At 71.9% G+C, this 56153-nt stretch carries 50 protein-coding genes, 1 tRNA gene, 1 pseudogene and 1 riboswitch (1 of these 53 running past the window's edge); of the genes and pseudogenes, 27 read left to right on the plus strand and 25 right to left on the minus strand.

Going from position 1 to position 56153, the window contains the following annotated elements:
* Positions 1 to 91 precede the first annotated feature (91 nt).
* Complete coding sequence (locus tag ACFWPS_RS22605) at positions 92 to 634, minus strand: GNAT family N-acetyltransferase (RefSeq protein WP_383707791.1); 543 nt, start codon at positions 632 to 634, stop codon at positions 92 to 94.
* 56 nt (positions 635 to 690) lie between these two features.
* Entirely contained in the window at positions 691 to 1350 is a 660-nt protein-coding gene (locus ACFWPS_RS22610) for an MSMEG_1061 family FMN-dependent PPOX-type flavoprotein (protein ID WP_383707792.1), read from the minus strand.
* A gap of 304 nt (positions 1351 to 1654) precedes the next feature.
* Here ACFWPS_RS22610 and ACFWPS_RS22615 point away from each other — a divergent pair, with 304 nt between their 5' ends.
* The gene (locus ACFWPS_RS22615) at positions 1655 to 2722 is read left to right on the plus strand and encodes an MBL fold metallo-hydrolase (protein WP_383707794.1); all 1068 of its coding nucleotides are present in this window, start codon (positions 1655 to 1657) and stop codon (positions 2720 to 2722) included.
* Positions 2723 to 2763: 41 nt separating this feature from the next.
* Here ACFWPS_RS22615 and ACFWPS_RS22620 read toward each other — a convergent pair whose 3' ends face one another.
* Positions 2764 to 3345 carry an XRE family transcriptional regulator gene (locus tag ACFWPS_RS22620; RefSeq protein ID WP_383707796.1) on the minus strand — a complete coding sequence of 194 codons (582 nt, stop codon included), beginning with the start codon at positions 3343 to 3345 and terminating at the stop codon, positions 2764 to 2766.
* 257 nt (positions 3346 to 3602) lie between these two features.
* On the opposite strand from ACFWPS_RS22620, the gene ACFWPS_RS22625 reads away from it, so the two are divergent.
* Positions 3603 to 4721, plus strand: coding sequence for a hypothetical protein (locus ACFWPS_RS22625; protein ID WP_383707798.1), 1119 nt, complete (start codon positions 3603 to 3605; stop codon positions 4719 to 4721).
* 55 nt (positions 4722 to 4776) lie between these two features.
* Here ACFWPS_RS22625 and ACFWPS_RS22630 read toward each other — a convergent pair.
* A pseudogene (locus ACFWPS_RS22630) lies at positions 4777 to 5455 on the minus strand (phosphotransferase); the annotation flags it as partial.
* Positions 5456 to 5509: 54 nt separating this feature from the next.
* Positions 5510 to 5641, plus strand: a riboswitch (cobalamin riboswitch).
* A 107-nt stretch (positions 5642 to 5748) separates the two neighbouring features.
* On the opposite strand from ACFWPS_RS22630, the gene ACFWPS_RS22635 reads away from it, so the two are divergent.
* From ACFWPS_RS22635 to ACFWPS_RS22665, 7 genes are all read left to right on the plus strand, one after another.
* Entirely contained in the window at positions 5749 to 6960 is a 1212-nt protein-coding gene (locus ACFWPS_RS22635) for a prenyltransferase/squalene oxidase repeat-containing protein (protein ID WP_383707800.1), read from the plus strand.
* Positions 6957 to 7574: an SCO2322 family protein gene (locus tag ACFWPS_RS22640; RefSeq protein ID WP_383707802.1), complete on the plus strand. Its 618-nt coding sequence runs from the start codon at positions 6957 to 6959 to the stop codon at positions 7572 to 7574. Before ACFWPS_RS22635 ends, ACFWPS_RS22640 begins: the two co-directional genes overlap by 4 nt.
* A 340-nt stretch (positions 7575 to 7914) precedes the next feature.
* Positions 7915 to 8991: a CbiQ family ECF transporter T component gene (locus ACFWPS_RS22645; RefSeq protein WP_383707804.1), complete on the plus strand. Its 1077-nt coding sequence runs from the start codon at positions 7915 to 7917 to the stop codon at positions 8989 to 8991.
* On the plus strand, positions 8988 to 10637 hold the full coding sequence (locus ACFWPS_RS22650; protein WP_383707806.1) for an ABC transporter ATP-binding protein: 1650 nt from the start codon (positions 8988 to 8990) through the stop codon (positions 10635 to 10637). Before ACFWPS_RS22645 ends, ACFWPS_RS22650 begins: the two co-directional genes overlap by 4 nt.
* Positions 10638 to 10642: 5 nt before the next feature.
* Positions 10643 to 11497 carry an ECF transporter S component gene (locus ACFWPS_RS22655; protein WP_383707961.1) on the plus strand — a complete coding sequence of 285 codons (855 nt, stop codon included), beginning with the start codon at positions 10643 to 10645 and terminating at the stop codon, positions 11495 to 11497.
* 336 nt (positions 11498 to 11833) lie between these two features.
* Positions 11834 to 12247: a transglycosylase SLT domain-containing protein gene (locus ACFWPS_RS22660; protein ID WP_383707808.1), complete on the plus strand. Its 414-nt coding sequence runs from the start codon at positions 11834 to 11836 to the stop codon at positions 12245 to 12247.
* Positions 12248 to 12477: 230 nt separating this feature from the next.
* Positions 12478 to 13164 carry a YoaK family protein gene (locus tag ACFWPS_RS22665; protein WP_383707810.1) on the plus strand — a complete coding sequence of 229 codons (687 nt, stop codon included), beginning with the start codon at positions 12478 to 12480 and terminating at the stop codon, positions 13162 to 13164.
* Positions 13165 to 13271: 107 nt separating this feature from the next.
* Here ACFWPS_RS22665 and ACFWPS_RS22670 read toward each other — a convergent pair whose 3' ends face one another.
* Positions 13272 to 14507, minus strand: a complete 1236-nt coding sequence (locus ACFWPS_RS22670) for a cytochrome P450 (protein ID WP_383707812.1) — start codon at positions 14505 to 14507, stop codon at positions 13272 to 13274.
* A gap of 281 nt (positions 14508 to 14788) precedes the next feature.
* Between ACFWPS_RS22670 and ACFWPS_RS22675 the strand changes: the two genes are divergently transcribed.
* Positions 14789 to 15958, plus strand: a complete 1170-nt coding sequence (locus tag ACFWPS_RS22675; protein ID WP_383707814.1) for a steroid 3-ketoacyl-CoA thiolase — start codon at positions 14789 to 14791, stop codon at positions 15956 to 15958.
* A 131-nt stretch (positions 15959 to 16089) separates the two neighbouring features.
* Here the strand turns inward: ACFWPS_RS22675 and ACFWPS_RS22680 are convergent, their stop codons facing one another.
* The gene (locus ACFWPS_RS22680) at positions 16090 to 18141 is read right to left on the minus strand and encodes a bifunctional glycosyltransferase 87/phosphatase PAP2 family protein (protein WP_383707816.1); all 2052 of its coding nucleotides are present in this window, start codon (positions 18139 to 18141) and stop codon (positions 16090 to 16092) included.
* A 366-nt stretch (positions 18142 to 18507) separates the two neighbouring features.
* Here ACFWPS_RS22680 and proP point away from each other — a divergent pair, with 366 nt between their 5' ends.
* The 3 genes from proP (at position 18508) to ACFWPS_RS22695 (ending at position 22074) form a co-directional block, all read left to right on the plus strand.
* A complete protein-coding gene (gene proP, locus ACFWPS_RS22685; RefSeq protein WP_383707818.1) occupies positions 18508 to 19881 on the plus strand; it encodes a glycine betaine/L-proline transporter ProP in 1374 nt (457 codons plus the stop codon).
* A 267-nt stretch (positions 19882 to 20148) separates the two neighbouring features.
* On the plus strand, positions 20149 to 21291 hold the full coding sequence (locus ACFWPS_RS22690; RefSeq protein ID WP_383707820.1) for a DUF2330 domain-containing protein: 1143 nt from the start codon (positions 20149 to 20151) through the stop codon (positions 21289 to 21291).
* A gap of 111 nt (positions 21292 to 21402) precedes the next feature.
* Positions 21403 to 22074, plus strand: coding sequence for an O-methyltransferase (locus tag ACFWPS_RS22695; RefSeq protein WP_217551580.1), 672 nt, complete (start codon positions 21403 to 21405; stop codon positions 22072 to 22074).
* A gap of 27 nt (positions 22075 to 22101) precedes the next feature.
* On the opposite strand, the gene ACFWPS_RS22700 is transcribed toward ACFWPS_RS22695, so the two are convergent.
* On the minus strand, positions 22102 to 22491 hold the full coding sequence (locus ACFWPS_RS22700) for a hypothetical protein (protein WP_383707822.1): 390 nt from the start codon (positions 22489 to 22491) through the stop codon (positions 22102 to 22104).
* Between the two features lie 91 nt (positions 22492 to 22582).
* Between ACFWPS_RS22700 and ACFWPS_RS22705 the strand changes: the two genes are divergently transcribed.
* Entirely contained in the window at positions 22583 to 23026 is a 444-nt protein-coding gene (locus ACFWPS_RS22705; RefSeq protein WP_383707824.1) for a DUF1992 domain-containing protein, read from the plus strand.
* A gap of 124 nt (positions 23027 to 23150) precedes the next feature.
* Positions 23151 to 23648, plus strand: coding sequence for a GNAT family N-acetyltransferase (locus tag ACFWPS_RS22710; RefSeq protein WP_383707826.1), 498 nt, complete (start codon positions 23151 to 23153; stop codon positions 23646 to 23648).
* Here ACFWPS_RS22710 and ACFWPS_RS22715 read toward each other — a convergent pair.
* Positions 23641 to 25677 (minus strand): DHA2 family efflux MFS transporter permease subunit, encoded by a 2037-nt coding sequence (locus ACFWPS_RS22715; RefSeq protein WP_383707828.1) that lies wholly within the window; start codon positions 25675 to 25677, stop codon positions 23641 to 23643. The two genes, ACFWPS_RS22710 and ACFWPS_RS22715, sit on opposite strands and share 8 nt — an antisense overlap.
* Before the next feature lie 161 nt (positions 25678 to 25838).
* Here ACFWPS_RS22715 and ACFWPS_RS22720 point away from each other — a divergent pair, with 161 nt between their 5' ends.
* Positions 25839 to 26780: a peptidoglycan-binding protein gene (locus tag ACFWPS_RS22720; RefSeq protein ID WP_383707830.1), complete on the plus strand. Its 942-nt coding sequence runs from the start codon at positions 25839 to 25841 to the stop codon at positions 26778 to 26780.
* A gap of 250 nt (positions 26781 to 27030) precedes the next feature.
* Here the strand turns inward: ACFWPS_RS22720 and ACFWPS_RS22725 are convergent, their stop codons facing one another.
* Together ACFWPS_RS22725 and ACFWPS_RS22730 are read right to left on the minus strand one after the other, a co-directional pair.
* Positions 27031 to 27693: an HAD-IA family hydrolase gene (locus tag ACFWPS_RS22725; RefSeq protein WP_383707832.1), complete on the minus strand. Its 663-nt coding sequence runs from the start codon at positions 27691 to 27693 to the stop codon at positions 27031 to 27033.
* A gap of 253 nt (positions 27694 to 27946) precedes the next feature.
* Complete coding sequence (locus ACFWPS_RS22730) at positions 27947 to 28528, minus strand: TMEM165/GDT1 family protein (protein ID WP_365795710.1); 582 nt, start codon at positions 28526 to 28528, stop codon at positions 27947 to 27949.
* 419 nt (positions 28529 to 28947) lie between these two features.
* Here ACFWPS_RS22730 and ACFWPS_RS22735 point away from each other — a divergent pair, with 419 nt between their 5' ends.
* The 4 genes from ACFWPS_RS22735 to ACFWPS_RS22750 all read left to right on the plus strand — a co-directional run bounded on the left by ACFWPS_RS22735 (position 28948) and on the right by ACFWPS_RS22750 (position 34317).
* Positions 28948 to 29592, plus strand: a complete 645-nt coding sequence (locus ACFWPS_RS22735) for an HNH endonuclease family protein (protein ID WP_383707834.1) — start codon at positions 28948 to 28950, stop codon at positions 29590 to 29592.
* A 174-nt stretch (positions 29593 to 29766) separates the two neighbouring features.
* A complete protein-coding gene (locus tag ACFWPS_RS22740) occupies positions 29767 to 31392 on the plus strand; it encodes an alkaline phosphatase D family protein (protein WP_383707836.1) in 1626 nt (541 codons plus the stop codon).
* Between the two features lie 284 nt (positions 31393 to 31676).
* Positions 31677 to 33560 carry an FAD/NAD(P)-binding protein gene (locus tag ACFWPS_RS22745; RefSeq protein ID WP_383707963.1) on the plus strand — a complete coding sequence of 628 codons (1884 nt, stop codon included), beginning with the start codon at positions 31677 to 31679 and terminating at the stop codon, positions 33558 to 33560.
* Between the two features lie 142 nt (positions 33561 to 33702).
* The gene (locus ACFWPS_RS22750; protein WP_383707837.1) at positions 33703 to 34317 is read left to right on the plus strand and encodes a DedA family protein; all 615 of its coding nucleotides are present in this window, start codon (positions 33703 to 33705) and stop codon (positions 34315 to 34317) included.
* A gap of 63 nt (positions 34318 to 34380) precedes the next feature.
* On the opposite strand, the gene ACFWPS_RS22755 is transcribed toward ACFWPS_RS22750, so the two are convergent.
* A complete protein-coding gene (locus ACFWPS_RS22755) occupies positions 34381 to 34611 on the minus strand; it encodes a DUF2277 domain-containing protein (RefSeq protein WP_383707839.1) in 231 nt (76 codons plus the stop codon).
* Positions 34612 to 34703: 92 nt separating this feature from the next.
* Here ACFWPS_RS22755 and ACFWPS_RS22760 point away from each other — a divergent pair, with 92 nt between their 5' ends.
* Positions 34704 to 35642 carry a ketopantoate reductase family protein gene (locus tag ACFWPS_RS22760; protein ID WP_383707841.1) on the plus strand — a complete coding sequence of 313 codons (939 nt, stop codon included), beginning with the start codon at positions 34704 to 34706 and terminating at the stop codon, positions 35640 to 35642.
* On the opposite strand, the gene ACFWPS_RS22765 is transcribed toward ACFWPS_RS22760, so the two are convergent.
* Together ACFWPS_RS22765 and ACFWPS_RS22770 are read right to left on the minus strand one after the other, a co-directional pair.
* On the minus strand, positions 35639 to 36226 hold the full coding sequence (locus ACFWPS_RS22765) for a hypothetical protein (RefSeq protein WP_383707843.1): 588 nt from the start codon (positions 36224 to 36226) through the stop codon (positions 35639 to 35641). The two genes, ACFWPS_RS22760 and ACFWPS_RS22765, sit on opposite strands and share 4 nt — an antisense overlap.
* A gap of 128 nt (positions 36227 to 36354) precedes the next feature.
* Positions 36355 to 37008: a methyltransferase family protein gene (locus tag ACFWPS_RS22770; RefSeq protein ID WP_383707845.1), complete on the minus strand. Its 654-nt coding sequence runs from the start codon at positions 37006 to 37008 to the stop codon at positions 36355 to 36357.
* Positions 37009 to 37241: 233 nt separating this feature from the next.
* Here ACFWPS_RS22770 and ACFWPS_RS22775 point away from each other — a divergent pair, with 233 nt between their 5' ends.
* Positions 37242 to 37370, plus strand: coding sequence for a hypothetical protein (locus ACFWPS_RS22775; protein ID WP_383707847.1), 129 nt, complete (start codon positions 37242 to 37244; stop codon positions 37368 to 37370).
* Between the two features lie 87 nt (positions 37371 to 37457).
* Positions 37458 to 37787: a hypothetical protein gene (locus ACFWPS_RS22780; protein ID WP_383707849.1), complete on the plus strand. Its 330-nt coding sequence runs from the start codon at positions 37458 to 37460 to the stop codon at positions 37785 to 37787.
* A gap of 47 nt (positions 37788 to 37834) precedes the next feature.
* Here the strand turns inward: ACFWPS_RS22780 and ACFWPS_RS22785 are convergent.
* Together ACFWPS_RS22785 and ACFWPS_RS22790 are read right to left on the minus strand one after the other, a co-directional pair.
* Positions 37835 to 37906, minus strand: a tRNA-Val gene (locus ACFWPS_RS22785).
* Positions 37907 to 38063: 157 nt separating this feature from the next.
* On the minus strand, positions 38064 to 38489 hold the full coding sequence (locus ACFWPS_RS22790; protein WP_383707851.1) for a hypothetical protein: 426 nt from the start codon (positions 38487 to 38489) through the stop codon (positions 38064 to 38066).
* A 907-nt stretch (positions 38490 to 39396) separates the two neighbouring features.
* On the opposite strand from ACFWPS_RS22790, the gene ACFWPS_RS22795 reads away from it, so the two are divergent.
* Both ACFWPS_RS22795 and ACFWPS_RS22800 read left to right on the plus strand, forming a co-directional pair.
* The gene (locus tag ACFWPS_RS22795; protein WP_383707853.1) at positions 39397 to 40788 is read left to right on the plus strand and encodes a hypothetical protein; all 1392 of its coding nucleotides are present in this window, start codon (positions 39397 to 39399) and stop codon (positions 40786 to 40788) included.
* An 82-nt stretch (positions 40789 to 40870) separates the two neighbouring features.
* On the plus strand, positions 40871 to 41419 hold the full coding sequence (locus ACFWPS_RS22800; RefSeq protein ID WP_383707855.1) for a DUF4383 domain-containing protein: 549 nt from the start codon (positions 40871 to 40873) through the stop codon (positions 41417 to 41419).
* Here the strand turns inward: ACFWPS_RS22800 and ACFWPS_RS22805 are convergent.
* The 3 genes from ACFWPS_RS22805 to ACFWPS_RS22815 all read right to left on the minus strand — a co-directional run bounded on the left by ACFWPS_RS22805 (position 41407) and on the right by ACFWPS_RS22815 (position 46583).
* Positions 41407 to 42579, minus strand: coding sequence for an amidase domain-containing protein (locus ACFWPS_RS22805; protein ID WP_383707857.1), 1173 nt, complete (start codon positions 42577 to 42579; stop codon positions 41407 to 41409). The genes ACFWPS_RS22800 and ACFWPS_RS22805 overlap by 13 nt on opposite strands.
* 145 nt (positions 42580 to 42724) lie before the next feature.
* Positions 42725 to 44023 (minus strand): hypothetical protein, encoded by a 1299-nt coding sequence (locus ACFWPS_RS22810; RefSeq protein WP_383707859.1) that lies wholly within the window; start codon positions 44021 to 44023, stop codon positions 42725 to 42727.
* Positions 44024 to 44075: 52 nt separating this feature from the next.
* Positions 44076 to 46583, minus strand: a complete 2508-nt coding sequence (locus tag ACFWPS_RS22815) for a transglycosylase domain-containing protein (protein WP_383707861.1) — start codon at positions 46581 to 46583, stop codon at positions 44076 to 44078.
* A 247-nt stretch (positions 46584 to 46830) separates the two neighbouring features.
* Between ACFWPS_RS22815 and ACFWPS_RS22820 the strand changes: the two genes are divergently transcribed.
* Entirely contained in the window at positions 46831 to 47055 is a 225-nt protein-coding gene (locus ACFWPS_RS22820; protein WP_350782036.1) for a zinc ribbon domain-containing protein, read from the plus strand.
* On the opposite strand, the gene ACFWPS_RS22825 is transcribed toward ACFWPS_RS22820, so the two are convergent.
* Genes ACFWPS_RS22825 through ACFWPS_RS22835 form a run of 3 tightly spaced genes read right to left on the minus strand, consistent with a single transcriptional unit; the run spans position 47052 to position 51678 of the window.
* Positions 47052 to 47864, minus strand: coding sequence for an HAD family hydrolase (locus tag ACFWPS_RS22825; RefSeq protein WP_383707863.1), 813 nt, complete (start codon positions 47862 to 47864; stop codon positions 47052 to 47054). The genes ACFWPS_RS22820 and ACFWPS_RS22825 overlap by 4 nt on opposite strands.
* Positions 47864 to 50476: a phosphoribosyltransferase gene (locus tag ACFWPS_RS22830; RefSeq protein WP_383707865.1), complete on the minus strand. Its 2613-nt coding sequence runs from the start codon at positions 50474 to 50476 to the stop codon at positions 47864 to 47866. Before ACFWPS_RS22830 ends, ACFWPS_RS22825 begins: the two co-directional genes overlap by 1 nt.
* Before the next feature lie 29 nt (positions 50477 to 50505).
* Positions 50506 to 51678, minus strand: a complete 1173-nt coding sequence (locus tag ACFWPS_RS22835) for an HpcH/HpaI aldolase/citrate lyase family protein (RefSeq protein ID WP_383707867.1) — start codon at positions 51676 to 51678, stop codon at positions 50506 to 50508.
* 176 nt (positions 51679 to 51854) lie between these two features.
* Here ACFWPS_RS22835 and ACFWPS_RS22840 point away from each other — a divergent pair, with 176 nt between their 5' ends.
* Positions 51855 to 52658, plus strand: coding sequence for a TerD family protein (locus tag ACFWPS_RS22840; RefSeq protein ID WP_383707869.1), 804 nt, complete (start codon positions 51855 to 51857; stop codon positions 52656 to 52658).
* Between the two features lie 117 nt (positions 52659 to 52775).
* Here ACFWPS_RS22840 and ACFWPS_RS22845 read toward each other — a convergent pair whose 3' ends face one another.
* The 4 genes from ACFWPS_RS22845 to ACFWPS_RS22860 all read right to left on the minus strand — a co-directional run.
* Positions 52776 to 53513 carry a Tellurium resistance gene (locus ACFWPS_RS22845; RefSeq protein WP_383707871.1) on the minus strand — a complete coding sequence of 246 codons (738 nt, stop codon included), beginning with the start codon at positions 53511 to 53513 and terminating at the stop codon, positions 52776 to 52778.
* Between the two features lie 111 nt (positions 53514 to 53624).
* Entirely contained in the window at positions 53625 to 54770 is a 1146-nt protein-coding gene (locus tag ACFWPS_RS22850; RefSeq protein ID WP_383707873.1) for a DUF475 domain-containing protein, read from the minus strand.
* Between the two features lie 129 nt (positions 54771 to 54899).
* Positions 54900 to 55475, minus strand: a complete 576-nt coding sequence (locus ACFWPS_RS22855) for a TerD family protein (protein ID WP_383707875.1) — start codon at positions 55473 to 55475, stop codon at positions 54900 to 54902.
* A 117-nt stretch (positions 55476 to 55592) separates the two neighbouring features.
* Positions 55593 to 56153, minus strand: partial view of a TerD family protein gene (locus ACFWPS_RS22860; protein ID WP_089101652.1) — the 3' portion only. The gene runs 15 nt beyond the window's last position; only the last 561 of its 576 coding nucleotides appear in the window; its start codon lies beyond the right edge, outside the window; it ends in the stop codon at positions 55593 to 55595.

Consider the following 56153-nt stretch of genomic DNA (forward strand, 5'->3'; position numbering starts at 1 on the left):
ACAAACGCGACTACGTCTTCAACGGCACCCTCACCGTCACCGCGATCGTCATCTGGCTCCGCGACATCGTCCAAGAGCCATCAGAAACGGCCTAGGCCTCCGAGTCCGGCCGCCACTCCCGGGCGAGCAGCCCGAGCAGCACCTCGTCCAGGAACTCGCCCATCACCCAGGCCGAGGAGCGCAGCACGCCCTCGCGGACGAAGCCGTTGCGCTCGGCGGCGCCCAGCATCGCGGCGTTGTCCGAGAGCGTCTCGATCTGCAGCCGCTGCAGGCCGCGTACGACGAACCCGTAGTGGCACAGCACCGCGACCACGTCGCTGCCGTAGCCCTTGCCGCGGGAGGCCGGCAGCAGTACCAGCCCGACGTGCGCGCCGCGGTTGTGGGTGTCGATGCCCCACAGCGACGCGGTGCCGACCAGCGTGCCGCCCGCCAGCTCCACCACGGAGAACTTGACGTTCCCCTCGTCCTTGTCGTCCACGGTGAACGGCGCGTCCTTCGAGTCGGACGAAATCGGCCGCCACGGACTGCTGTTGGCCCGCGAGGAGTTGACCACGTCGTCGGAGAGCTGGGCCCGCAGGACCGGGATGTCCTCCTCGTGCCGGGCCCTGAGCCCGACCGTGCTGCCTGTAAGCATGCGAGCTTCCTATCCGGCCGCACCGGCGGGCGGCAAACCAATATGCGGCCGGCCCCTTACTCGTACCGGTACTTCAGCGAATCCGCCTCCGTCTGCTCGATGTCGGCGATCGTCAGCTCCGGCATGCGCAGCTGGGCCAGCGTCACCTCGGCCGAGGTCGGCTGGGCGTCCGCCGGCAGCCACTGCTCCGGCTTCCAGGCCCCGCTGCGCAGGAGCGACTTGGGGCAGTGCGGGTAGACCTCCTCGATCCCCACCACCAGCGCACTGGCCGGCGGCTTGCCCACGGCGGTGAGCTGCGACAGCAGCTCCGGGCGGGTGGAGACGCAGGCCCGGCCGTTCACCCTGAGCGTCGTGGTGCGCCCCGGGATGACGAACAGCAGCCCGGCCCGTCCGGTGGCCACGACGTTCTGCAGGGTGTCCAGCCGCTTGTTGCCGGTCGCGTCCGGTATCGCCACCGTCCGTGCGTCCAGGACGGCGACGAACCCGGCGGGGCCGCCGCGCGGGGAGACGTCGCAGTTGCCCTCGGCGTCCGCGCTGGCGACCAGGACCAGCGACGAGCAGCCGATCAACCGCCGGGTCTGCTCGGTGAGTTCGGTCATCTGCTTGCGCACGGCCGCGGCGCCGGGCAGTTCGTAGGCCCGGCGCAACGCCTCCTGATCGGGCACGGCGTCCAGAGAGAGCGAGTCGAAGGCACTGCCGGCAAGGGATAGCGTCATGCCTCCGACCCTAAGGGGCCGACCTGCGAATGATCCTGGTCGGTGAGTGCGGGACGGCGGAGTCCGCCGGACCGCCCGGGCCGGCCCGCCCGCGCTCGGCGTCCGCCCCGCGGCGCGGCTCCGCGTCGGGCACGTCCTGGACAGGGCACGGGCCGCGCCCTGCATCGGATGACGCCCGGGCGCAGGTCAGGGCGCCGTCAAGAGAACTTGCCCACCGCCTGTCTGACGAGTCATCAGTTCTCGTTATAGTGAGCAATGGCCGTGGGGCCGGCGGGACCGGGCGGGGCGGGGCGGAGGAAGGCTGATGGCGGACGGTCTGGGCGAGTCGGCTGAGGTGCAGCCGGCAGTGGCGGTGCGGGATCTCGGTGGGGGTGTGCGGTCCGTGGCCGTGCCCATTCCGGACAATCCGCTCGGCTACACGCTGGTGTACGTGATGGACACCGACCGCGGGCCGGTGCTGATCGACACCGGGTGGGACGACCCCGGGTCGTGGGACGTGCTGGTGGCGGGGCTGGAGGCGTGCGGTACGGGCGTCGGCGAGGTGCACGGGGTCGTCATCACGCATCACCATCCCGACCATCACGGGCTGTCGGGGCGGGTGCGCGAGGCGTCCGGGGCCTGGATCGCGATGCACCCGGCCGACGCGGCGATCGTGCGGCGGGCCCGGGAGACCCGGCCGGAGCGGTGGTTCACGTACATGGCGGCGAAGCTGACGGCCGCCGGGGCGCCGGACGAGCACGTGACGCCGTTGCGCGGCGGACCCCGCCGCCGCACCCCGCCCGGCCTGGCCCCCGCCCTGCCCGACCGTGAGATCCTCCCCGGCGAACTCCTCGACCTCGCGGGCCGCCGGCTGCGGGCCGTCTGGACGCCGGGGCACACCCCCGGCCATGTCTGCCTGCACCTGGAGGAGGAACACCCCGCCCGGCTCCCGGGCCACGGACGCCTGTTCTCCGGCGACCATCTCCTTCCCGAGATCACCCCGCACATCGGTCTCTACGAGGACCCCGACGACGCGACCGTCACCGACCCCCTCGGCGACTACCTCGACTCCCTGGAACGCGTCGGCCGGCTCGCCCCGGCCGAGGTCCTCCCGGCCCACCAGCACACCTTCACCGACGCACCGGCACGGGTACGCGAACTGCTCACCCACCACGAGGAGCGCCTCTCCGGCCTGCTCACCCTTCTCCAACAGCCGCTCACTGCCTGGCAGTTGGCCGTGCGGATGGAGTGGAACCGGCCCTGGGAGCAGATTCCGTACGGGTCGAGGAACATCGCCGTCTCGGAGGCCGAGGCCCATCTGCGGCGTCTGGTGAAGCTGGGGCGCGCGGAGGCGGTGACGGGGAGCGAGCCGGTCACGTACGTGGCGGTGTAGGCGGTTCGGCGGTCGCCGTCGCAACCCGGGTTGCCCGAGGCTCAGTTGACGGCGCGCTCGGCGGTGATGAGCATCTCCGCCAGGTCGGCGAGGGTGGCCAGCTGGCGGGGGTTCATCTGCGGAGCGCGGGCCGCCAGGCGGACCAGGCCGCTCTCGCGGAGCCGGGAGAGCGGGTCGGCCCGGGCCTCCAGGCCCTGGAGCACCGGCTGGAGCGCCTCGTACAGCGCCTCCGGCTCGTCGGCGGTGAAGAAGCCGGCCGGCAGACCGAAGAACCGCCGCAGCCGGTCGGTGTGTTCGAGGCTCGGCAGCCCGCTCTTGCGCCACTCGCTCAGCCACTGCCTGCTGGTGCCGGCGATCGCCGCGAGCTCGCCCAGCGAGTACCGCTTGCCGTCGGGCCGGCGCCGGTTCTCGCGGATGAAGTCCAGCCGCTGCCGTACCCGTTCGGCGAGCCCCGCCTCGGGCGCGACCCCGCCCGCGAGGAGTTCGGCGACCACCCCGACCGGGATCCCGGTGCGGTACGACAGGCCGGCCACGTCCAGCACCTCGGACAGCCGTCCGGAACGTCCGGTCAGCTCCCCGAGCCGTTCCAGTACGCCGGTCAGCGGGGCATGGGCGTCACTCACCAAGGTCCCCCTGGACACGCGTGGTTGGTCGGTCGGCCGAGCAGACGCGAGGTTATCGAATCACCGGTCCCGGCCACCAGACATGACAAGGACCACTGCGCAAGGGGGCAGCAATCGTTGACATGTGACGGATCGGCAGGAAAGGATCACATCACCAGGCCACGGTCGAACCGACCCGCCCCGGGTGCCGCCTATGGGGGAGCGGCATCCGGGGCGACCAGCCGCCCCGCCTCCTCCCCAGAAGGTGAGGCGAACCGATGCCGCAGCCCGTCCTGCTCCTCGGTGCCGGCCGCCGGCGCGCGTACGACGAGTTCGTGCTCACGCGTGTCGCCGCGGTCCGCCCGGTGCTGCTGGTGGACGCCGCACCGCCGGCCTGGGCACGGCAGTGCCTGGCCGGTCACCTCGCGGCGGACCCCGGCAAGGACGGCGCGACGGCATCGGCGGTGGTGCGGTTCGCGGCCAGGCACCGGGTCCGCGGCGTGCTGACCCACACGGGCGAGTACGCGGTCGCCGCCGCCACGATCGCCGGGCAGTTGGGGCTGCCCGGCCCCTCCCTCGCCACGGCCGCCGCGTGTACCGACCCGCCCGCGCTGCGCGCGCTGCTGGCCGGCCGCGCGGTCCCCGTCGACGTCCCCGGCACGCCCCGTGTCTCGGCCGAGGTGGTCGTCCTCGACGGCGAGATCCGCATCGCCGCCATCACCCGTACGACCCTGGGCCCGGCGCCCGCCCGGCAACCGCTCCGGCACACCGTGCACGCCCACGACGGCCTGCTGCACAACCGTTTCCTGCGGCTGGCCGTCGACCGCACCGTGCACGCCCTCGGCATCGGCCGGGGCGTCCTGCACATCGGCCTCACCCTCACCGACCGCGGCCCCCGGGTCACCGACGTCGCCCCGCACCTCCCGGGCGACCTGATCCCGCTGCTCGTCAAGCGGGCCACCGGCGTCGACCTCGCCCAGGCCGCGGCCGCCCTCGCCGCCGGCGAGGTGCCCGACACGACGCCGACCCGGCAGCGGGCGGCCGCGATCCAGTTCGCCTACCCGGCCGCCACCGGCCGCCTCGACCATCTGGACCTCTCCCCCGACGCCGCCCACGAGCCGGGCGCCGACCGTATGCTCCTCACCCGGCACACCGGCGACCACGTCACCGCCGGGCCGCACGCCACCGCCGCCGACCGGCTGGCCCTGTGGGTGGCGGTCGGCGAGACCCCGGACGACTGCGAGGACGCACTACGCCGGATGGCCCGCCACCTGTCGGCAGGCATCGCCCCGCTCGCGAACGCGGCGCGAGCGCTCCGCTGGAACTGCCGCGACATGCCGTCGGTCGACTGCGGCGCCGTCGTGGCCACTCGCACAGTTCCTCCCCCAGCCCCCTGAAGGGGCGCTGCCGCCAGGACGATCTGGACGAGGCATACGGCCCGCCCCAGGACGCGATCGTCCGTATCAACTCGCCCGCCTCGCCCAGCACTTCGACTTCCTCCCGGCTCATCGTCGGATTGGCCGCCCGCCGCCGCAGCACCTCCGCCAGCCCCTCCTCGGTCAGTTCGGCCGGGTCGCGAGCAGGGCCGCCAGCAGCGTGTGCGCCAACGGGTAAGCACCCAGAGCCACTTGGGCGAGGATCACCGCGGACATACCCCAGTCGAGCCCGGGCGGCCCGTCCTCTGCGTTGGTCCAGTCGATGACCCGAGGGCCGTCGGGGGTCAGCTCCCCCAGCTCTCAACTTCGTTCGAGCCGGGGGGACCCCCATCGTTGTCCGGATGCAGGTCGAGGTGGAGGACCCGGGCACCCGGGTCGGCCGGATCCCGGCCCGGCACGGCGTGCAGTCGCCGCAGCAGCGAGGCGAGCAGCGCCCCGCCCTCCGCCGCGTCCGTCTCCCCCGCCAGCAGCGCCGCCAGCATGGTCGGACCGGACAGGCGCTCCATGACCAATTCGGTACGGGACGCGGACGGCCGTACCCGGGGCGCCGGGTAGCCGTGCTCCCGTACGTACGTCATCACCGCGCCCTCGGCGGCCGCGTCCCCCCAGCCGTCCCGGTCCCGGCGCAGCACCCACGCCTCGTCGATCTCGTACACGTCGGCCGAACGCCCCGAGCCGAGCAGTCTCCCCGTCATGGCATGACCATAACGAAACGGTCCTCGCACAGCCCCCTCTCAGCTTCCCCCGGGCGGCCGGTAAGGTAGCCGGGTCGTCATCACCCGTACGGGGGGAAGCCGGTGCAATTCCGGCGCTGACCCGCAACCGTGAGCCACATCCCGTGTGGCAAGCCGGACCGCCGCGCCCGGGACGTTGAGGGCTCATGTGCGCCGGCGCCCGCCGTCGCACGGCACCGTCGAGGTTTACGGAGCCGAGCCGCCGGGGTGTCCCGTGCTGCCCGGCTCCCCGCAGGGAGAGGCACCCGCCGACCATGACCGTCCTCCGCCGCACCGCCGGGGTGCTGGCCGCCACCGCGGTCATCGGTACCGCCACACCCGTGACGACCGCACTGGCCGCCGGCACCGCGTCCCCGTCGCCGTCCGCGTCGGTGGTCCTCCCGTCGGGGCTGTACGGCGGTTCGGACCCCAGGTTCGACGGTGTCTGGCGTCAGTCCCTCGCCCTGCTGGCCCAGCGCGCGGTGGGGGTCACCCCGGCCGCGAGGGCGGTGGACTGGCTGGCCGGGCAGCAGTGCGCGAACGGCTCGTTCGCCGCGTTCCGCGCCGAGCCGACGGCGGCCTGCGACGCCAAGGTGGCGGTCGACACGAACAGCACGGCCGCCGCCGTACAGGCGCTGAAGGCGGCCGGCGGGCACGACGATGCCGCGGAGAAGGCCGTGACCTGGCTGAAGTCGCAGCAGAACGAGGACGGCGGCTGGGGCTACACCCCGGGCTCGGCCAGCGACACCAACTCCACGGGCGTGGTCGTCGGCGCGCTCGCGGCGGCCGGCGCGAGCGCGGACAGGTCGCCGTACGACCTCCTCGCCAAGTGGTCCGTCCCCTGCGACGAGGACGGTGGCGGCGCGCTCGCCTACCAGCCGGACAAGCAGGGGAAGCTGGCCGCCAACGCGGACGCGACCGCGGCCGGGGTGCTCGGGGCCCTCGGCAAGGGGTTCGTGACGACGGCCGGGAAGGCCCCGGCGCAGGGCTATGTCTGCGCCGACTCCGACAAGGCCCTGACCCGGGAGGAGGTGGCCCGCAACGGCGCCGCGTACCTGGGGGACGCCATGTTCACGACCGGCCACCTCGTCTCGGCGCTGCCCGGTGCCAAGCCCCAGCCGGACTACGGCAACACCGCCGACGCGGTCGTCGCCATGGCCGCGCAGGGCTGGACGAAGCCCGCGAAGAAGCCGTACGCCTGGCTGGAGGCGCACGCTGTGCCGTGGGCGGAGCAGAGCGGGCCCGCGGCCTACGCCGAACTGATCCTCGCCGCGCACGCGATGGGCGCGGACCCGCGCGACTTCGGCGGGACGAACCTGGTGACGGCGCTGAACGCGACGGGCCCGGCCCCGCGGGCGGCCGCCGCGAAGCACACCGGGGAGAAGAAGTCGGGCAGCAGCGTGTGGTGGATCGTCGGCACCGGTCTCGTCGCCGGTATCGGCATCGGCTTCCTGCTCAGCGGCCGCCGGAAGCAGCAGCAGCTGTGAGCGCGGTCCGCCGTGCGGGGCTGCTGCTCCTGGCCGCGCTGACGCTGTGCGCGACGGCCGCCGGGCCGGCGGCGGCCACCGGTTACCGCTACTGGTCCTTCTGGGAGCGGGACGGCGGGCACTGGACGTACGCCACGCAGGGCCCCTCCACCGCGCGGCCCGCCGACGGTTCGGTCGAGGGCTTCCGCTTCGCGGTGAGCGAGGACTCGGCGGACGCGTCGCGACCGCGCGGCACGGCGGACTTCGGGACGATCTGCGCCGGTACGCCCGCTGCCGGGGGCCGGAAGCGGGTGGGGCTGGTCGTCGACTTCGGTACGACGGCGGACGCGCCCTCGGGAGAGCGGCCGCCTGCGCGGCGGACGGCCTGCGCGGTGGTGTCCGAGGACGCGACGACGGCGGAGGCACTGGCGACGGTGGCGAAGCCGCTGCGGTACGACACGAACGCGTTGTTGTGTGCGATCGGGGGGTATCCGGAGCGGGGCTGCGGCGAGAAGGTGGCCGCGGGGGGTACGTCGGACAGCGGGCCGTCGGTGGGGCTGTTGGCGGGTGCGGGAGCCGTCGTGGTCCTGGCCGCGGGGGCTTTCTGGCAGGCGCGGCGGCGCAGGAATGGGTGACCGGGGCAGTCGCTCCACCGCGGGCCGGTGGGGGTTGATCGCGCAGTTCCCCGCGCCCCTGAAGGGGCGCTGCAGTCCCCTACTCAGCCTGCGGGCAATCGTGCCACTGGGGACAGGAACGGATGACACCGCGGGCCGGTGGGGGCTGGCCGCGCAGTTCCCCGCGCCCCTTAAGGGGCGCTGCAGTCCCCTACTCAGCCTGCGGGCAGTCGTGCCGCTGGGGCGATGGGGGTCCCCCCGCTCGAGCGAAGCCGAGAGTGGGGGAGGGTGGGCGCAGGCGGCACCCCGCAAGCGCGGGCGAGCGACCCCACCCCCGCGCCGGCCCCCACGCACCCGCACCTTGCACCCCGGCGCCTGGTGGCTCTGGTCGCTCTGCCTCGGGGTCGCCGCGTCCCGTACCACCAACCCCCTCCTCCTCGCCCTCCTCGTCACGGTCACCGCCTACGTCGTGGCCGTCTGCCGGAGCCGGTCCGCCCCCTGGTCCCGCTCCTACTCCGCCTTCGCCAGGCTCGCCCTCGCCGTTCTCCTCGTCCGCCTCGCCTTCACCGTCGTCCTCGGCTCCCCCGTCCCCGGCGCGCACACCCTCGTCACTCTTCCCGAAGTACCCCTCCCGCACTGGGCCCAGGGCATCCGGCTCGGTGGCAAGGTCACCGCCGAGGCACTCGTCTTCGCCCTGTACGACGGCCTCAGGATCGCCGCCCTCCTCGTCTGCGTCGGCGCCGCGAACGCGCTCGCCGCCCCGGCGCGGCTGCTCAAGTCCCTGCCCGGCGCCCTGTACGAGCTCGGCGTGGCCGCGGTCGTCGCCCTCACCTTCGCGCCGCATCTGGTGGCCGACGTGCAGCGGCTGCGGGCCGCCCGGCGGCTGCGCGGCCGCCCCGACTCCGGCGTCCGCGGCCTGCTCCAGGTCGGACTCCCGGTCCTGGAGAGCGCGTTGGAGCGTTCGGTCGCCCTCGCCGCCGCCATGGACGCGCGCGGGTACGGCCGCAGCGCCGACGTCCCGGACCGGGTCCGCCGTACGACGACCGCGCTCACCCTCGGCGGTCTGCTCGGCGTCTGCGCGGGAACGTACGGGCTGCTCACCGCGGCGGGCGGCGGCTACGGGCTGGTCTTGCTGCCGGCCGGAGTGGTCGCCGCGCTGGCGGGGCTGCGGCTCGGCGGCCGGCGTTCGCCGCGCACCCGGTACCGGCCGGACCCGTGGGACGCGCGGGCCTGGCTGGTGTCCGGGGCGGGCGCCGCCGTCGCCGCCCTGCTCACCCTGGCGTCCGTCCGTGATCCGGACGCCCTGCATCCCGGGGTCGTACCGCTGGTCGCCCCCACGCTTCCGCTGTGGCCCGCGGCCGCCGTGCTGCTCGGCCTGCTGCCCGCCCTGATCGTTCCCGAGGATCCCGAGAAGGATCCCGAGGAGGAGCCGTCGTGATCCGCTTCGAAGACGTCTCCGTCACCTACGACGGCGCGGCCCGGCCCGCCGTCCAGGGTGTCGACTTCGAGGTGCCGGAAGGTGAACTCGTCCTCCTGGCCGGCCCTTCCGGCACCGGCAAGTCGACGGTTCTGAACGCCGTGAGCGGGCTCGTGCCGCACTTCACCGGCGGCACCCTGCGCGGCCGGGTGACGGTCGCCGGCCGGGACACCCGTACCCACCGGCCGCGTGAACTCGCCGACGTCGTCGGCACGGTGGGCCAGGATCCGCTGGCGCACTTCGTGACCGACACGGTGGAGGACGAACTCGCCTACGGGATGGAGTCGTTGGGGATCGCCCCGGCCGTGATGCGGCGCCGGGTGGAGGAGACCCTGGATCTGCTGGGGCTCGCCGAGCTGCGGGACCGGGCGATCGCCACGCTCTCCGGCGGGCAGCGGCAGCGGGTCGCGATCGGGTCGGTGCTCACCCCGCATCCCGCGGTCCTGGTGCTCGACGAGCCGACCTCCGCGCTCGACCCGGCCGCCGCCGAGGAGGTGCTGGCCGTGCTCCAGCGGCTGGTGCACGACCTGGGGACGACGGTGCTGCTGGCCGAGCACCGGCTGGAGCGGGTCGTGCAGTACGCCGACCGGGTGGTGCTGCTCCCGGGGGACGGGGCCGCACCGGTGTGCGGGACTCCCGCCGAGGTGATGGCGGTGTCGCCGGTGTGTCCGCCGGTGGTGGAGCTGGGGCGGCTGGCCGGGTGGTCGCCGCTGCCGATGACCGTCCGGGACGCCCGGCGACGGGCGGCGACGGCGGCCGGGCTGCGGGAGCGCCTCGCCGGGCGGGCCCCGGAGCAACGGCTCGCGCCCGGTCCCACGCCCGGTCCCACGGCGGGTCCCGCGGCCGGTCCCGCGGCCGCCCTCGCCGAGGTCCGCGCCCTCGCCGTCCGCCGGGGCCGGGTCGACGCGCTGTGCGGTGTCGATCTCACCGTCGCCGCCGGGGAGACCGTCGCCCTCATGGGGCGCAACGGTGCCGGGAAGTCCACGCTGCTGGGCGCCCTGGTCGGGCTCGTCGAGCCGGGCTCCGGCGCGGTGCGGGTCGGCGGCGCGGTCCCGCACCGCACGCGCCCGCGCGATCTCGTACGCCTCGTCGGACTGGTCCCGCAGGAACCCCGTGACCTGCTGTACGCCGACACGGTCGGCGCCGAGTGCACGGCCGCCGACCGGGACGCGGGGGCGGCGCCCGGGACCTGCCGCGGGCTCGTGTCCGGTCTGCTTCCCGGGGTCGCGGACGACACGCACCCCCGTGATCTCTCCGAGGGGCAGCGGTTGGCGCTGGCGCTGGCCGTCGTGCTCACCGCCCGGCCGCCGCTGCTCCTGCTCGACGAGCCGACCCGCGGCCTGGACTACGCGGCGAAGGCCCGGCTGGTGGGCGTGTTGCGCGGGCTCGCCGCCGACGGGCACGCGATCGTGCTGGCCACGCACGACGTGGAGCTGGCCGCGGAGCTCGCGCACCGGGTGGTGCTGCTCGCGGAGGGGGAGGTCATCGCGGACGGGCCGACCGACGACATCGTCGTCTCCTCGCCGTCCTTCGCCCCGCAGGTGACGAAGATCCTCGCGCCGCAGCGGTGGCTCACCGTGGCCCAGGTCCGGGAGGCGCTGGCATGACCGGCATGCCCCCTCCCCGGGCCAGGTCCCGTTCCCGAGCGAAGTCCCGAGGGGACAACCCGGTGCGGCTCGGCCCCCGCTCCCTCGCCGCCCTGCTCCTCGTCAGCGCCGTCGGGGTGGTCGCCGTCGGCTGGCCCTTCCTCGCCCCGCCCTCCTCCCGGATCGCCTCGCACGCCCAGGACGCGCCCTGGCTCTTCGCGGGCCTGCTGGTGCTGCTGATCGCCGTGCTGGCGGCGACGATCGCCGAGTCGGGGCTCGGTCCGAAGGCGGTCGCCATGCTGGGCGTGCTGGCCGCGACCGGGGCGGCGCTGCGGCCGGTCGGCGCCGGCACCGCCGGGATCGAGCCGATGTTCTTCCTGATGGTGCTGAGCGGGCGGGTCCTCGGGCCGGGCTTCGGGTTCACCCTGGGCTCGCTCACCATGTTCGCGTCGGCGCTGCTCACCGGCGGGGTGGGGCCGTGGCTGCCGTTCCAGATGCTGGCGATGGGCTGGTTCACGATGGGGGCCGGTCTGCTGCCGGGCGCCGGGCGGCTGCGCGGCCGCGGTGAGCCGGCGCTGCTGGCGGGCTACGGCTTCCTGGCCGCGTTCGGCTACGGCACGGTCGTCGACCTGGCCGGCTGGCCGCTGCTGGCCGGCAACGCCTCGAACCTCGCCTTCGACCCGCACGCCGGGCCCGCCACGAACCTGGCCCGTTTCCTCGCCTACAGCCTGGCCACCGCCATGGGCTGGGACCTGGGGCGGGCGCTGTGCACGGTCGTCCTCACCCTGGTCCTCGGTCCGGCGCTGCTGCGGGCGCTGCGCCGGGCCACCCGGCGGGCCGCCTTCGAGACCGCGGTCACATTCGACGGCCCCGGGGCGTGAGGCGTCGTACGCGTCCGGTGACGGGACCGGTGAAGCACCCCACATGACGCACGTCACCTACGATCCGGAACAGTAGTCAGACTTATCCGTTATGTCCGTTTCGCGACCCCTGCTGACCTGCGGTTTGAGAGCCACGCCACACAACGGACTATCGCCGCCTATGCGACCACCACTAGTAAAAGGGGTGATTGCGGACGGGTTCCCGGCCTGCTTGTCTGGACGACGTCGCCAGGCGCCACGAGCCCACAGCGGGCCGCGGCGCCGACGCATACGGACGGCCCTCACGGGTGGTTCCGGAGCACGGCGACTCCCTGTCCCCGACGAACGAGGTTCTCCGTGTCCGTGTCCTTCATCCGCCGCATCGCTTCCCCGAAGAAGGCCCTCACCACCGCCGCCGTGGCCGCTGCCGCCGCCGGCATGGCCCTGACCGCGGCGCCCGCCCAGGCCGCCACCACGTCGGCCTCCTCCGCCCAGGCGATCGCGCACAAGATGATTCCGGACGCCGCGCAGTTCAACGCGTTCAGCAAGATCGTGTCGCACGAGAGCGGCTGGAACATCTCCGCCACCAACTCCTCCTCCGGCGCCTACGGCCTGGTCCAGGCCCTGCCCGGCTCGAAGATGGCGTCTGCCGGCTCCGACTGGAAGACCAACCCGACCACCCAGATCAAGTGGGGTCTGGACTACATGAACTCCCGCTACGGCAGCCCGACCGCCGCCTGGAGCTTCTGGCAGGCCAACGGCTGGTACTGAGCCGGCCGACCCGCGCGCGCCCGCGGTCGATCGCGGCCGAGCCGCACACCCGCCGCCGATCCCCGGCACCGCGCGCCCCTGAACTCCGGCACCCTCGCCCCTCCCGGGCGAGGGTGCCGACGTATGTCCGGACAGGGTGCCGACGCATGTGTGGCCGTGGTGCCGACGTACGTCCGGCCGTGGTGCACTGGGCCCGGAGCCAGCCCACCCGCCGGACCGCCGGAGGAACGATGACGACGGCCACCCCGCCCCGCGACCCCGAGACCCGCGGTGTGCGGCTGGTGGCCGTGCTGCTGGCGCTGATGCTGGTGAGCGGCCTGATCGACGCCGTCAGCTATCTCGGTCTGGGCCATGTCTTCACCGCCAACATGACCGGCAACGTGGTGATCCTCGGCTTCGCGGCCGCCGGGACGCCCGGCTTCTCCGTCCCCCACTCGGCGACCTCCCTGGCCGCCTTCATGCTGGGCGCGGCGGCGGGCGGCCGGGTCGCGGCCCGGTTCGGCACCGGCTCGCGGCGCCGGTGGATGCGGGTGACGCTGGCCGTGGAGGCGGCCCTGGTGGCCGGGGCGGCCGTGGTGGCCTTCGCCGGCTCCGGCACCCCGGCGACCAGGTACGCCCTGATCGCGCTGACCGCCTTCGCGATGGGGCTGCGCAACGCCAACGTCCGCAAGCTGGGCGTGCCCGACCTCACGGCGACCACGGTCCTCACCACCACCCTGACCGGACTCCTGTCCGAGTCCCGCCTCGGTGACGGCACCAGCCACCGCTCCCCGCGCCGGGCAGCCGCGGTAGTCGCGCTGTTCGCCGGCGCGGTGCTGGGCGCCTGGCTGATCCGCGACCACAGCCCGGGGGTGCCGCTGCTCGTCGCGGCGGCCGTGTCCGGGGTGCTGGCGCTGATCGCGTCGGGCAGGGAGTGACATCGCGTCTCGGGGGAGGCAGGAACGGGGCGTAGGGAGGGGGTGCTCCTGCCTCCCTCGGGACGGGCCGGCGGCACCGGGAGCCGTCGGCCCGCGTCCTGAGGGGTTTACGACGTGGTGACCGGGAGGTGCTTCACGCCGTTGATCCACGCCGAGCGGAGCCGGTCCGGGTCGCCGGTCAGGCGCAGGCCGGGCATCGCGTCGGCGATCGCGTTGAAGATCAGGTCGATCTCGAGGACGGCCAGGGACTTGCCGAGGCAGTAGTGGGGGCCGCCGCCCCCGAAGCCGAGGTGGGGGTTGGGGTCGCGGGTGATGTCGAAGGTGTCGGGGTCGGTGAAGACCTCGGGGTCGTGGTTGGCGGAGGCGTAGAAGACGCCGACCCGGTCGCCCTTGCGGATCAGTTTGCCGCCCAGTTCGGTGTCCTGGGTGGCGGTGCGCTGGAAGGAGTTGACCGGGGTGGCCCAGCGGACGATCTCCTCGGCGGTGGTCGCGGGGCGCTCGCGCTTGTAGAGGTCCCAGGCGTCGGGGTGGGTCAGGAACGCGTGCATGCCGTGGGTGATGGCGTTGCGGGTGGTCTCGTTGCCCGCCACCGCGAGCATCAGCACGAAGAAGCCGAACTCGTCGGAGTTGAGGTTGCCCTCGTCCTCGGCGGCGACCAGGGTGGAGACGATGTCCTTGGCCGGGCACTGCTTGCGGTCGGCCGCCATGTTCATCGCGTAGGCGATCAGCTCGGTGGCGGACTCGGCGCCCACCGCCTCGGTGATCGCGTACTCCGGGTCGTCGTACGAGATCATCTTGTTGGACCAGTCGAAGATCTTGGCCCGGTCGTCCTGCGGGATGCCGATCAGCTCCGCGATCGCCTGGAGGGGGAGCTCGCAGGCGACCTCGGTGACGAAGTCGAAGGGGCCGGAGTGGGCGCGGGCCGCGTCGACGATCGCTCCGGCGCGGGAGCGCAGCCGCTCCTCCAGGGCGCGGATCGAGCGCGGGGTGAAGCCGCGCTGGATGATCTGGCGGACCCGGGTGTGCTCCGGCGGGTCCATGTTCAGCAGGATCAGCCGCTGGGCGTCGATCGCGTCCCGCTGCATGTGCTCGGTGAAGCGGATGATCGCGGTGTTGAGCCAGGACGAGAAGATCTCGGGGTGCGTGGAGACGTACTTGACGTCCGCGTGCCGGGTGACGGCCCAGTAGCCGTCGTCCTGGAAGCCGGCGATGCCGTGCGGCTGTTCGATCCAGCGGACCGGTTCGGCCTGGCGCAGCTGGGCGAACTCCGGGAGCGGCACCCGGTGATGGAGCAGGTCGGGGTCGGTGAGGTCGAACCCGTCGGGCAGCGCGGGACAGGGCATGAGCGACTCACTCCCACCGTGTACGAGCCTGGACATGTGTTCTGACGTGTTCCGACGCATTCTGACGATCCATCAGAAATGGTCGGCTGCCGTGAAGGTAATAACGGGTTCTACAAGTCGCAAGGGGCACGGTCCCCTCAATTGCGTGCACCCCCCTTGCGGTTGTGGACGGACTGTCAGCAAACTGCACACAGAACTAGTACGCGTTCTAGTTCTGCGTGGCGGGCCGGGCCGGGACGCCCCTGCGCCGCGCGGGTGACCGAGGAGAGGACCGAGCCCCCATGGCCGCGGAACCCGTGATCGTCGAAGCCGTACGCACCCCCATCGGCAGGCGCGGTGGCGCGCTCGCCAACCTGCATCCCGCCTACCTCCTGGGCGAGACCTACCGTGAGCTCCTCGGCCGCACCGGCATCCCCGCCGACGCGGTCGAGCAGATCGTCGGCGGCACGGTGACCCACGCCGGCGAGCAGTCCATGAACCCCGCACGCACGGCCTGGCTGACCATGGGGCTGCCGTACGAGACCGCGGCCACCACCGTCGACTGCCAGTGCGGCTCCTCGCAGCAGGCCTCGCACATGACCGCCAACATGATCGCCGCCGGGGTCATCGACGTCGGGATCAGCTGCGGGGTCGAGGCGATGTCAAGGGTGCCGCTCGGCTCGGGCTCCAAGCACGGGCCGGGCAAGCCGTTCCCCGACGAGTGGAACGTCGACCTGCCCAACCAGTTCGAGGCCGCCGAGCGCATCGCCCGCAACCGCGGCCTGACCAGGGAGGACGTCGACGCGCTCGGGCTGCTCTCGCAGGAGCGGGCCGCGCATGCCTGGGCCGAGGAGCGCTTCAAGCGCGAGACCTTCGCCGTCCAGGTGCCGACGACGGAGGAGGAACAGCACGCGGGGCAGGGCATGTGGCGCCTGGTCGACAGGGACGAGGGACTGCGGGACACGTCGGCTCAGGCGCTGGCGGGCCTGAAGCCGGTGATGCCGACGGCCGTGCACACGGCCGGCAACTCGTCCCAGATCTCGGACGGCGCGGCCGCCATCATGTGGGCGTCGAAGCGGATGGCCCGGGCCCTGAAGCTCCGCCCGCGGGCCCGGATCGTCGCCCAGGCCCTGGTCGGCGCCGACCCGCACTTCCACCTCGACGGCCCGATCGACGCGACCCGCGCCGTGCTCGGCAAGGCCGGCATGAGCCTCAGGGACATCGACCTCGTCGAGATCAACGAGGCGTTCGCGTCCGTGGTGCTCAGCTGGGCCCGGGTCTTCGAGCAGAACCTGGACAAGGTCAACGTCAACGGCGGCGCAATCGCCCTCGGCCATCCGGTGGGAGCCACCGGCGCCCGCCTGATCACCACCGCCCTGCACGAACTGGAGCGCACGGACAAGGAGTTCGCCCTCATCACGATGTGCGCGGGCGGCGCCCTGGCAACCGGGACGATCATCCAGCGACTCTGAGAAGCGCCCCGAAGATCAGCGCCCTCGCAGTTCAGCGCCCCCGAAGGTCAGCGCCCCCGAAGGGGCGCGGGGAACTGCGCGACCAGCCACAACGGCGCCGCGGCCGAACGACAGCGCATCCCGGCAAGGCGTCACCCGGGAACCGGTGCCGTCACCGGCTCCCGGGGCTCCCGGTCTTCCTTGTCGGCCCCCGCCCCCCGCAGGGCCCGCGCCCGCGGCCCCTGAAGCAGATAGCCGACGCCGAAGCCCGCGCCGACCACCGCCGCACCGCCCACCGCGTCCAGGACCCAGTGGTTGCCGGTGCCGATGATCGCCGAGACCGTGAAGAGGGGGTGGATCAGGCCGAAGGCCTTCAGCCACCACTTCGGGGCGACGACGGCGATGACGATCCCGCACCACAGCGACCAGCCGAAGTGCAGCGAGGGCATCGCCGCGTACTGGTTGGTCAGCTGGGTGAGCGTGCCGTAGTCCGGCTTGGCGAAGTTCTGCGGGCCGTGCACGGTGTCGATGATGCCGAGGCCCGGCATCAGGCGGGGCGGGGCCAGCGGGTAGAGCCAGAAGCCGATCAGGGCGAACGCGGTGGCGAAGCCGAGGGCGGTGCGGGCCCAGCGGTAGTCGACCGGGCGGCGGACGTAGAGGACGGCGAGGACGGTCAGCGGGACGACGAAGTGGAAGGACTCGTAGTAGAAGTCGAGGAAGCTCCGCAGCCAGCCGATGCCGTACACGGTGTGGTTGGCCCAGTGCTCGATGTCGATGTGCAGGAACCGCTCGACGTCGTGGATCTGGTGCCCGTGCCGCTCGGCGCGGGCCCGCCCGGAGGTGCCGTTCCCGTCCCCGGCGGCGGCCAGCCGGATCTGCTGGTAGGCGAAGTAGACCAGCCGCATCGCGACCAGTTCGAGGAAGAGGTTGGGGCGGGTCAGCACCCGGCGCAGGGACGCGGTCAGCGGGACCTGCCGGAAGCGGGCCGGGACCGGCTCCGCGTAGTCCGTCGGGATCGGGCGCAGGAACTCCGGGGCGGTGCGGGACAGGAAGGGGACGACCGTGGCCGCGGCCAGGGCGGCGAGCAGGATCGTGTTGTCGCGCACGGGCACGAAGAGCGACTGGTTCGGCAGCATCGCCTTGGCGGGCAGCGTCATCACGAGGACGACCACGACCGGCCACACCGACCGGTCCGCGGCGCGCCGCCCGGCCCGGCCGACCACCGCGAGCAGCACCCAGAGCAGCTGGTGCTGCCAGGCGGCCGGCGACACCGCCACCACCGCGCAGCCGGTGATCGCGACCGCCAGCAGCAGCTGCCCGTCCCGGGCATAGCGCACCGCGCGACGCAGCGCGAGGGTGGCCACGGCCGCGCCGAGCGCCAGGAACAGGACGATCTCCAGCGGGCCGCTCAGCCCGAACCGCAGCAGGGCACCGTGCAGCGACTGGTTGGCGAGCTCGTCGGCCTCGCCGCCGAGGCCGACACCTGCCATGTGGTGGACCCAGTAGGTGTACGAGTCGTGTGGCATCGCGGCCCAGGCCAGCACCGTGCAGGCGGCGAAGGTCGCGCCGGTGGCGAGGGCGGCCCGGCGGCGTCCGGTGAACCACAGCAGCGGCGCGAACAGCAGCAGGGCCGGCTGGAGGGCGGCGGCCAGCCCGATGCACAGCCCGCTGTCGCGCTGCCCGCGGGCGGCGAAGCAGCCGAGCAGGACGAGCAGGACCGGGATGATGCTGGTCTGGCCGAGCCAGAGGGTGTTGCGGACCGGCAACGAGACCATCAGCAGGCTGATCGCGACCGGCGCGGCCAGCAGCGAGGTGCGCCGGCTCACCGGCTCGGGCAGGGCCCGGGCGGCGACCAGGCCGAGGGCGACCACCAGCAGCAGCGTTCCGAAGGTCCAGCCCCAGCCGAGGGCCTGCTCGGCGGCTCTGGTGAGCGGCTTGAGCACCAGCCCGCCGAAGGGGGTGCCGGTGAACTGCGTCGAGTCGTACAGGGAGCCCTTGACGTGCAGCACGCCGTCCGGGCCGACCCAGGTCTCCAGGTCCGTCAGCCGTTCCCCGCTCGGGGTGCCGAGGACGGCGGCCACCTGCCGTACGGCAAGGATCGCGGCCACCGCCCACAGACCCAGCCGGGCCATTCTGAACCGTGCTCCGGCCTCCGCCCCGCCGAAAGCCTCCCCCGGTCGTCCTCCGTGCTCCACGTTCGCCACGCCTCGCCGGCCTCCCGCCCCGTCCCGCGCATCGTTCTGAGAACCCTATGAGGCTCCCACCACCTCTGGACAGAGACGCAGGCAACCCCCTCGTCACCTGACGTCCGCCCGCCTTTCGTCCGGAAGACGACAGTGCGCGAGGGGTGGGGTTGCGTCCACGGAGCGCGACAAGGATCACAGTGCGCGGCCCGCACACGGCCGCGGGAGCGGGCAGACGTCCCTGCACACACCGCGTTTAGCTGCACTGTGCACGTAAGCGCGTACGCGACGTAACGCCCCCAATTACTCCTATCGTCGCTTTCCGGTCCGTCCGCCGCCGTGCGGACCGCACCCCCCGTCCCCCACGAAAGGCAGGCGAGCCCCGTTTTGGCGACCGCCACAGCTGTCACCCCGTCCCCCCGTACGGCCACCGCCCCCGGCCCCGCGCCCACCGTCACCGACCCGGCGCTGGTGAAGCGCGCCGTGAAGGCGGCCGCGCTCGGCAACGCCATGGAGTGGTTCGACTTCGGCGTCTACAGCTACATCGCGGTGACCCTGGGCAAGGTCTTCTTCCCGTCCGGCAGCCCGACCGCCCAGCTGCTGTCGACGTTCGGCGCCTTCGCCGCGGCCTTCCTGGTCCGCCCGCTCGGCGGCATGGTCTTCGGCCCGCTCGGCGACCGCGTGGGCCGCCAGAAGGTCCTGGCCGTCACCATGATCATGATGGCCGCGGGCACCTTCGCGATCGGCCTGATCCCGTCCTACGCGACGATCGGCGTCGGCGCCCCGCTCCTGCTCCTCGCCGCCCGCCTGGTGCAGGGCTTCTCGACCGGCGGCGAGTACGCGGGCGCGTCCACGTTCATCGCCGAGTACGCGCCGGACAAGAAGCGCGGCTTCTTCGGCAGCTGGCTGGAGTTCGGCACGCTGGCGGGCTACATCGGCGGCGCGGGCCTGGTGACCCTGATGACGGCGCTGCTCTCCTCCGACGAGCTGACGTCCTGGGGCTGGCGCATCCCGTTCCTGATCGCGGGCCCGATGGGCATCATCGGCCTCTACCTGCGGATGCGCCTGGAGGAGACCCCGGCGTTCGCGGCGGAGCTGGCGAAGTCGGAGCAGTCCCGCCCGAAGGTCCCCCTGCGCGAGATGATCACCGGCCAGTGGCGGGCCCTGCTCCTCTGCATGGCCCTGGTCCTGGTCTTCAACGTCACGGACTACATGCTGCTGTCGTACATGCCCAGCTATCTCACCAGTGAGCTGAAGTACGACGAGACGCACGGCCTGCTGGTCGTCCTCGGCGTGATGGCGCTGATGATGGTCGTCCAGCCGTTCGCCGGGGCCCTGACCGACCGCGTCGGCCGCCGCCCGGTGATCGCGGCGGGCTGCGCGGGCTTCCTGGTCCTCTCCGTCCCCGCACTCCTCCTGATCCGCCAGGGCAGCCTGCTCGCGGTCGCCCTCGGCATGGGCGCCCTGGGCCTCCTCCTGGTCTGCTTCACGGCAGCGATGCCGGCCGCCCTCCCGGCCCTCTTCCCGACCCGGGTCCGCTACGGCTCCCTGTCCATCGGCTTCAACGTCTCGGTCTCCCTGTTCGGCGGCACGACCCCCCTCGCGGTGACGGCCCTGATCGGAGCGACGGGGAACCTGATGATGCCCGCGTACTACATGATGGCCGCGGCCGTGATCGGCGGCTTCGCCGCCTGGCGCATGGCAGAGACAGCGGGCAAGCCCCTGCCCGGTTCCGCACCGTCGGTCGAAGCGCCCCTTTAGGGGCGTCCGCGCCCCTTTGGGGGCGCGGGGAACTGCGCGCTCGGCCCCCACCGGCCCGCAGTCGACGGAACGAGCGCAGCCATCCCCCTCAGGGGCGCGGGGAACTGCGCAAAACCCCCCACCCACCTGCACCGTTCGAACGATCCGCACTCCCCGTGCGTACCGTCGGTAGACAGACGGTGGCTGTCCGGAACAGGCCCAGGAACCATGCCCTCCGCTATACCGTCTGTAGTCGGTGATCCACACACGGGCGGAGGGCATCGGTTCATGGTCGGGCGCGCACGTATCCTCACGGTGCTCCTCACACTCCTCGGCATCCAGCTGAGCTGGCTCGCCGCCCCCGCCTTCGCCTGCGCCTGCGGCGCCCTCGTCCCCGACGCGACCCGGCAGGTCACCGTCGGCCGCGAGGAATCCGTACTGCGCTGGGACGGCACCCGTGAACAGATCGTGATGCGTCTGACGGTGGACGGCGACGCCGACGACGCCGCCTGGATCATGCCCGTCCCGCACCGCGCCACCGTCGCCCTCGCCGACCCGGCCCTCTTCGACCAGCTGCACACCCTCACCGCCCCGGTGCACCGCACCCGCTACCACTTCTGGCCCGAGGACGGCGACTGGCCCCTCACCACCGGCGACGACACCTCCACCGGCCCGCCCGGCACCGGCGCCACCGCCCCCGGCGTCGGCGTGGTCGACCGCCAGCGGCTCGGCCCGTTCGACGTGGCCCAGCTGACCGCCACCGACTCCGGCGCCCTGGGCGACTGGCTGCGCAGCAACGGCTTCCCCTTCCCGGCCCGCCTGAACACCGCGCTCCGGTCCTACGTCGCGGACCACTGGGAGTACGTCGCGGTCCGACTCGCCCCCGAGACCGCGGACACCGCACTGCACGGCGCCCTCGACCCGCTCCACCTCGCCTTCGCCAGTGAACGCCCCGTCTACCCGATGCGGCTGTCCAGGCTCGCGGCCACCCCGCAGTCGCTCGGTCTGTACGTCCTCGCCGCGCACCGCATGGAGCCGCGCTCGGCGATCGGCGGCGATGCCCCGCGGGTCGTCTACGCCGGCCGTCTCGGCCACCCGACCGGCGAGCTGGCCGAGCTGGCCGCCGGCACCCCGTACCTGACGGCGATCGGCCAGGAGTTCCCGTACCCGTCCCGGATCTCCGCCGACCACGTGCTGCGGCAGGCGTCCTCGGACACCCCCTTCCAGCAGGTGATCTACGAGGACCGGCTGCGCGAGGTGGCCGGAATGCCGGCGTGGCTGCTGACGGTCGGCGGCGCGCTGCTGCTGGTCGTCGCGGTCACGTCCCTGGCGGCCGTACGACGCTCCCGCCGCCCGTCCCCGCCGCCCCCGCCCGTGCAGCCGCCGCCCCCGCCGTCGTACCCGCCGACGCCCCCTGCGCCGATCGGCTGAGTTCCGTACGGCACCGGGGCGGTGGATCACCGGCGCGCCCGCCGCCTCAGTAGTGCTATCCAGGTAGCTGTCACCGGACAGCCATCTGAATAGGCGAAAGGCAGCGGACGCATGAGCGGCTCTCAGCTCTGGGACGACGTCGACTTCTACTTCACCAGCCACCTGTCACCGGACGACGAGGCGCTCCAGGCGGCCCTGCGGGAGAGCGAGGCGAACGAGCTCCCGCACGCCAACGTCACCGCCAACCAGGGCAAGCTGCTCCAGCTCCTCGCGCAGATCCAGGACGCCCGGAACATCCTGGAGATCGGCACCCTCGGCGGCTACAGCACCATCTGGCTGGCCCGCGCCCTGCCCGCCGACGGCCGGCTGATCTCGCTGGAGTACAGCGCCCGGCACGCCGAGGTCGCGGTCCGCAACATCGCCCGGGCGGGCCTGGAGAAGGTCGTCGAGGTGCGGGTCGGCCCCGCCCTGGAGTCGCTGCCCAATCTCGCCGACGAGAACCCGGCCCCCTTCGACCTGGTCTTCATCGACGCCGACAAGGCCAACAACCCGAACTACGTGGAGTGGGCGCTCCGCCTCACCCGCACCGGCAGCCTGATCGTCGTCGACAACGTGGTGCGCGGCGGCCGGGTCGTCGACGCCGAGAGTGCCGAGCCGGACGTGGTCGGCACCCGCGCCGCGATCGAGCTGATCGCCGCCCACCCGAGGCTGAGCGGCACGGCGATCCAGACGGTCGGCAGCAAGGGCTACGACGGCTTCGCGCTGGCGAGGGTCCTCGACTGACGCCCTGCCCTGCCGGAAAGGCGACGCTCAACCCTCGTGGTAGAAGCCCACGTTGACGCTGCGCGGGGCGGTGCGGTCCCGGACGACGATCTCGCCGGAGCCGCCCCGGGGCAGCGCGACCGTGCCGCCGTACCCGATGGCCTGGGCGTACTCCCCGACCTTCAGCAGCACCTCGGAGGACGGCTCGTCCTGGGAGCCGCGCAGCCAGGTGACCTGCCAGCCGCCCTCGGCCCCGCACAGGAACTCCAGGTGCACCCGGGAGACGAACAGCCAGTCGTCGGGCGTGGTGAGCCGGCAGACGGAGGCGTCGCGGCCCACCCGCAGCACGGCGCCCGGGTCGCTGGGCGCGTCGGCCATGAGCATGCCGGCCGTCTCGCCCGCTTCTCCGGACACGGAGGCCATGGTGAGTTCGAGCACGTGCGTTCCCCCTGCGCGGTTCCTGAATCCTTGTTGGATCTCCGGCGCATGATAAAACGCCCGGCCGGGCCGCGTCCGGCACAATGGAGTCATGACCGAGCGAAAGCCACCCGGGGTACCGTTCGAGTCCTGGGTCGACAAGCAGATCGGGGACGCGCAGCGGCGCGGCGAGTTCGACCAACTCCCGGGCCTGGGCGAGCCGTTGCCCGCCGGCCTGGACTCGTCGTACGACGAAATGTGGTGGATCAGAAGGAAGATGGCCCGTGAGGGCCTGGCGATGCTGCCGCCGACGCTCGCCCTGCGCAAGGAGGCCGAGGACGCGCTGGCGGCCGCCTACGCGGCACCTTCGGAGCGGATCGTCCGCAGGATCATCGAGGACGTCAACGTCAGGATCCGCGACATGATGTTCAAGCCGCCGCCCGGCCCCCCGCTGGGCAAGAAGCCGTACGACGTCGAGGAGGTCGTACGCGAGTGGCGGAAGCGCCGGGCGACGGCCGCAGCGGATCCGGAATCGGAACCGGACGCACACGGCTGACTCACCTGCGCGGCGGCGGGTCCGCCGGTCCGCGGGGCTCGGGTGGCCGGCTCCCGGCGAACTCCCCCGCGGGCACCGCATATCCGGTTGCGCGGCGGGCCGAGTCCCCCTGGGATTACGGTCCATGACCTCCTGGACGATCACCCATGAAGCCCCGGACTCCGCCGCCGCCCGCGCCCTGTGGCGGGCGTACTACACGGAGGTCAGCGACCGCTGGTACCTGCTCCACGAGGGCCGCCGCACCGACCCGGCCGAGCTGGAGCGGGAGATCGCCGCCCGGCCCGGCTCCGAACTGGCCCCGCCCACCGGGCGGTTGCTGATCGCGCGGTACGACGGCGCGCCGGCCGGCAGCGCGGGTGTACGGCTCCTGGACCCGGCAACCGCCGAACTCACCCGGGTCTTCGTCCACGAGGGGCTGCGCGGCCGGGGCGGCGCCGCGCTCCTCGTCGCGGCGGCCGAGGACGCGGCCCGTGCCCTGGGCGCCGCGCGGATCCTCCTGGACACCCGCACCGACCTGGTGGAGGCCCGCGCCCTGTACGCGCGGCTCGGCTACACCGAGACCGGGCCGCACAACGACGACGTCTACGCCGGGCACTGGTTCCGCAAGGAACTCGTCAGCTGATCCGCCGTGCCGCCGGGTGCTGCGGCTGCTCGCGTTCGGTGCCGCACAGTTCGTCGGTCAGCTCGCGGACCAGACGTTCCAGGTCGGTCGGCCGGTCCGGGGTCCACCAGTCGCCGAGGAGTTCGGCCAGGGACTCCTCGCGGGCCGTGGCGAGCCGTTCGGCGACCTCGCGGCCCTGGCCGGTGAGGGTCAGGTCGAGGCCCAGGCGGTCGGCGAGATGCCGCTCCTCCAGCTGGCGGGCCCCTGCCAGGACGATGTTCATCGGGACCGGGCCGCGCTCGGCGAGCCTGCCCGGCTCCACCGAGCCGTACCTGCGGATCCGCAGCAGCAGCCAGCCGGACGCCGGCAGCAGGTCGTGGTACCCGGCCCGTTCGTTGATCTTCCGGTAGACCTCCCGGCGCCCCTCCCGGGTGCCGAGCAGGGACAGCGCCCGGGAGCACTCGTCGTAGGACGACCGCTGGACCGGGTTGGGCGGGATGGTCTCGGACGCGTCCGGCGCGGTGACCGAGCCGCGCAGCCGGTCCTCCTTGAGGAACCAGGCGAGGACGAAGCCGAGGAGGGCGACCGGAGCGGCGTACAGGAACACGTCGGTGATCGAGGACGCGTACGCGTGCAGGGCCGCCGGGCGCAGCGCGGGCGGCAGCGCGGCGATGCCCCGCGGGTCGGCCTTGAGGGTGTCCGGGGTGGCACCGGGCGGGAGCCGGACGCCCCGGAAGGCGTCGGTGAGCTTGTCGGCGAGCCGGCCCGCGAAGACGGAACCGAAGATGGCGACGCCGAAGGAGGCCCCGATCGAGCGGAAGAAGGTCGCGCCGGAGGTGGCGACGCCGAGGTCCTCGTACGACACGGAGTTCTGCACGATCAGCACCAGCACCTGCATGACCAGGCCGAGGCCCAGGCCGAAGACGAAGAAGTAGCCGCTCATCTCGGCGGTCGAGCTGTGCTCGTCGAGCCGGTGCAGGAGCAGCAGCCCGATGGTGGTCACGCCGGTGCCGGCGACCGGGAACACCTTCCAGCGTCCGGTACGGCTGACGATCTGCCCGGAAATGGTCGACGACAGCAGCAGACCGATCACCATCGGCAGCATGTGCACGCCCGACAGGGTCGGCGAGATGCCCTGCACGACCTGGAGGAAGGTCGGCAGATAGGTCATCGCGCCGAACATCGCGAACCCGACGATGAAGCTGATCACGGCGGCCAGGGTGAAGGTGCGGATGCCGAAGAGCTTGAGCGGGAGCACGGGTTCGGCGGCCCGCCCCTCGACGGCCACGAAGGCGACGGCGAGGACGACCCCGAGGACCGCGAGCCCGATGATCTGCGGCGAACCCCACGCCCAGGTCGTCCCGCCCAGCGAGGCCACCAGCACCAGGCAGGTGGCGACGGCTGCGATCAGGAAGGTACCGAGGTAGTCGATGACGTGGTGGGCCCTCCGGCGCGGGATGTGCAGCGCGGCGGCGATCACGGCGAGCGCGACGACACCGACGGGCAGGTTGACGTAGAACACCCAGCGCCAGCTCAGCTGCTCGGTGAGCAATCCGCCGAGCAGCGGCCCGAGCACACTGGTCGTACCGAATACTGCGCCGAAGAGCCCCTGGTAGCGCCCGCGGTCACGCGGCGGCACGATGTCCCCCACGATCGCCATCGACAGCACCATGAGTCCACCGCCGCCCAGCCCCTGCAGGGCGCGGAAGCCGATCAGCTCGCCCATGTTCTGGGCCATCCCGCACAGCGCCGACCCGACGAGGAAGATCACGATCGCGAGCTGGAAGAGCCGCTTGCGCCCGTACTGGTCGCCGAGCTTGCCCCACAGCGGGGTGGCGGCGGTGGAGGCCAGCAGGTAGGCGGTGACCACCCACGACAGGTGCTCGAGCCCGCCGAGGTCGCTGACGATGGTCGGCAGGGCCGTCGACACGATCGTCTGGTCCAGCGCGGCCAGCAGCAGCCCGAGCAGCAGCGCGCCGATCGGGACCAGCACATTGCCGGGTACGCGCTCCGCGTCTTTCGCCGGGGTGTGCGTCGTTTCCAGGGCCATGGAGACCTCCCGGGGCTTTCGACCATCTTCCATCGTGGACGGTGTCACCCGGTACGGCCTGTCGAGTCCGCTTCGGGACCTGTGAGACGGGAGGTTCCGGCGAACGTACGTGTGGGTGCTCTGCATAATCTGTGGAGTTCGTGAGGGGAGGGACGAATGCCGTGACGGATACGACCGGGGGCCATCAGTGCCCGGAGTGCGGGACACCGAAGGAGCCGGACGGCTCGCCTTCCTGCGACTGCAACCAGCGCGCCTCCGACGCCCTGCGCGACGCGCGTACGGCCGAACAGGCGGCCGCGGAGGACTTCGACCCGCTGCGGATACGGCCGTACGTCGCCATCGAGGGCGACGCGGACGCAGACGCAGACGGCGGGGAGACCGAGCCGCTGCCGGTGGCGGCGGGGCCGTCGGCCGTGCCGGTCGCGGCCGAGGCGACCGTGCTGCTGCGGGCGGTGCCCGTCGACGCCCCCGCCCCCGACACGGCTCCGGAAGCTCCGGAAGCGCCTCGCCGGCATCCCCGGTGGGCCCTGTTCCTGGCGGTCGCCGGGGCGGTGATCGGGATCCTCGCCGTGGCGGGGTTCGCGAGCGGGCTGTTCGCCCGTGCGACGCCGACGCGGGACAGGGCGGCGCCGGCGGACGTACGGGAGAGCGTCCCGGACGTGACCCCGAGCACGGCGTCGTCTTCGGCCGCCGCGCCGGTGACGTCCCCGGGATCCGCACGCTCTTCTTCACGGTCCGGGTCCGCGAGCCCGAGCGCGTCGCGCTCGCCGTCCCCCGCGCCGTCCAGTGCGACCCCGTCCCCGACCGCCTCCCGCTCGGCCACGCCGACCCAGTCGGCGTCGACGACCGGCACGGCGGCCTCCGCCCAGCCCACCTCGGCGCCGGTCCTCCGTCCCGGCGACACCGGGGCGGAGGTGACGGAACTCCAGCAGCGGCTGGCCCAGCTGAACCTCTACACGGGGACGGCCGACGGCCACTACGACAGCAAGACCGAGGACGCGGTGCGGACGTACCAGCTGGCGCGGGGCATCCTGACCGACGAGCCGGGGGTGTACGGAACGGCCACCCGCGCGGCACTGGAGTCGGAGACGACGGAGCCGTAGGGGGCGGGCCGACAGGGGGGTTGCGGTCGTGGACGGCTGCGGGTGGGTGGGGGCGTGTCGCGCAGTTCCCCGCGCCCCTGAAGGGGCGCTACAGCCGGGGCTTCTTCCCAGCCGCGGGCAGTCGTGCCTCCCCCAGTGCCTTAAGGGCCTGGGAGGTGCCCCCAGGGCGGCACGGGTGGGCGCTGGGGGTCCCCCCGGCCGAAGGCTGGGGGAGGCACCCTGCCAGCGCCGGTAAGTGACACCCCCGGCCTCAGGCCACGCCGACGTGCAGCCGGAGCGAGCCGTCCGCCGCCGCCTCCACCCGCACCCCCGTCAGATCCCGCACCACCACGTCCGGCCCGTGCACCCCGGCCCGCGCCCCGACGCCCACGACCCGCATCCCCGCCGCCCGCCCCGCCGCGATCCCCGCGCCCGAGTCCTCGAACACCACGCAGTCGGCCGGAGCGACCCCCAGCTCCGCCGCCCCCTTCAGAAAGCCCTCGGGGTCCGGCTTGCTGGCGCCCACCGACTCCGCGGTCACCCGCACCGCCGGCAGCGGCAGCCCGGCCGCGGCCATCCGTACCGTCGACAGCGCCACGTCCGCCGAGGTCACGAGCGCGTGCGGCAGCCCCGCCAGGGACGCGAGGAAGGCCGCGGCACCCGGCACCTCCACCACGCCGTCTACGTCGGCCGTCTCCTCCGCCAGCATCCGCGCGTTGTCCGCGAGGTTCTGCTTCATCGGCCGGTCCGGCAGCAGCACCGCCATGGACGCATGCCCCTGACGCCCGTGGACGACCTTCATGACCTCGTCGCCGTCCAGCCCGTGCCGCTCGGACCAGCGCCGCCAGATGCGTTCCACGACGGCGTCGGAGTTGACGAGGGTGCCGTCCATGTCGAGCAGGAGGGCGCGGGCGGTGAGGACGGTGGCCGTCATCGGGCAGCTCCTAGTGCACAGGCCGAAAGCAGGCCGGGAAGAACAAGGCGGCCCCGCCCGCCGGTCAGGGAAAACGGGCGGGAGCCACTTTGTTCCTCCACGGTACAAAACAGAACGCCGATTCCGCCACCGCCTTCGCCGACCGTTCACCGAGTCTTCAGCTGACGCGAGCGGACCTGAGCGGACCAGAACGCACCGCAGCGAGCCCTGCGACAAGCCACGGTGAGCCGGAGCAGCCCGGGCCGCGGGCCGCTCAGCCCGCGATCGCCTCCCACAGGCTCCACACGCCCAGCGCCAGCATCAGTACCGCCGCGATCTGCGTGATCAGCCGCAGCGGCACCTTCTTCATCAGCGCCTTGCCGCCGACGATGCCGAGGCCGGCCACCGCCCACAGGCCGAGCACCGCGCCGAGGCCGACGGAGAGCGGGTCGTCGTAGCGGGCCGCGAGGTTCGCCGTCATGATCTGGGTGAGATCCCCGAACTCGGCGACCAGGATGAGCATGAAACCGGTGCCGGCGACCTTCCAGAAGGACTGGTCGGCGGGCTTGCGGATCTCCTCTTCCTCCTCGCCCTTCTTCAGCAGCAGCACGGCCGCGCCGCCGAGGAAGAGGACGCCGGTCAGCGCGTGCACGATCTGCTGCGGGAGCAGGGTCAGGACGCTGCCGGCCGCGACGGCCAGCACGACATGCAGCAGGAAGGCCGCGGCGACACCGGCGAAGACGTACGACGCCCGGTAGCGCGTGCCCAGGACGAGGCCGGCGAGCGCGGTCTTGTCGGGCAGTTCGGCGAGGAAGATGACGCCGAAGACGAGCGCCGTCACGGTGATGCTGATCAAGGGTCCTCAATCGGTCGGGGCCACCCCGCCGAGAGCACCGCACTTCGCAGACGAACACCTCGGCACGGCAGCACACGATCACCTGTGCCGTACGGCACAGGCGTGCACTGCTTGCCGAAGGTCTCGCTGGCGGCCTCGTGACCGAGATGGCCGAGGTCCGCCTCCGGGCGCCGGCTCAGACGAGCTGAGCAGTATGTCGACGGTCCGGCGAAGAGCTACTCCCCTTCAACGCCGTCAAGAGTACGTGACCGAGCCATCGATCCCAAGGCCGGAGCTGCCACCTGTGAGTCACGTCGCACGGCTTGTCGTGTCATGAACATGTCACTAGTTTCTTACCGAACGCTCACCCAACGGCAACACGGCGGCGCGAGCATTCCCTCGCTCGCGCTCCAACACCCCACCCCCACCAGGGAGTTCGTATGCCGAAGTTCTACGCGCGTCGACGAGCCAGCATACTCGCGGCGCTTACCGGTCTCATAGCCTCCGTCGCACTGTTCAACTCCCCGAGCGCCTCCGCCGCCCTCCCCACCCCGGTCAGCGCCGCCACCGCCCGCACCTACCTCGCCTCCCTCACCGTCGCGACCGAGGTCAGGACCGGCTACGAGCGAGACCTGTTCCCGACCTGGATCACCATCAGCGGCACCTGCAACACCCGTGAGTACATCCTCAAGCGGGACGGTACGAACGTCGTCACCGACTCCGCCTGCGTCGCCACCAGCGGCAGCTGGTACTCCCCGTACGACGGCGCCACCTGGACCGCCGCCTCCGACGTCGACATCGACCACCTGGTCCCGCTGGCCGAGGCCTGGGACTCCGGCGCCCGGAACTGGACCACGGCCCAGCGCCAGGCCTTCGCCAACGACGTCACCCGCCCGCAGCTCCTCGCCGTCACGGACAACGTGAACCAGTCCAAGGGCGACCAGGACCCGGCCACCTGGATGCCGTCGCTCACGTCGTACCGCTGCACCTACGTCCGCGCCTGGGTCCAGGTGAAGTACTACTACAACCTCTCCGTGGACTCCGCCGAGAAGACCGCGCTCACCAGCTACCTCTCCGCCTGCTGAACCGGCCGGCCGCAGCAGGGTCCCGCTTCCGCCGCGTTCCGGCCACGCATCGCTCTCCTTCCGGCTCTCTTTCCGGCTCTCTTTCGCGCGTCGGAACCTCCCCGCTGACCTCCGTCGTTCCGTACCGTACGGGGCGACGGAGGCGAACCGACCGAGGAAGAGAGCGGGGCGATCGTGGCCGGACTGCGCCTGGGACCGCTGCTGAGGTACACCGACGGCTCGTCGGCGACCGTCTGGGTCGAGGCGAGCCGTCCGTGTACCGCCGAGGTGCGCTGCGCGGACGGCGCCGGCGGCACCGCGCACACCTTCCAGGTGGCCGGCCACCACTACGCCCTGGTCCCGGTCACCGGTCTGACTCCGGGGACGTCACCGTCGTACGACGTCCTCCTGGACGGCACGCACGTGTGGCCGCTGCCCGGCTCCCCCTTCCCGCCCTCCGTGATCCGCAGCCCGGCCGCCGGCGACAGCCTCGACGTCGTCCTCGGCTCCTGCCGCTGGGCCGCTCCCCCGGCCGACGGCCACGACCCGGTCGGCCCCGACGCCCTGGACAGCCTGGCCGCGCGCATCGCCGCCGGCGGTCAACGGCCGGACGTGCTGCTGCTGTTGGGCGACCAGGTGTACGCCGACGAGACCTCGGCGGCCACCCGGCACTGGCTGGCCGCCCGCCGCGACCTCGCGGAGGCGCCCGGCGCCGAGGTCGCGGACTACGAGGAGTACACCCGCCTCTACTACGAGTCCTGGCTGGACCCGGAGGTGCGCTGGCTGCTCTCCACCGTGCCCAGTTGCATGATCTTCGACGACCACGACGTCATCGACGACTGGAACACCTCCGCGGCCTGGCTGACCGGCCTGCGCGCCACCCCCTGGTGGCAGGAGCGGCTGCTCAGCGGGCTGATGTCGTACTGGGTCCATCAGCACCTGGGCAACCTCTCGCCGGCCGAACTGGCCGCCGACCCGGTGTACGCGGCCGTGCGCTCCGCTCCCGACGGCACCGAGGAACTGCGCGCCTTCGCCGCCGGAGCCGACGCCGATCCGGCCTCGGTACGGTGGAGTTACCGGCGTGACTTCGGGCGGGTGCGGCTGCTGATGGTGGACACCCGGGCGGCGCGGGTGCTGGACGAGCAGAACCGCGCCATGCTCGACCCCGGCGAGGCCGCATGGCTGCGCGAACAGGCCCTGGACGGCCGGGAGTCGTACGACCATCTCCTGGTCGGCACCTCGCTGCCTTGGCTGCTGCCGCACCTGATACACGACGTCGAGACCTGGGACGCGGCGCTGTGCCGGGGCGAACGCGGCGCCCGCTGGGCGGAGTTCGGGGAACGGCTGCGCCGCGCGGCCGACCTGGAGCACTGGGCGGCCTTCCCGGCGTCCTTCGCCGAGCTGGCCGCCCTGTTCGCCCGGACCGGCTCCGGGTCCGGGGCGCCCGCCTCCATCTGCGTGCTCTCCGGAGACGTCCATCACGCGTACGTCGCCGAGCCCGCGTGGCCCGCGGGAGCCGCCCCCGACTCCCGTGTGCTGCAACTCACCTGCTCCCCCGTCCACAACTCGGTGCCGCCGACGATCCGGATCGGCTTCCGGTTCGGCTGGAGCGCCCTCGCCCGGTTCCTCGGACGGCGGTTCGCCCGGCACGGGCGCTGTGCGCGACCGCCGGTGACCTGGCGGAAGCGAGGCGGCCCGTGGTTCGGCAACCAGCTCATGACGCTGACGCTGCAGGGCCGTTCGGCCCGGCTGCGGCTGGAGCGGGCCCGGCGGGACGGGACCCTGGAGACCGTGGAGGAGTCCGTCCTCACCACCCCATGAGGGACATCTCAGGGACAACTGGGGTGCGTGGGGCGCACGTTGGCAACTGTTAACCGCGACGGCATGATGAGGCGGACCGTCCGCTTCCCGATCCCGCGCGGGCGGTGTTCCTGCCCTGCGCCCCCACCCGCCCGGGAGTCACGTCGTTGTCCTCCTCCCCCCACGAGTCCCCCCACGAGTCCCCCCACGGGTCCGTCCACAGGTCCGTCCACAGGTCCGTCCACGAGCCCGTCCAGGAGTCGGTCCAGGAGCCCGTCCGGGAGTCCGGGCCGGTCTCCGTCGCCCTGGTCGGCGCCGGTCCCCGTGGCACCAGCGTCCTGGAACGCCTCTGCGCCTCCGCCCCCGAACTGCTGCCCCCGGGACGGCGCCTCACGGTCCATGTGATCGACCCGGCGCCCCCGGGCCCCGGCCGGGTCTGGCGTACGACGCAGTCGGCGCAGCTGCTGATGAACACCGTGGCGAGCCAGGTCACCCTGTTCACCGACGACAGCGTGGACTGCGCGGGCCCCGTCCGGCCCGGCCCCAGCCTGCACGCGTGGGCGGCCGGTGAGCTGGGCCCCGACGACTACCCGACCCGCGCCCACTACGGCCGCTACCTGGAGTGGGTGTTCGCGCGGACGGTCTCCCGGGCACCGGCGGCGGTCCGCGTCGAGACCCACCGCGCCCGCGCCGTACGACTCGACGACGCCCCCGACGGCCACCAGACACTCACCCTCCACGACGGCCGCACGCTGCCCGGCCTGGCGGCGGTGGTGCTGGCCCAGGGCCACCTCCCGGCGACGGCGTCAGCCGAGCAGCGCCGGCTCTCCGCCCACGCCGCCCGGCACGGCCTGCGGCACATACCGCCCGCCAACCCGGCCGACGTCGACCTCACCCCGCTCGCGCCCGGCGAACCGGTACTGCTGCGCGGCCTGGGCCTCAACTTCTTCGACCACCTGGCCCTGCTGACCACCGGCCGGGGCGGCCGATTCACCCGCACCCCCGACGGCGCCCTGCACTACACCCCCTCCGGCCGCGAGCCCCGCCTGTACGCGGGCTCCCGGCGCGGCGTCCCCTACCAGGCACGCGGCGACAACGCCAAGGGCCCGTACGGCCGCCACACCCCGCTGCTCCTCACCCCCGAAGTGATCGCGGGCTTCCGCAAACGCGCGGACTCCGGCGCGGCGCCCGACTTCCTCGCGGAGATCTGGCCGCTGGTCGCGAAGGAGGTGGAGACGGTCCACTACGCGGCCCTGACCGGCGACCCGGAGTTCACCGAGCGCTTCCTCGCGGCCGACGGCGAGCGCGCGGAGACGGCCGTACTCGACGCCCACGGCGTGCCGGAGCCGGACCGCTGGTCCTGGGAGCGGCTCCAGCATCCGTACCGGGACCGGGAGTTCACCGGTCCCGAGCAGTGGCGGGCCTGGCTCCTGGGGTATCTGCGCGAGGACGCGGCACAGGCCGCCCTCGGCAATGTGCGGGGCCCGCTCAAGGCCGCCCTGGACGTACTGCGCGACCTGCGCAACGAGATACGGCTGATCGTCGACCACGGCGGCCTGGCCGGTGCCTCCCGGCGGGCCCACCTGGACGGCTGGTACACCCCGCTCAACGCCTTCCTGTCCATCGGCCCGCCCCGCCGCCGCATCGAGGAACTCGCCGCACTGCTGGCGGCGGGCGTGGTGGAAGTGCTGGGCCCGGGGCTGGAGGTGGACCTCGGGGACGGCGCCTGGGTGGCCCGCTCCCCCGGGATACCCGGCTCGGAGGTCCGGGTGACCACCCTCGTCGAGGCCCGCCTCCCCGAGCCGGACCTGCGCCGCACCGCCGACGCGCTGCTGGCCGCACTGCTCCGCGAGGGCGCGTGCCGCCCGCACGTGGCGGACGGCCACGAGACCGGCGGCGTCGACGTGACACCGCGCCCGTACCGCGTCGTCGGCCGTCACGGCCGCCCGCACGCACGGCGGTTCGCCTTCGGGGTGCCCACGGAGGGGGTGCACTGGGTGACCGCGGCGGGGGCCCGGCCGGGCGTGGACTCGGTGACCCTGTCGGACGCGGACGCGATCGCGCGGGCGGTACTGCGGACGGCCGCGGCCGCGCCGGAACCACGACCGGAGACGGCCCCCGGATCACAGCCGGAGGCGGTACCGGAACGGCCGACGGCGGCCGAACGGCACACACCGGTCACCGTATGACACTGCATGACACATGCCTGACCCTCCCCCGATATCCCTTTGCCCAACATACGAAGCCCCCGTGACACTCCTGTCACACCCCCCGCGTACGCTGTATGGCTGTCGTCGGGGGGCGCAACAGGACAATCGCGGGGGAACCGTCGTGTGGGAAAGCATGGGGTCGCTGGAGGCCGGGCCATGGATATACGCCATGGTGGCCCTCTCCGTGCTGCTTGATGTGTTCCTGCCGGTCCTGCCGAGCGGCGTGCTGGTCATCACCGCGGCCACGGCAGCGGCGGCCGGCTCCGGCGCGTCGGCCGGACAGGTTCCGACACACGTCCTGCCGGACATCCTGGCGCTGACCCTCTGCGCGGCCACCGCGTCGGTCCTCGGCGACCTGGTCGCCTACCGGCTGGCCCGGCGCGGCGGCGCCCGCCTGGACCGCGCCATCGCCCGCTCCCGGCGGCTGAGCCGCGCGCAGGAACGTCTCGGCGAGGCCCTGTCCCGAGGCGGCGGCGCGCTGGTGGTACTGGCCCGCTTCGCCCCGGCCGGCCGCTCGCTGGTCTCCCTCGGCGCCGGCGCCACCCACCGCAGCGTCCGCGACTTCCTCCCCTGGTCCGCCCTGGCGGGGCTGACCTGGGCGATCTACAGCGTCGCCCTCGGCTACCTCGGCGCCCAGTGGCTGGGCGGCACCTGGCTGGCGACCGCGGTATCGGTGGCGGCACTGTTCGGCGCGGGAGCGGGCGCGGGGTACCTGATGCGAAGACGCCCTGCCTGAACCCAGCCGCGGGCAGCCGTGCTCCCAGAGCCTCAAGGGCTGGTGAGCGTCCCCACCCCCGCCTCAGCCCCCTCCCACGGCCGCCTGCCCCCGCACCTCCAGTCCCCCCAACAACGCGGCCGTGGCCTCGGCGACCGCATCCACCGCCCGCTCGAACACCTCCCGGTTGTGCGCGGCCGGCGCCCGGAACCCGGACACCTTCCGCACGTACTGCAACGCGGCAGCTCGGATCTCCTCCTCGGTGGCCTCCTCGGCCAGCTGAGGCGGACGCAGGGTCTTGATACTCCGGCACATGTCCCCAGTCTCCCGCAGCCCCCCCTCCTTCCTGCGAGGATCTTCCAGAGGCGGCCACCGCTCCCGGGGCCGACCGACGAGAGGACAACTCCATGCCGAACAGCCCGAACAGCGCGGACACCCCCAACGCCCCCACCCCTCACCTCACCGTCGCCGTCCTCGGCCCCGGCGGCGTCGGCGGCCTGCTCGCGGCCCTGCTCTCCCGCTCCGGCCACCGCGTCCTCTGCCTCGCGGGCGAGGAGACGGCTCACACGCTCCGTACCACCGGTATCCAGGTCCGCAGTCCCCTGTTCGGCGACTTCACGGCCCCCGTCGAGGCCGACACGGCCCTGCGCGAACCGGTCGACGCCTGCCTGGTCACCGTCAAGGCCACCACCCTGGACGCGGCCCTCACCCGGATCCCGCCCGCGACACTCGGCGACGCCCTCCTCGTACCGTTCCTGAACGGCGTGGAACACCCCGCGCTGCTGCGCGCCCGCTACGCCCCGGACCGGGTGGCCCCGTCCGTGATCCGCGTCGAGTCGACCCGCACGACCCCCGGCCTGGTCGAACACACCAGCCCCTTCGCGGAGATCGACCTGACCGGCGCCAAGGTCCCCCGCCCCCGTCTGGAGACCCTGGCCGAAGCCCTCACCGCCGCCGGCCCGGCCACCCGCGTCCTGGACGACGAAACCACCACGCTCTGGGCGAAGATGGCGTTCCTCGCCCCGCTCGCCCTCCTCACCACCCGCTACGCCCTCCCTCTCGGCGAGGCCCGCACCCGGCACCGCGAGGAACTGGCGTCCCTCGTGGCGGAGACGGCGGCGGTCAGCCGTGCCTGCGGCGCCCCCGTCGACCCGGCCCAGGCGCTGGCCCGGTACGACGCCTTCCCGCCCGCCACCAAGTCCTCGATGCAGCGCGACGCCGATGCCGGGCGCCCGCTCGAACTCGACGCGATCGGGGGCGCGTTGCTGCGCGCGGCGGACCGACACGGCGTACCCGTGCCGGTGACGGCACGCATCGTCAGGGAGTTGCGCGAGGCCGGACGCTAACGGCTGTCGCGCCCAGGGGTACGCCCGGGGGTTCGGGCGGCGGCGACGAAGGCGGCCATCTTCTCGCGGCTCTTGACCCCCGGCGCGGTCTCGACGCTGCTGGAGACGTCCACGCCGTAGGGCCCGAACTCCTCGATGACACCGGCGACGTTGTGCTCGTCGAGGCCGCCGGCGATCACCACCTTCCCCGGCACCTCGCCGACCCAGTCGGGGATGTCCGCGAACACGCCGCTGCCGGCGCTGGCGTCGTAGAAGAAGTACTGGAGCGCCTCCGGCTTCCCGGGCGGGGTGCCGGAGGCGAGGGCGAGGTTCGGGATGTCGGCCGTCTCGTAGATCTGGATGATGTCGAAGTGCCCGGCGACGGCGGCCGTCTCCGCGTGGGTCAGGGCCACGGCGAAGACGGGGATCCGTCCCCGGGCGTGGCCGGCGAGCGCCACGGCCCGTTCGGGCGGGCAGTACCGCTTGCTCTTCGGGGTCACGACGATCCCGACGGCGTCGTATCCCAGCTCGACGGCCCAGTCGATCTGCTGCTCCTGGGTGAGCCCGCACACCTTCACGAACGCCGGCTGCCGCTGCCCGCTCATCCTGTCCTTGCTCCGTTCTCCCGCCCTGCGGGAACACGATCGTGTCCTCCAGCTTCCCAGTCTCCGGGCCGGGGCGTTGTCAGTGGTGGCTGACAGGATCACCGGCACTCGGAGGCCCGCCACGACCACTACCCCGGGCTACCGCTGCTGCTCGCGTCACCGTGGCGGGCACGGGCCCGTGTCGGACGCGTCCACGGTATGAGGGCCGGGACGTGAGCGCGGTAGGCGTCGTAGGCGGCCCCGAACCGGCCGGCCATGAGGGCGTCCTCGGTCCGCACCCGGCTCAGCAGCCACGGGACGGCGACCGCAAGGGCGGCTGTCCAGGCTCCGAAGCCGCAGGCCAGCATGGCGCCGACGACCAGTCCCAGCAGGCCGGTGTATATGGGATGGCGGACCAGCCGGTAGGGCCCGTCGGTGCGCAGTTCATGGTGCTCCTGGACCGTCGGGACGCTGGCCCACATCGTGCCCAGGACCCAGCGGGCCCACAGCAGCAGGGCGGTGGAGGCGACGGCGAGCAGTGCGCCCAGGAGTGCGAGCTCGGGCTGCCAGTACTGCAGACGGTGCCAGAACCCGTCGGTGTGCCCGACCAGCCAGGAGAACAGCCACGCACCGGCGACCAGCAGAACCCGGCGGGGCAGCGTGCGGCGCAGTCCGCGCACCCAGCCGCGCGCACCGGCCTGGCTCTTCATGCCGAAGTAGACGGCACCGGCGATCCAGGCCACGACGAAGATCGAGGCGCAGACGCCGATGAGAGCGACAAGTGCCGAGTGCAGTGATCCCATGCCTCAAGGCTCCTCCGGCACCAGGCCGATCACCACCACCTACGGGTCGATGGAGAGAGCTCCACCCGTGGATGGAGAGGCTGAGTGGGCGCGTCCGCTCGATGTCCCGGCCCGGTCCCGGTATGAGGGCGGGGCCGGCGGAGGGTGCGGCTCCGGGAGACGCTGCCGCGGCGGGCGGCGGAATCAGACGGTACGCGACGTGGGTCACACCAGCATGCCTGGGAGGCCTCGCCGTGTGCGCAGGGATCATCGCGGCGGCTGCGTGGATCACGCGGATGTGGGTCACGGCGACGGTACAGGGGCTGGTCACCGGGGGTTGCATGGTGACGCTGCTGCTCGGCCTCACCGGTGGGGCCGCGTGACGAGGCGCCCGACGGCGCCGCACATCGAACACATGAACCCCACGAACAAGCTCGCCACCTAAAATCGAACAGGCGTACCATTGCCGCGTGGCTGCGACCTATGACTTTCCGAGTGACCTCCTCGCCGGTCAGGAGGAGCTGCATCAGGTCCGGGCCGAGCTGTCGGCCCTGCTGAAGCGGCTTCCCTGGTCGGTCGTGCCGCTGGACGGATTCAGTGACGAGGGCGGCTGGCGCAAGGTGGAGCGCCCCGCCTCCCCCGGCTGGACCGAGGACGAACAGGCGGAGGTGGAGAAGCTGCGCCGCCGCGAGCACGAACTCGCGGTGTTCGTCAGCGGTCACCGCTTCTGGGCAGAGGTCACGGCACCGGACCGCATGGACGCCCGAAGCCGCCTCAAGCACGCGCACGAGAAGGGCTGAGAACACGAGAGGACCCCGGCCGCATCGGCCGGGGTCCTCTGTTCACGTGGGCGCGGACGGTTTCGAACCGCCGACATCCTGCTTGTAAGGCAGGCGCTCTACCACTGAGCTACGCACCCGAGACGAGTCGACAGCCTACATCGTCCCGGGCTCCGTCCCGCAATTCCGTTTCCCGGAGCGGGCAGGCGCAGCGATTCCTATGGACTGAGCGGTGGTGCGGCCCGGCACCGGGCCGCATGCTCAGCCGCGTGCCCCGAGTGGTGTTGGGCACGCTGGTCACCCGCGTTCGCTCCGCGACCGGGCGGCACGGATCGTGTCCGTGGTCCGGGAAGGCGGGGGCGGGCAGGCGGCAAGGTCGTCATCGTTCATGTCCACCGCGACCACACCCCGCGCCAGTGCTGCGTGCAGGGGCATCGCAGGAACCACCGCCCGCTGCCAGGAGGCGGTCAGATACCAGCGGCCGCGTGTGACGTCGTAGTGAATGCGGTAGGCCACCGCACGGTCTGCGGTGATCCGCTCCCGCCATTCCTCGGCCCGGTGGTGGAAGGTGACCGTCGAGGCCAGGACGTACCGGCCGTACGGGGCGTTGGCCAGGTGTGCCAGAGCTGCCGGAAGCCGGATCGACAGTTGCCCGGATTCCGTGACCCGGATGGTCTCGTTGCCGTACCGCTTGCCGGACTCGCCGTCCGCCGACAGGAACATGCGGGCGGCCTGCCAACGCTCACGCCACGTTTCCCTGCTCAGACCGGCCTCGTCCAGCCGGTGTCTCAGGTGCGCGAGCTTCCTGCCACCGCGAACCACCCCGTGCCCGGCCGGCCTTCCAATCGGCCTCCAGAGCGTCCAGGCGATCCCGGAGCGCCTGCAGGCGACGAGACTTGGCATGCCATTCCGTTCGGCCGGCACAGCCGCGTGGCAGCCCCGACCGTTTGTCGGCCTTCGCGCCCGGCGGTCTGGCCAACCGGGCCGCGATGCGTGCGGTCTCACCTCGGAGCCAGGTCATCTCGGCCGTCTGCGCTCGCCGGGCCAGCGCCCACTGGTCGCGCGTGGCCTTGGTGATGCTGCCCGCCCATCGCGCCGACGACGAAACGGTCAGCGCGCGCTTTCGGACCGCCCAGGCCGCGGTGTCGGCGGCTGTCCCCTGCCGGGACCGTGTCGCGAGGTCTCCAGCCGCCGGCGAGCCGAGCAGCACGCCCGTCTCGGTCAGTACCGCGGCGTCCGGCTCGGACACCCGCAGTCGCGTCCGGATGGTCACCCCCGAGGGAACGGGTGCCACGAACGGTGCCCCCAGTTCACGCACCGTGCCCACCCCCGTCAGAACCGTAAGGACTGTCAGAACTGTCAGGACCGAAGGTCCTTTCGTCACACCCGACGACCCGGGCTCCGAAGGGTCACCCGTTCGACGGACGAACGATTGCCGCACGGCCGGCGAAGTGACCTCACGTATCCGTGCCGGCCGACCGCGCGTACCATCGCCCGTCGGTCGTTTCGAATGTGAGCGGTTGATCGGCCTGACCGCGAACTGACCGGCTCGTGTGTTCGTCTTTCACGAGTGGGAGAATTGCAGCAACCGCCAGGACACAGGGCGCACCGCGGTACGGGAGAGGGAGCAGTGACGGGGACATCGGCGACTTCGGCGGTATCCGAGCGGTCGTACTCGCCTCCCGTACGGGCCCGGCGCACGCCGCTTCGGGATGTTCTCGGGCTGATGAGCCTGCCGTTGCTGGCCGTGCTGGTGGTGCCCGGGGCGTTCGCCGGTGGCGGGACGCGGCGGTGGTTCGGGGGGCGGGCGGAGGGTCAGCGGGCGGAGGCGCAGGCGGCCAAGGACGCCGCGGCCGCCGCGTTCTACGAGCTGGACACCGCCCAGCGGGATCTGCGGATCTCGATAGAGACCATCTCCGCCGTCGACGACTCGCCGGCGGCCCGTCGTGCCGTCTCGGACTTCGAGGCGCTGGGGCGGCGGATCGACGAGGTGAGCAACCGGTACATCGAGGCCATCGACGCCTACGACCTGGACCGGGACGATCTGGAGGCCGGGGTCGCGGCGCGGGCGCGTGGGCAGATCTCCGGGGCCAAGGACGAGCTGGTCCGGGTCAAGGGGGAGCTGGACCGGTTCGGGGAGTCGCTGGGGCCGTTGCTCGGCAAGGCCGAGACGCAGCTGGCGCGGCTGGCGCCCGCCGTGGAGCGGGCCCGGCAGGCGCTGCTGGCGGCCAGCAACGCGCTCGATGCCGTGCGGAAGACGCAGATCAGGGCGGATGAGCTGGCGGCCCGGCTGGCCGCGCTGTCGCCCGAGCTGACCAGGCTCAACCAGGGTGCGGGGCAGCACGGTGTGCAGGCGACGCTGGAGCGGGCCGGGCGGGTGCAGCGGGAGGCCGAGGCGATCCGGGTCGAGGCGGAGCGGCTGCCGGAGAAGGCCGCGGAGATCGATCACCGGCTGGTGAGCCTGCGGACCCGGGCGCAGGCGCTGACCACCCGGGCCGGGCAGGTGGACCCGGTGCTGAGCGAGCTGCGGCGGCGGTTCTCGGCGGCCTGCTGGCAGGATCTGCAGCAGGTGCCGCGGCAGGCCGTGGAGAACGTCGGGCAGGCCGAGGTGAAGCTGCGGGAGGCGCAGGCCGCGCGGGACGCGCAGAGGTGGGCGGACGCCACCTCGCTGCTGTCCACCGTGCGGGCGCTGCTCAACAGTACGGACGAGGCGGTGTCGGCCGCCGGTGACCGGCTGAGCCGGCTCAACGCCGTGCAGAAGGATCCGCAGGCGGAGATCGAGCGGACGCGGTTCGCGATCCGGGACGCGCAGCGGCTGGCGATGGCCGGGCGGACCAGTCCGGATCCGCGGCACGCGCGGCTGCTGGACGACGCGGTGGCGCGGCTGGACCGGGCGGTCGGAACCCTGGAGGGGCGGCATCCCGACTACTGGCACTTCCTGACGGAGACGGAGGCGGTGCGGCAGTCGGTCGCGCGGGCGGTGGCGCAGATCCGGGAGGACCGGGGCACCGGTCACCCGTGAGCCGTTGCCGTCCCTGCGGCACGGGCGGATATTGGGAGGGCGGCTCGCAATCCAGGCCCGCAGTCCAGATGGGGAGGCGGAGATGGCCTCACACGCAGCGCACTCGGGGACGCCGGGGACCTCGCGGCGGCAGATCATTTTCGACGAGGCACTGCCCGTCGACCACCGCCTGAACAGGGTCTACCGGATCGGGGCGGGCCTGATGGGCCTGTTCCTGCTGGCGTTCGGGATCCTCGGGCTGACCAACAACATCGGTTTCTTCGACACGGGCGGGAACAGCGCGATCGGTCTGAACACCAACGGTGCGCTGAGCGTGCTGTCGATCTGTGTCGGGCTGCTGCTGTTCGTGGGGATGGTGGTCGGCGGGAACTTCGCGTCCACGCTGAACATGGTGCTGGGTGTGCTGTTCATCCTGAACGGCTTCCTGTTCCTGGGCCTGCTGGACACGGAGTCCGACTTCCTGGCCTTCAAGATCCAGAACGTGCTGTTCAGTTTCGTGGTGGGCCTCGTGCTGATGGTGTTCGGGATGTACGGGAGGGTGAGTACGAACCTGCCGCACGACAACCCGTACTGGCGGGCCCGCCACCCCGAGGCGGAGCAGCGGGCCGAACCTGAGGCTCAGGTGCGGTAGGCGTAGTAGTACGCGTTCGGGTACGACGCGATGAGGCTCGCCAGCGACCTGCGGTAGGTGTTGTTGGAGTGGTATGTCACATACGGGATGCCGTTGGCCTTGTACGTGACGATCATCGTGTGGTCCTTCGACCCGTCCCGGTCGAAGTCCACCTGGATGACGTCGCCGACCTCCGCCTGGTAGACGTTGGCGAGCGGGGTGGTCCGCTTGGAGTTCTGGGCGAACCAGGACCACTCGTTGACGCCGACGAACGAGTCGGACTGGATGTCGGCGGTGCCGAACCACTTCGTGTAGTCGTAGACGTAGCCCGGGACGTGCTTCCAGCCGCCGGCCTTGAGCGACTGGCTGACGAAGTTGGTGCAGTCGCCGCCGTCCGCGTGCCCGTTGAAGTTCGGGTAGGCCGTGTTGTAGTTGCTCCAGTACGTCTCGGCGTAGGTGGCCATCGCCTTGTAGTCGTACGTGCCGCCGGTGAGCGTCTTGGGCACGGGCGTCGGGTTGCGCGTGGTGGCCGCGCGGGGGGCGTCCGGCGTGGTGTTGCCGTCGTCGCCGGTGGCGGGCGCCTTGACCGAGGGCTTGGACAGCGTGTTGACGGCGAGGCCGCCGTCGTCGGTGTCCTTGATGGTGGTCAGCTGCCAGGTGCCGCGCTGGTCGGCCTTGAAGGTCAGCTCGTGGTGGGCCTGGAAGCCGGTGGTCTTCGGCGTGCCGCTGGCGGCCTTGGCGTAGGTCAGCGTCGTGGTCTCGGTGACGTCGGCCTTGGCGGTGCGGCCGGTCACGCGGGTCGCGTCGAGCGTGACCTGGGTGCTGCCGGCGTTGTACGTCTCGCCGGCCTTGGCGATGCTGTTCTGGCGGCCGCGCAGCTGGGTCAGCGCCGCGTTCTCGTCGTGCGACTGGGTGCTGGAGAGGCGGACGTCGCCGGAGAAGCGGGACGTCTGCTGCTTCTGCGAAGCACCCTTCACGAGGGCCTGGGTGCGGTCGGTGAAGACCGCGTCGGCCAGCTTCTGGAAGGTCGCCTTGGTCGCGGCGTCCACGGTCGGGTCGTCGACGACGGCCGCGCCCGCGCTCCAGTTGGCCGCGAAGGCGACGCCGGCGACGACCGAGGCGGCCGTCGCCGTGACTATGGCCGCACGGCTGCGCTTACGGCTCAGTTTTCTGGATTTCAATGGTGTTCCCCTCTACGCCGGTACACCTCTACCGGGCGACGGCATCTTCGCACGGAGTGTGTGACTCCTGTGAAGGGGGTTGCAGGATTGGAATCCGCTTGCTGCCGCGTCGACTTGAACCGGCTGCGAGGGGTTGGTACGGCGCTCACTTCACGATGCTCGACCAGTCCGACGGGGCCTGGGCGGGGTCCAGGGTGCGCAGCCGGGCGAGGGTGGCCGGGTCCTGGGCGTCCATCCAGTCGGCGAGTTCCTTGAAGGAGACGCACTTGACGCCCTTCTTGGTGCATATCTTCGGGATGACCTGGTCGATGGCCTTCATGTAGATGCCGCCGTTCCAGTTCTCGAAGTGGTTGCCGATGAACAGGGGGGCGCGGCTGCCGTAGTAGACGCGGTTGAAGCCGTCCATGTAGGACTCGACGGTCTGCTGTTCCCATTCGGAGTACTTGGCGGGGTCGCCGTCGGTCTCGCCGTTGGACTGGTTGTAGAGGAAGTTGAAGTCCATCGACAGGCCCTGGTAGTCACCGCCGGGGTAGGGGAGCATCTCCAGCGGGAAGTTCCAGAGGCCGTCCTTCTTCGAGGGCCATATCTGGAAGTCGCCGGGGGAGCTGGCGTCGTACTTCCAGTTGTAGCCGTACTTCTGGAGGGCCTTGAGCAGGTTGGGCTGGCCTTCCAGGCAGGGGGCGCGGCCGCCGACGATCTCCTGCTTGAAGTCGAAGGGCAGGGCGGGGATGTCCTTGAAGCCGGTGTTGGTCTTCCAGTTCTCCACGAACTTGTAGAACTGGTCGATCTCGCTCTTCCACTGCTCGACACTCCAGTCGCCGCCGCCCTTCTTCTCGCAGAAGTGGCCGTTGAAGTGGGTGCCGATCTCGTTGCCGTCGTTGTAGGCCTCGCGGAGCTGTTCCAGGGTGGTGCGGATGTGCTCGTCGGTGGCGTAGTCGATGGCGGCGTCGCCGGGCTGGTGCATCGGCCCGGTGTAGAGGGTCTTCTTGCTCTTGGGCAGCAGGTAGATGCCGGTGAGGAAGAAGGTCATGTGGGCGTTGTACTCCTTGGCCATCTCCCGGTAGTGCGAGAAGAGATGGTCGGAGCCCTCCAGCGCGCCGTCCCAGGAGAAGACGACGAACTGGGGCGGCTTCTCGCCCGGCTTGAGCTTCACGGGCTTCAACTGGTCCTTCTGCGGCCCGGTGTACGACGTCGAGCCGTCGCCGAGGATCTTGGTCTTGCCGTCCCACTTGGGTGAGGCCGAGGCCGACGGGCTGGCCTTGGTGGTCCCGGCGGCGGTGGGCGCGGTGTCGTCCTGTCTGGTGAGCACCAGGTAGCCCGCGACGAGGGAGGCCACGACCAGGAAGGCGGCCAGGGTCATGACCTCCGGGCGGGCTGGACGGCGGTCACGGGCGGGCGCCTTGCGGCGGTGGCCGCCGGTTGTCGGCTTCGTGCGGGGCTTCATGCTCGGCTCATTCTGCGGGTGGGTGGCGTGGGGAGCGTCGGGGCCTCGGGGGTCAGTCGAGGCCCATGGCCTGTGCCCAGACCGTGTAAGGGACGTTGTCGGTGCCGGATCCGGCGATTCCCTTGAGCGGGAGCGGCTCCAGGGACTTGTTGAGGTCGATGCGGTAGACGACGACCGACGTCGTCACTTTCGAGAGCGTGCCGGTGTACCAGGCGGCGGTGTCCTTGCCGCCGGCGTAGGTGCTGCCGGCCTTGCCGGCCGCCGCGTTGGTGAGCGCGGTGGTCGGATGGGCGAGGCGGAACGATTCGGTGAGCGCCTGCTCGACGTCCTCGGCCACGTCGTCGCGGACCGCGCGGGTCGGGCGGGGGGTGTCCATGACGACCCGGCGGCCGTTGCGGGTGATCTTGGAGACCGAGTACGGCTCGGTGTGGTCGCCGCCGGCGGCGAACGTGGCGTATCCGTTCGCCATCCGGATCGCGCTGGGTGTGGAGCTGCCCATGGAGAGCGCGGGCACCTGGGGGCCCATGCTCTCGGAGAGCAGTCCGGAGGCCACCGCGGTGGAGCGCACCTTGTCGAGTCCGGTGTCCACGCCGAGTTGCATGAAGGGGGTGTTCACCGACTGGGCGAGGGCGTTGGCCAGGCTGATCTGCCCGTAGGACTTGTCGTCGTCGTTCTTCGCGTAGACCTTCTTGCCGCTGCGGTCCCAGTACGGTCCGTCGGGTGTGGTGACCGGGACCTTGTCGTCGCCGTCGTAGAGCGTCTCGGGCAGGACGTCGGTGGCGGCCCCGCCGCGTTCCTTGTGGATGCCGTTCTGCAGCCCGGCCGCGTAGACGAAGGGCAGGAAGGAACTGCCGGCCGGGACGGTGGTGGCGTTGGACTCGTTGTAGCCCTGGGTCCGGTGGTCGGGTCCGCCGTACACGGCGACGATCCGTCCGTCGGTGGCGACCGAGGCTGCGCCGTAGTGGGCGGCCGCGGCGTTCTCGGGGTCGCTCGCCTTGGCGTCCTTGCGGGCCTTGGTCACGGCCTTGGTGAGGGTGCCTTCCTTCTTCCGGTCGAAGGTCGTGTAGATCTGGTATCCGCCCAGGTCGAACTGTTTGTCCGAGATGTGGGCGGACTTCTTGGCGTACTGCTGGGCCAGTTCGACGAGGTAGTCGCTCTGGTTGCCGGTGTCGTACACCTTGTTGGTCGCGATCGGTTCGGGGAACTTCGTGTACTTGGCCCGCTCGGCCGGCGACAGCTTGCCGATCTTGACCATGCGGTCCAGGATCCAGGACCAGCGTTCCACCGCCCGCTGGTGGTTGGCCTTGCTGAGCGTCGGGTCGTAGAGCCCGGCCCCCTTGAGCAGCCCGGCGAGCATGGCGGCCTGGCTGGCGTTCAGCTGGCCGACGTCCTTGCCGTAGTAGGCCTGGGCGGCGCGCTGGATGCCGTACGTCCCCCGGCCGAACCAGCTGGTGTTGAGGTAGCCCTCGAGGATCTGGTCCTTGCTCATCTTGTTGTCGAGCTTGAGGGAGATCATCGCCTCGGTGAATTTACGGCTTACGGTCTGGTTCTGCGTGAGATAGACGTTTTTCACGTATTGCTGGGTAATGGTCGAGCCGCCCTCGGTGTCCCCTTCGCCGACCGTGCGATAGAGGGCCCTGGCTATGCCTTTGACCGATATACCGGGGTCGGAGTAGAAACTCTCGTTCTCGGCCGCGAGCACCGCCCAGCGCACGTCCACGGGTATGTCCTTGAGCGGCATGTCCTGCCGCTGCACCCAGCCCGTCCGGGCCATCGGCGTCCCGTCGGACCAGAAGTAGACGTTGTCCTGCTGGGTGGCGTACGTGTTGAGGTTGCTGGGGATGTCCGTCGCCGCGTAGGCCACCACGAGGAACAGCCCGGTCAGCCCGATACTCCCCAGCCAGGCCCCCAGCCACTGCCGCCAGGACGGCACCCAGCGCCGCCAGCCGGTCCGGCCGGGGCGCGGGTACATCGGCCGCAGCTTTCGCGCGTACGGCAGCAGGGGCTCGATGCGGGGCCCCACGAGAGCCCCGATCCGGCCCCAGACGCCGACGGCACGCTCCCGCGCGGAGGGCCGCGCGCTGCGCCGCCGCTCGGCACGGCCGCCCGAGGCCGCCGACTCCGGCTCGGGCTCGGGCTCCGGCCGCCGTTGTTCGGGCACCCGGATCTGCATCGTGACGTCCGCCCGCAGGGCGCCCACGTTCAGATGCAGGGTCTCGTCATGTACCGGCGGATCCGGCTTCTTCCGCCGCGCTCCCTTGCCGGGCGCCGGGTCGTCGCCCGCGCCGCGGCGCGCACCCTCGCCCTCCCCCGCCTTCGCGGCGTCGGCCTCGGCGGCCCGCAGGGCGTGCAGCTCCTTCCACAGAGCCTCCGCCTTCCGCCGCGCGACCTCCTGCGCACGCTGAGCGTCGTCGCCCTTCTGCCACAGAGCGTGCTCCGCACGCAGGCCGTCGACGTTCAGATGCAGGGTCGCGTCCGGCTCGAACGGCTTCCGACCCCGGGGTCCGGCCTGGTCATGGCCCTCCTCCGGGTCGCCCGTCCGCTCCGATGCGTCCGTCACGACTGCGTCTCCCCTCGCACTCGGTCTTGCGCGCGTGGTCGGACACGACGGGGGGGCAGGGCCGCGGCGGGCGCGGCGCTACGAGCCCCCCTCTTCCCCCGGTCTTTCGGCTCCTCGCGGCCAGCTCAAATTATCAGCGATCTTTTCAAAATCTCCGCACAAGTATCGGACAGAAAGGAACACTCATGAAATTCTGAGGTGAAGTGATGCCCATCACTCCCGCATCACTGCCGCTAGCCTGTCCCTCATGCCCCGCTACGAGTACCGCTGCCGCACCTGCGGCGACACCTTCGAACTGTCCCGCCCCATGGCCGAGTCATCGGCTCCGGCAGCATGCCCGGACGGGCATCAAGACACGGTAAAGCTCTTGTCGACGGTGGCGGTGGGGGGCTCGGCGTCCGCGCCCGCCACCGGCTCCGGCGCCCCCGCGGCCTCCGGTGGGGGCTGTTGCGGCGGTGGTTGCTGCGGCTAGCTCCCCTGCCGGACCGTCTTCAGGAATTCGCGCAGGATTCGCTCACCGGCGAGCACCCCTCGCTCCGGCAGCGCGGCGACGGCCGGCCCGGTCCACCCGGCGTCGGCCAGCTCCCCGTGCCCCGGGCGCCATCCGCGATCCGCGGCGAGCAGCAGATCCGCGTCGAGCAACGAGTCACCCGCGGCCACCGTCAGCTCGGCCCCGGTCCGGCGCGCGACCTCCCGCATCGCCGCGCTCTTCGTCAGCGGCTTGGGTACGGCGTAGATCTTCCGTCCCTGCAACGACACCGTCCAGCCGCGGTTCTCCGCCCACACCGCGAGGCTCTTCACCCACTCCTCGGGCAGCAGCTCCCGCTCCACGACCAGGTAGGCGAACAGGTCCTCGGCGACCCGCTGCTTGCGCAGCCACAGCGGATCGGCGTGCTCCGCCAGATACGCCCGCACCTCGTCCAGCGGCGCGCACTCGTCGGCCAGCCGCGCCAGCACCCGTCCGTGCCAGTCCGCGTCGGACACCCCGTCGACCAGCAGATGCCCGCCGTTGGCACAGATGGCGTACCTCGGGGCGGGCCCCGGCAGGTTGATCCGCTCGTACTGCTTGCGGGTCCGCGTCGTGGTCGGCACGAAGACGGCCGCGTCCCCCAGCTCGGCCAGCAGCTGCGCGGCCGTCTCCGTCAGGTACGACAGCGGCCTGCTCTCGTGCACCTCGACGCAGAGCAGCCGGGGCGCCCGCGCGTCCGGCATGGTCAGCGCCAGGGCACCCGCCGAGTAGATGAGCGTGCGGTCGAGGTCGCTCGCGACGAGCACCGCCATCAGACGTTCACCGCCCGGCCGTCGGCGCCGGTCGCCCCGCGCGTGTACTTGGGGTGGATCAACCCGACACAGGTGTACGGCAGTTCGCCGACCTCCTCCACCGGTACCCCTCTCTGCTCCGCAAGCAGCCGCACATGGTCCAGGTCGGCCCCCGCCCCGGCCCGCGCCAGGATCTTCCAGGGCACCCGGCGCAGCAGCACCCGGGTGGTCTCGCCGACGCCCGGCTTGACGAGGTTCACGTCGTGGATGCCGTACTCCTCGCTGATCCGCTCCACGGCCGCCCAGCCCTCCCAGGTCGGCGTGCGGTCGGCGACCGCCAGCTCCTTCACGGCCGCGTCCACGGGGTCGACCACCTCGGCGAACCGCGCCGCGACCGCGTCCAGGAAGGCCACCGACACATCGGCCCCGGCCAGCTCGCGGTAGAACTTCGCGCCGTGGAAGTCGCCGGGACCCACCAGGTCGGCCCGCAGCACGGTCCGCGAGATCAGCCCGGAGACGGTCGAGTTGAGGCACGCGGAGGGGATCAGGAAGTCCTCCCGGGTGCCGTACGTCCGCACGCACGACCCGGGGTCCGCGAGCACCGCGATCTCCGGGTCGAACCCGGAGACGCCCGCCCGCTCCTCGAACTCCTCGACCGCGTCGGCCAGTTCCCGGGTGATCGCGCCCTTCCCCGTCCACCCGTCCACGAACACCACGTCCCGCGGGTCGTGGTGCGCGGCCAGCCAGCGCAGCGCGTTGGCATCGATGCCGCGGCCGCGCACGATCGACACCGCGTAGTGCGGCAGGTCGAGGCCGTACCGGAACTGCGCCCAGCGGCGCATCAGCACGCCCACCGGAGTGCCGGCCCGCGCCAGCGACACCAGCACCGGCCGTGGCGACCGCTCGGCCAGCACGGTCTCGGTGACGACCCCGACGGCCTGCGCGATCCGCGCCGCGGAGGTCTCCAGGGCCGCGTGGAAGAGCGCCTGGTACCGCTCGCTCGGCTGGTACTCCACCGGCAGCGACTCGGCGTAGTGCGCGCCGCCGCTCTGGATCGCCTCCTCGCGCTCCTCGGTCGGCGCCTCCAGCGTGACGTCCGAGAGGTCCTGGAGCAGCCAGCCGACGTCCTCCGCCGGGTACGAGGAGAAGGCGGGGCCGCGGAGGGGCTCGGGCAGCATGTCGGGGCTCTCTTCGGGTAGCGCGGGGACGTACGACGGTACAACCGCGAGCAGGACGTACGGGGCATGCGCGCCGAGCCGGTCGAGGAGGCCGTCGGGGGCGTGCAGTTCGGGGGTGTCGGCGGCCGAGTCGACGAAGAGGACGACGGCGTCGAAGCCGGCGCCGGCGACGTTGTACGCGTAGCGCTCGCCGGGGCCGTCGGCGGGGTTGTCGTGGGCCGGGAAGACGAGGCGGCTGCGGATGGCGTAGCCGGGGTCGTCGACGGCCAGGACGGGTGAGCGGGTGGTGGTGGAGTACCGCACCTCGGCGGTGACCAGGGCCTCCAGCTCGCGGGCGACCCTGAGGGGGGCGTACATCAGCTCCTCGAAGCCGAGCGTGAGCACGCGGCGGGCGTCGGGGGGCAGGGCCTCGGCGACCCTGGCCGCGATGAGGGGGAGGGCCGTTTCGAGGCGTATGCGGTGAGCGGGGGTGAAGCCGTGCCGGCCGCCGTCGGGAAGGCCGGGGGGCCAGTGCAGGTCGACGCGGGTGAGGTGGGGGGTGGTGCGGCCGTCGGGTGCCTGCGGGTGAGTGGGGGCTGGTCGCGCCGTTCCCCGCGCCCCCGGGTAGGGGGACTGGTAGTCGGCTTCAAGGGCAACGCCCTGAAGGGGCGCGGGGCTGTGTCCATATGCGGCTCCGCCGCGGGGCGCGACCAGCCCCGACGCTGCCGCAGACGACGAAACACCTGTCGCGGCACTCTCCTCGTACCGAGCCACCAGCTCCTGGCCCTTTTCCAGGACACCCTCGGGCAGCTTCACCGTCCCCGACGACGCCGCCACCAGGTCCACCCGCGCACCGATCTCCGCGGCGAACGCCGTCAGCCGCCCCGCGTCCTCCGGCGACCGCATATCGACCAGAGCCACCACGACGTAACGTTTCCGCGGATAACGGGCATGCAGGTCCCTGATCGTGTTCAGGACCGTGTTGCCGGTGGAGAACTCGTCGTCGACCAGGACCAGGGGGCCGTCGCCGGAGAGCAGGGCGGGGTCCTCGGGCAGGAGCAGGTGGGACGTCGCGTGCGAGTGGGACTCCTCGAAGCCGCCGGCCGGGGTCACCCCCGCCACCGGGCGGCGCGTGGAGTGGAGGTACAGGGCGAGGCCGACCCCGTCTGCCACCGAGTGGCCGAGGCCGGTGGCCGTCTCGGCGTAACCCAGGACGACGGCCTGCCCGGCCTCCCGCTCGCCGAGCAGGTCACGGACCCGTCGGCCGAGGGCGAAGCCATGCCCGTACACCACCGCCGGCGACTGCGGTACGTGCTTGCCGAGCACGTTGGAGACCAGGAGGTGGGCCCGTCTGGGGTTGCGGCGCAGGGCGAGGCCCAGGAGGGCCGTCAGGCCGTCGTCGCCCACGAGCTCGACGCCGAGCCGTTCGGCGACCCAGCTGCCGGACCAGACCCCGTTGTTCGCTGCGATGTTCATGCGTTCCCTGTGTCGTCCCCTAGAGCCCGTCAACCCGGTATCCCGGCGGCGAGCAGCTCCACGAAGCCGACGTCCTCGTTGGCCACGCCGAACACCTCGGCGCGGAGCATGGTCCGCTCGGCCCAGGCGCGGTGCGGCTTCACCTCGTTCATCTTGTTCGTGTAGGCCGAGCGAAGTACACCCCCGCCGCCCCGTTCCGGCCGCAGGATGTCCTGGGCGTCGGAGAACTCCTCGTGACTGACGACGGACAGCGCGTGCACGGGGATGACGTGGGACGGGTGGATGCAGGTCTTGCCGAGCAGCCCGTTGGCCTGGTCGAGGGAGATCTCTCTCAGCAGGCCGTCCATGGCGTGCTCGATGAGCCGGTTGCGCAGTTCCACGGCCTGCTCCTCCAGGAAGGGGCTGGTCCGCAGCATCGGCTTGAACATGCGCTCCGGGACCCGGAAGTACTCCCACACCGGTCCGGTCACGGTGAAACCGGTGCCGTCGGCCCGGCCCAGCATGTTCACCACGTCGGCGATGACGGAGGCGATGATCTGCACGTCGTAGGCGGTCATGTCGGGGGCCCGCCGCAGCCCGTAGGACGAGCAGAAGTCGGTGACCCCGAGGCGCAGCGCCAGCACCTTGTCACGGTACTTGTCGACGGCGCGGGCGATGCCCTCCAGGGCGTCCACGCGCGTCTCCCGGTACATCAGCTCGGGTGTCTCCAGGACGGGCATCCCGAACAGCCGGCGGCCGCTGCGCGCCGAGGCACCGTCCAGGGCCTGCAGGAAGGGGATGCCACGCTCCTCGGTGAACTTCGGGAACACGAACCCGGACAGCAGCGACACGCTCGCGCCCAGCCGTCGTACCAGGTCGGGGATCTGCTCGGGCTCCCGCACCCGGATGAAGAGCAGCGGAAGCTCCACACCCGCCCGCTCCCGCTCGGCCAGGTCGGCGAACTGCCGGACGAGGTTCTCCTCGCCGGCCTCCACGTCCTCGTCGCCGATGGAGTCCTCCAGGCACAGCACCATCGAGACCACGCCGAGTGCCGACTGCTTGACGATGTCGTCGGCGAGCCGCGGCCGGGTGGCCGGGCTGTACAGCGTGGCGCCCAGGGCCGCGGAGAGCAGGCGGGCCGGGGAGTCGGCGGTGAACTCGCACGGCTCCTGATGGAAAAGGCGCTGCCGCACCTCAGGTGCGATGTGCCCGAAATGACGCATAGAACTCCCCCGTGGCGTGGGCCGAGCCTGTGAAATTGGTAAAGGGTGGCCGGTAATAGTACGTACAAAGCCATGTCGGGGGTTCCCGCAGGGCATGAATTTCAGGTAACCCGCCTGTGTCGGCCGCGAGGCCCCCCGCGTTGTCGTGACCAGGACCGAGAGGGCAGGATGACCGCATGACGCACGCGATGCTGAAGGGGTCCAACGTCCCGGTGGAGGCCACCACGGTCCGGGCCGTGCTGCGCTGGACGCCCGGGCAGGGAGTTCCGGACGTCGACGCCTCGGCGCTGCTCCTCGGCCCCGACGGACGTGTGCGCTCCGACGAGGACTTCGTCTTCTACAACCAGCCCCGGCACCCCTCCGGGAAGGTCTGGCGGCTCGGCAAGAAGCGGGTGGCCGAGGGCCTCACCGACACGATCCAGACAGATCTCCCCGGTGTCGAGCCCAACGTCGGCCGAATCCTCCTGGTCGCATCGGCGGACGGCATCCCGTTCGAACACGTACCCGCCCTGCGCATCCTGCTGTACGACGCCTCGGCGCCGGACGCCGAGGCGCTGGCCCATTTCGACATCAAGCCGGAGACCGGTGCCGAGACGGCCCTGATCTGCGGCGAGCTGTACCGCAGGGGCGAGGGCTGGAAGTTCCGCGCGCTGGGCGAGGGCTACAGCAACGGCCTCAAGGGCCTGGCCACGGACTTCGGTATCTCGGTGGACGAGTCGGAACCGATGGAGGAGCCGTCGGCGTCCATGCCGCTCCCGCCCGAGCAGCCGACGTCGGTGCCCGCCCAGCCGGCGTACGGCTACCCGCAGCCGGCCTCACCGGCCCAGCCGTCGGCCTACGGCTTCCCGCAGCCCGCGTACACCCAGCAGCAGCCCCAGTCGGGCTACGGCTACCCGCCGCCGGCCCCGATCCCGGTGGCGACGGTCCCGAACGCGGACTTCCGGCTGCCTCCGCAGGGCCCGCAATTCATCGGACGCTAGGGACAACCCCCTAGGGGCGCGGGGCTGTATCGATCTGCGGCTCCGCCGCGTGGGCGCGAGCAACCACAACGGCGCCGCACCCGCAAACGCACAACGCGCCCCACCCCGGTAGGCGAACTACTTCTCCACCTTCGTCTTGTAACCCCGCCCCCACTGCAACCCCCACCCGTACAGCCGGTCCAGCTCCCCCTGGAACCCGTACACGAACTTCACCTCGCGCCGGACGACCAGCTCGCCCTTCACGTTCTCGATCATCACGACCGCACAGGACCGGGCCTGCGGATGCCGTTCGTCGAGGCCTATCTCGATGCGCGGCCCGTTGCTCGGGTACAGCGTGACGATCGCGTGGGTGCGGTCGAACGCCGGCGTCTGGTCGTAGATGTACACGAACACCAGCAGCCGCTTGATGTCGTCCCGGTGATCGAGGTTGACGTACATCGTCTCGCCGGACGCCGACCCGAACCGGTCGTCGCCGCTGAGCTTGACGTACGGCGGTGCGTTCACGTCCCCGAGGAGGCCGCCGAGCGGCTGGACGACCCCCTTCGTGCCGTCGGCCAGCTCGTACAGCGCACCGAGGTCCAGGTCGACGTTGACCATGCTCTGCCCGTGTCCCATCACCTCCGGCGGCTTGAGCGCCTTGAAGGGGTGCCGGAACAGACTCGTGCGCTGTTCGCCGTCGAAGTCGGACGTCCGCATCCGCCAGGCGAGGTTGATCCGCAGGTTGCCGGTGGCCGCGCCCTGCTTGGTGAGGGACACCTGCTGGTGCCGCCTGGTGAGCTCGATGGAGTTGGACGCGGCACTGCCCGAGTCGAACTCGGCAGCCCTCCCGCCCAGCAGCCCGTCGAAGAAACCCATTCCCGCCCCCAGAGACTCCGGATCAACGCTTCAGGGCGGCCGACCCGGGTCGGCCGCCCTGAACAGAGCGTTCCTCGTGCAGAAGGGTGTCACACCCTTCTTTTCGGTCGGTCAGACTCCGGACGAGACTTCAGCCTTCTCGTCCGACCCCGCTTTTCCCTCGGCCGCCGCCAGCCGCTGGTTGCGCCGTACGGAGGACCAGAACGACCAGCCGATCAGGACGACGCCGACGAGGCCGGTGATGACCTCGTTGATCTGGTACTGGATGGTGACCATCAGGATCACGGCCAGGGCGCCGATGGCGTAGTGGGCGCCGTGCTCCAGGAAGACGTAGTCGTCCAGGGTGCCCTGCCGGACCAGGTAGACGGTGAGCGAACGGACGTACATCGCGCCGATGCCGAGGCCGAGGGCCATGAGGACGATGTCGTTGGTGATGGCGAAGGCGCCGATCACGCCGTCGAAGGAGAACGACGCGTCCAGGACCTCCAGGTAGAGGAACATGAAGAACGCGGCCTGGCCGGCCAGCACGACCGCCGACTTCTTCCTGCCGCTGCGCTCGGCCTCTTCCTCCTCCTCGTGCTCGCGCTCCTCCTCGGCCTCCAGCCGGTCTTCGAAGAAGCCGGAGAGACCACCGACGATCATGTACGTGATCAGGCCGGCGATGCCGGCGATCAGGACCGTCTGTGCCTTGTCGACGTGGCCGCCGCCGTGCTGGTGGGCGTGGGTGGCGAAGGTGAAGGAGGTGATGAGCAGGACGATCAGGGCGATGCAGACCGCCAGCATGTCGACCTTGCCGAGCTTGGCGAGGGGGCGCTCGATCCAGCGCAGCCACTGGATGTCCCGGTCCTCGAAGATGAAGTCGAGGAAGATCATCAACAGGAACATGCCGCCGAAGGCGGCGATCGCCGGGTGGGCGTCGGTGACCAGTTCCTGGTAGCGGTCCTTGTTGTTGAGCGCGAGGTCGACGGCCTCGATGGGACCCATCTTGGCGGTGACCGCGACGATGACGACGGGGAAGACCAGCCGCATGCCGAATACCGCGATGAGCACGCCCACCGTGAGGAAGATCTTCTGCCAGAAGGCGTTCATCTTCTTCAGGATTCCGGCGTTGACGACCGCGTTGTCGAACGACAGGGAGATCTCGAGGACGGCGAGGATCGCCACGATGCCGAAGGCCTCCCAGCCCCCGTAGAAGACCGCGGCGACCAGGCCTAGCGCGGTGATCGCGAACGACCAGCCGAAGGTTTTCAGAAGCACTGGCTACCCAATCGTGTGTGTACGGGTCTCGCTCGCGCCGTACTCGGCTTTACCTACTGTTGACCACGAAGTGTAGAGGGCGTCGGTGCCCTACGGCCCGGGCGGCCCCCACATCCGGCTGTGAAGGTCCTATGAGACGTTCACGCCGAAGTCGAGTGCGATGCCGCGCAACCCGGACGCGTAGCCCTGGCCGACGGCCCGGAACTTCCACTCGTTCTGGTAGCGGTAGAGCTCGCCGAAGATCATGGCGGTCTCGGTGGAGGCGTCCTCGGACAGGTCGTAGCGGGCGAGCTCCTGGCCGTCGGCCTGGTTGACGACCCGGATGAAGGCGTTGGAGACCTGGCCGAAGGTCTGGCCGCGCTCGTCGGCCATGTGGATCGAGACCGGGAACACGATCTTGTCGCAGGTGGCCGGCACCTTGGGCAGGTCGACCAGAATCGATTCGTCGTCGCCCTCGCCCTCACCGGTGAGGTTGTCACCGGTGTGCTCCACGGAGCCTTCCGGGCTCTTGAGCTGGTTGTAGAAGACGAAAAAGTCGTCGCCGAGGACCCGGCCGCCCTGGCACAGCAGTGCGCTGGCGTCCAGGTCGAAGGGGGCGCCGGTGGTGGAGCGGGCGTCCCAGCCGAGTCCGATCATGACGTTGGTGAGGTTCGGTGCGGCCTTCGAGAGGGAGACATTGCCCCCCTTGGCGAGCGTGACGCCCATGATGCTGGTCCTCCCCTAGCGGTGTTTCTCCGGTTGTCCTGCGCGTCCGGCGCCGACCGTAAACGGTGCGGCGCCGGACAGTGCGGACTTTCGAACGCCCCGGGGCGTTCACCTGACTCAGACGTTGACGCCGAAGTCCTGGGCGATGCCGCGCAGGCCGGAGGCGTAGCCCTGGCCGATGGCACGGAACTTCCACTCCGCGCCGTTGCGGTACAGCTCGCCGAAGACCATGGCGGTCTCGGTCGAGGCGTCCTCGGACAGGTCGTAGCGGGCGATCTCGGCGCCGCCGGCCTGGTTGACCACGCGGATGAACGCGTTGCGGACCTGGCCGAAGGACTGCTGGCGGTTGTCGGCGTCGTAGATCGACACCGGGAAGACGATCTTGTCGACGTCGGCGGGGACCGTGGCCAGGTTGACCTTGATCACCTCGTCGTCGCCCTCGCCCTCACCGGTGAGGTTGTCACCGGTGTGCTCGACCGAGCCCTCGGGGCTCTTGAGGTTGTTGAAGAAGACGAAGTTCTGGTCACTGCCGACCTTGCCCGCCGCGTTCAGCAGCAGTGCGCTGGCGTCCAGGTCGAAGTCGGTGCCGGTGGTGGTCCGGACGTCCCAGCCCAGACCGACGAGGACCGCGGTCAGGCCGGGGGCCTCCTTCGTCAGCGATACGTTGCCGCCCTTGCT

The organism is Streptomyces sp. NPDC058457, assembly GCF_042720695.1.
Classification (GTDB): Bacteria; Actinomycetota; Actinomycetes; order Streptomycetales; family Streptomycetaceae; genus Streptomyces.

What these genes read in the sequence shown, in the direction of transcription:
- ACFWPS_RS22705 (WP_383707824.1), top strand. Translation starts at nt 22,583, where the DNA reads ATGACCGAGCGAAAGCCACCCGGGGTACCGTTCGAGTCCTGGGTCGAC.
- ACFWPS_RS22695 (WP_217551580.1), top strand. Translation starts at nt 21,403, where the DNA reads ATGAGCGGCTCTCAGCTCTGGGACGACGTCGACTTCTACTTCACCAGC.
- ACFWPS_RS22625 (WP_383707798.1), top strand. Translation starts at nt 3,603, where the DNA reads ATGCCGCAGCCCGTCCTGCTCCTCGGTGCCGGCCGCCGGCGCGCGTAC.
- ACFWPS_RS22635 (WP_383707800.1), top strand. Translation starts at nt 5,749, where the DNA reads ATGACCGTCCTCCGCCGCACCGCCGGGGTGCTGGCCGCCACCGCGGTC.
- ACFWPS_RS22710 (WP_383707826.1), top strand. Translation starts at nt 23,151, where the DNA reads ATGACCTCCTGGACGATCACCCATGAAGCCCCGGACTCCGCCGCCGCC.
- ACFWPS_RS22665 (WP_383707810.1), top strand. Translation starts at nt 12,478, where the DNA reads ATGACGACGGCCACCCCGCCCCGCGACCCCGAGACCCGCGGTGTGCGG.
- ACFWPS_RS22725 (WP_383707832.1), bottom strand. Translation starts at nt 27,693, where the DNA reads ATGACGGCCACCGTCCTCACCGCCCGCGCCCTCCTGCTCGACATGGAC.
- ACFWPS_RS22760 (WP_383707841.1), top strand. Translation starts at nt 34,704, where the DNA reads ATGCCGAACAGCCCGAACAGCGCGGACACCCCCAACGCCCCCACCCCT.
- ACFWPS_RS22735 (WP_383707834.1), top strand. Translation starts at nt 28,948, where the DNA reads ATGCCGAAGTTCTACGCGCGTCGACGAGCCAGCATACTCGCGGCGCTT.
- ACFWPS_RS22770 (WP_383707845.1), bottom strand. Translation starts at nt 37,008, where the DNA reads ATGGGATCACTGCACTCGGCACTTGTCGCTCTCATCGGCGTCTGCGCC.
- ACFWPS_RS22810 (WP_383707859.1), bottom strand. Translation starts at nt 44,023, where the DNA reads ATGAAGCCCCGCACGAAGCCGACAACCGGCGGCCACCGCCGCAAGGCG.
- ACFWPS_RS22690 (WP_383707820.1), top strand. Translation starts at nt 20,149, where the DNA reads ATGGTCGGGCGCGCACGTATCCTCACGGTGCTCCTCACACTCCTCGGC.
- ACFWPS_RS22670 (WP_383707812.1), bottom strand. Translation starts at nt 14,507, where the DNA reads ATGCCCTGTCCCGCGCTGCCCGACGGGTTCGACCTCACCGACCCCGAC.
- ACFWPS_RS22855 (WP_383707875.1), bottom strand. Translation starts at nt 55,475, where the DNA reads ATGGGCGTCACGCTCGCCAAGGGGGGCAATGTCTCCCTCTCGAAGGCC.
- ACFWPS_RS22615 (WP_383707794.1), top strand. Translation starts at nt 1,655, where the DNA reads ATGGCGGACGGTCTGGGCGAGTCGGCTGAGGTGCAGCCGGCAGTGGCG.
- ACFWPS_RS22840 (WP_383707869.1), top strand. Translation starts at nt 51,855, where the DNA reads ATGACGCACGCGATGCTGAAGGGGTCCAACGTCCCGGTGGAGGCCACC.
- ACFWPS_RS22610 (WP_383707792.1), bottom strand. Translation starts at nt 1,350, where the DNA reads ATGACGCTATCCCTTGCCGGCAGTGCCTTCGACTCGCTCTCTCTGGAC.
- ACFWPS_RS22800 (WP_383707855.1), top strand. Translation starts at nt 40,871, where the DNA reads ATGGCCTCACACGCAGCGCACTCGGGGACGCCGGGGACCTCGCGGCGG.
- ACFWPS_RS22605 (WP_383707791.1), bottom strand. Translation starts at nt 634, where the DNA reads ATGCTTACAGGCAGCACGGTCGGGCTCAGGGCCCGGCACGAGGAGGAC.
- ACFWPS_RS22675 (WP_383707814.1), top strand. Translation starts at nt 14,789, where the DNA reads ATGGCCGCGGAACCCGTGATCGTCGAAGCCGTACGCACCCCCATCGGC.
- ACFWPS_RS22755 (WP_383707839.1), bottom strand. Translation starts at nt 34,611, where the DNA reads ATGTGCCGGAGTATCAAGACCCTGCGTCCGCCTCAGCTGGCCGAGGAG.
- ACFWPS_RS22715 (WP_383707828.1), bottom strand. Translation starts at nt 25,677, where the DNA reads ATGGCCCTGGAAACGACGCACACCCCGGCGAAAGACGCGGAGCGCGTA.
- ACFWPS_RS22825 (WP_383707863.1), bottom strand. Translation starts at nt 47,864, where the DNA reads ATGGCGGTGCTCGTCGCGAGCGACCTCGACCGCACGCTCATCTACTCG.
- ACFWPS_RS22820 (WP_350782036.1), top strand. Translation starts at nt 46,831, where the DNA reads ATGCCCCGCTACGAGTACCGCTGCCGCACCTGCGGCGACACCTTCGAA.
- ACFWPS_RS22845 (WP_383707871.1), bottom strand. Translation starts at nt 53,513, where the DNA reads ATGGGTTTCTTCGACGGGCTGCTGGGCGGGAGGGCTGCCGAGTTCGAC.
- ACFWPS_RS22655 (WP_383707961.1), top strand. Translation starts at nt 10,643, where the DNA reads ATGCCCCCTCCCCGGGCCAGGTCCCGTTCCCGAGCGAAGTCCCGAGGG.
- ACFWPS_RS22765 (WP_383707843.1), bottom strand. Translation starts at nt 36,226, where the DNA reads ATGAGCGGGCAGCGGCAGCCGGCGTTCGTGAAGGTGTGCGGGCTCACC.
- ACFWPS_RS22790 (WP_383707851.1), bottom strand. Translation starts at nt 38,489, where the DNA reads ATGTTCCTGTCGGCGGACGGCGAGTCCGGCAAGCGGTACGGCAACGAG.
- ACFWPS_RS22835 (WP_383707867.1), bottom strand. Translation starts at nt 51,678, where the DNA reads ATGCGTCATTTCGGGCACATCGCACCTGAGGTGCGGCAGCGCCTTTTC.
- ACFWPS_RS22830 (WP_383707865.1), bottom strand. Translation starts at nt 50,476, where the DNA reads ATGAACATCGCAGCGAACAACGGGGTCTGGTCCGGCAGCTGGGTCGCC.